The 56,593-nt window shown below is 70.4% G+C and carries 47 protein-coding genes, 1 tRNA gene and 2 pseudogenes (1 of these 50 cut by a window edge); 26 read left to right on the top strand and 24 right to left on the bottom strand.

Annotated elements, in window-relative coordinates:
- Positions 1-138: 138 nt before the first annotated feature.
- On the bottom strand, positions 139-435 hold the full coding sequence (locus ACFVJX_RS14130) for a hypothetical protein (RefSeq protein WP_384126972.1): 297 nt from the start codon (positions 433-435) through the stop codon (positions 139-141).
- Positions 436-450: 15 nt separating this feature from the next.
- Positions 451-2,121, bottom strand: a complete 1,671-nt coding sequence (locus ACFVJX_RS14135; RefSeq protein WP_384126971.1) for a sodium:solute symporter family protein — start codon at positions 2,119-2,121, stop codon at positions 451-453.
- A gap of 234 nt (positions 2,122-2,355) precedes the next feature.
- Between ACFVJX_RS14135 and galT the strand changes: the two genes are divergently transcribed.
- From galT to galK, 3 genes are read left to right on the top strand one after another with little or no spacing between them, the layout of a single operon-like run.
- The gene (gene galT / locus ACFVJX_RS14140) at positions 2,356-3,399 is read left to right on the top strand and encodes a galactose-1-phosphate uridylyltransferase (protein ID WP_384126969.1); all 1,044 of its coding nucleotides are present in this window, start codon (positions 2,356-2,358) and stop codon (positions 3,397-3,399) included.
- On the top strand, positions 3,396-4,376 hold the full coding sequence (gene galE / locus ACFVJX_RS14145) for a UDP-glucose 4-epimerase GalE (RefSeq protein ID WP_384126968.1): 981 nt from the start codon (positions 3,396-3,398) through the stop codon (positions 4,374-4,376). The genes galT and galE overlap by 4 nt, the downstream gene beginning before the upstream one ends.
- Positions 4,373-5,560 (top strand): galactokinase, encoded by a 1,188-nt coding sequence (galK, locus tag ACFVJX_RS14150; RefSeq protein WP_384126967.1) that lies wholly within the window; start codon positions 4,373-4,375, stop codon positions 5,558-5,560. Before galE ends, galK begins: the two co-directional genes overlap by 4 nt.
- A 1-nt stretch (position 5,561) precedes the next feature.
- On the opposite strand, the gene ACFVJX_RS14155 is transcribed toward galK, so the two are convergent.
- Positions 5,562-6,008: a GNAT family N-acetyltransferase gene (locus tag ACFVJX_RS14155; RefSeq protein ID WP_384126965.1), complete on the bottom strand. Its 447-nt coding sequence runs from the start codon at positions 6,006-6,008 to the stop codon at positions 5,562-5,564.
- A 284-nt stretch (positions 6,009-6,292) separates the two neighbouring features.
- Here ACFVJX_RS14155 and ACFVJX_RS14160 point away from each other — a divergent pair, with 284 nt between their 5' ends.
- Entirely contained in the window at positions 6,293-7,102 is an 810-nt protein-coding gene (locus ACFVJX_RS14160) for a LuxR C-terminal-related transcriptional regulator (protein WP_384127110.1), read from the top strand.
- On the opposite strand, the gene ACFVJX_RS14165 is transcribed toward ACFVJX_RS14160, so the two are convergent.
- Positions 7,061-7,558, bottom strand: coding sequence for a MarR family transcriptional regulator (locus ACFVJX_RS14165; protein WP_250969335.1), 498 nt, complete (start codon positions 7,556-7,558; stop codon positions 7,061-7,063). The two genes, ACFVJX_RS14160 and ACFVJX_RS14165, sit on opposite strands and share 42 nt — an antisense overlap.
- A gap of 89 nt (positions 7,559-7,647) precedes the next feature.
- Here ACFVJX_RS14165 and ACFVJX_RS14170 point away from each other — a divergent pair, with 89 nt between their 5' ends.
- A complete protein-coding gene (locus ACFVJX_RS14170; RefSeq protein WP_384126964.1) occupies positions 7,648-8,445 on the top strand; it encodes a trans-aconitate 2-methyltransferase in 798 nt (265 codons plus the stop codon).
- Positions 8,445-8,810, top strand: coding sequence for a glyoxalase (locus ACFVJX_RS14175; RefSeq protein ID WP_384314406.1), 366 nt, complete (start codon positions 8,445-8,447; stop codon positions 8,808-8,810). The genes ACFVJX_RS14170 and ACFVJX_RS14175 overlap by 1 nt, the downstream gene beginning before the upstream one ends.
- A 146-nt stretch (positions 8,811-8,956) precedes the next feature.
- Here the strand turns inward: ACFVJX_RS14175 and ACFVJX_RS14180 are convergent, their stop codons facing one another.
- The 3 genes from ACFVJX_RS14180 to ACFVJX_RS14190 form a co-directional block, all read right to left on the bottom strand.
- Entirely contained in the window at positions 8,957-10,696 is a 1,740-nt protein-coding gene (locus ACFVJX_RS14180; RefSeq protein ID WP_384125912.1) for an FG-GAP repeat domain-containing protein, read from the bottom strand.
- Between the two features lie 213 nt (positions 10,697-10,909).
- The gene (locus tag ACFVJX_RS14185; protein WP_384125910.1) at positions 10,910-11,596 is read right to left on the bottom strand and encodes a TetR family transcriptional regulator; all 687 of its coding nucleotides are present in this window, start codon (positions 11,594-11,596) and stop codon (positions 10,910-10,912) included.
- Positions 11,593-12,567, bottom strand: coding sequence for an acyl-CoA desaturase (locus ACFVJX_RS14190; RefSeq protein WP_384125907.1), 975 nt, complete (start codon positions 12,565-12,567; stop codon positions 11,593-11,595). The genes ACFVJX_RS14185 and ACFVJX_RS14190 overlap by 4 nt, the downstream gene beginning before the upstream one ends.
- Positions 12,568-12,911: 344 nt before the next feature.
- On the opposite strand from ACFVJX_RS14190, the gene ppc reads away from it, so the two are divergent.
- On the top strand, positions 12,912-15,641 hold the full coding sequence (gene ppc / locus ACFVJX_RS14195; RefSeq protein ID WP_384125905.1) for a phosphoenolpyruvate carboxylase: 2,730 nt from the start codon (positions 12,912-12,914) through the stop codon (positions 15,639-15,641).
- Between the two features lie 26 nt (positions 15,642-15,667).
- On the opposite strand, the gene ACFVJX_RS14200 is transcribed toward ppc, so the two are convergent.
- The 6 genes from ACFVJX_RS14200 to ACFVJX_RS14225 all read right to left on the bottom strand — a co-directional run bounded on the left by ACFVJX_RS14200 (position 15,668) and on the right by ACFVJX_RS14225 (position 20,528).
- On the bottom strand, positions 15,668-16,162 hold the full coding sequence (locus tag ACFVJX_RS14200) for a hypothetical protein (RefSeq protein ID WP_384125902.1): 495 nt from the start codon (positions 16,160-16,162) through the stop codon (positions 15,668-15,670).
- A 111-nt stretch (positions 16,163-16,273) separates the two neighbouring features.
- Positions 16,274-16,867, bottom strand: a complete 594-nt coding sequence (pth, locus tag ACFVJX_RS14205) for an aminoacyl-tRNA hydrolase (protein WP_384125899.1) — start codon at positions 16,865-16,867, stop codon at positions 16,274-16,276.
- 132 nt (positions 16,868-16,999) lie between these two features.
- Positions 17,000-17,587: a 50S ribosomal protein L25/general stress protein Ctc gene (locus ACFVJX_RS14210; protein ID WP_384125897.1), complete on the bottom strand. Its 588-nt coding sequence runs from the start codon at positions 17,585-17,587 to the stop codon at positions 17,000-17,002.
- Between the two features lie 217 nt (positions 17,588-17,804).
- Positions 17,805-18,779: a ribose-phosphate diphosphokinase gene (locus tag ACFVJX_RS14215; RefSeq protein ID WP_024490433.1), complete on the bottom strand. Its 975-nt coding sequence runs from the start codon at positions 18,777-18,779 to the stop codon at positions 17,805-17,807.
- A 120-nt stretch (positions 18,780-18,899) separates the two neighbouring features.
- Positions 18,900-20,348: a bifunctional UDP-N-acetylglucosamine diphosphorylase/glucosamine-1-phosphate N-acetyltransferase GlmU gene (gene glmU, locus ACFVJX_RS14220; protein ID WP_384125894.1), complete on the bottom strand. Its 1,449-nt coding sequence runs from the start codon at positions 20,346-20,348 to the stop codon at positions 18,900-18,902.
- A gap of 109 nt (positions 20,349-20,457) precedes the next feature.
- A tRNA-Gln gene (locus ACFVJX_RS14225) sits at positions 20,458-20,528 on the bottom strand.
- 161 nt (positions 20,529-20,689) lie between these two features.
- Between ACFVJX_RS14225 and ACFVJX_RS14230 the strand changes: the two genes are divergently transcribed.
- On the top strand, positions 20,690-22,018 hold the full coding sequence (locus tag ACFVJX_RS14230) for a sensor histidine kinase (protein WP_384125891.1): 1,329 nt from the start codon (positions 20,690-20,692) through the stop codon (positions 22,016-22,018).
- Between the two features lie 164 nt (positions 22,019-22,182).
- Here ACFVJX_RS14230 and ACFVJX_RS14235 read toward each other — a convergent pair whose 3' ends face one another.
- A complete protein-coding gene (locus ACFVJX_RS14235; RefSeq protein ID WP_384125889.1) occupies positions 22,183-22,716 on the bottom strand; it encodes an SUKH-3 domain-containing protein in 534 nt (177 codons plus the stop codon).
- A 10-nt stretch (positions 22,717-22,726) separates the two neighbouring features.
- Positions 22,727-23,260, bottom strand: a complete 534-nt coding sequence (locus tag ACFVJX_RS14240; protein WP_384125886.1) for a YwqJ-related putative deaminase — start codon at positions 23,258-23,260, stop codon at positions 22,727-22,729.
- A gap of 304 nt (positions 23,261-23,564) precedes the next feature.
- On the opposite strand from ACFVJX_RS14240, the gene ACFVJX_RS14245 reads away from it, so the two are divergent.
- The 3 genes from ACFVJX_RS14245 to ACFVJX_RS14255 all read left to right on the top strand — a co-directional run bounded on the left by ACFVJX_RS14245 (position 23,565) and on the right by ACFVJX_RS14255 (position 28,107).
- Positions 23,565-24,542 (top strand): SMI1/KNR4 family protein, encoded by a 978-nt coding sequence (locus ACFVJX_RS14245; RefSeq protein ID WP_384125883.1) that lies wholly within the window; start codon positions 23,565-23,567, stop codon positions 24,540-24,542.
- A 7-nt stretch (positions 24,543-24,549) separates the two neighbouring features.
- Entirely contained in the window at positions 24,550-27,015 is a 2,466-nt protein-coding gene (locus ACFVJX_RS14250; protein ID WP_384125880.1) for an SUKH-4 family immunity protein, read from the top strand.
- Positions 27,016-27,213: 198 nt separating this feature from the next.
- The gene (locus ACFVJX_RS14255) at positions 27,214-28,107 is read left to right on the top strand and encodes a cellulose-binding protein (protein WP_384125877.1); all 894 of its coding nucleotides are present in this window, start codon (positions 27,214-27,216) and stop codon (positions 28,105-28,107) included.
- Positions 28,108-28,137: 30 nt separating this feature from the next.
- On the opposite strand, the gene ACFVJX_RS14260 is transcribed toward ACFVJX_RS14255, so the two are convergent.
- Entirely contained in the window at positions 28,138-28,593 is a 456-nt protein-coding gene (locus tag ACFVJX_RS14260; RefSeq protein ID WP_384125874.1) for a MarR family winged helix-turn-helix transcriptional regulator, read from the bottom strand.
- A gap of 170 nt (positions 28,594-28,763) precedes the next feature.
- On the opposite strand from ACFVJX_RS14260, the gene ACFVJX_RS14265 reads away from it, so the two are divergent.
- The gene (locus ACFVJX_RS14265; RefSeq protein ID WP_384125871.1) at positions 28,764-30,221 is read left to right on the top strand and encodes an MFS transporter; all 1,458 of its coding nucleotides are present in this window, start codon (positions 28,764-28,766) and stop codon (positions 30,219-30,221) included.
- Positions 30,222-30,353: 132 nt separating this feature from the next.
- On the opposite strand, the gene ACFVJX_RS14270 is transcribed toward ACFVJX_RS14265, so the two are convergent.
- From ACFVJX_RS14270 to ACFVJX_RS14280, 3 genes are all read right to left on the bottom strand, one after another.
- Positions 30,354-30,680, bottom strand: a complete 327-nt coding sequence (locus ACFVJX_RS14270; protein ID WP_384125869.1) for a WGxxGxxG family protein — start codon at positions 30,678-30,680, stop codon at positions 30,354-30,356.
- Positions 30,681-30,961: 281 nt separating this feature from the next.
- Positions 30,962-31,834 carry a haloalkane dehalogenase gene (locus tag ACFVJX_RS14275; RefSeq protein ID WP_384125867.1) on the bottom strand — a complete coding sequence of 291 codons (873 nt, stop codon included), beginning with the start codon at positions 31,832-31,834 and terminating at the stop codon, positions 30,962-30,964.
- Between the two features lie 46 nt (positions 31,835-31,880).
- Entirely contained in the window at positions 31,881-32,315 is a 435-nt protein-coding gene (locus ACFVJX_RS14280; RefSeq protein WP_384125934.1) for a pyridoxamine 5'-phosphate oxidase family protein, read from the bottom strand.
- Between the two features lie 75 nt (positions 32,316-32,390).
- On the opposite strand from ACFVJX_RS14280, the gene ACFVJX_RS14285 reads away from it, so the two are divergent.
- From ACFVJX_RS14285 to mfd, 4 genes are all read left to right on the top strand, one after another.
- Positions 32,391-33,026: a TetR/AcrR family transcriptional regulator gene (locus ACFVJX_RS14285; protein ID WP_384125864.1), complete on the top strand. Its 636-nt coding sequence runs from the start codon at positions 32,391-32,393 to the stop codon at positions 33,024-33,026.
- A gap of 336 nt (positions 33,027-33,362) precedes the next feature.
- Positions 33,363-34,151 carry an ABC transporter ATP-binding protein gene (locus ACFVJX_RS14290; RefSeq protein WP_384125861.1) on the top strand — a complete coding sequence of 263 codons (789 nt, stop codon included), beginning with the start codon at positions 33,363-33,365 and terminating at the stop codon, positions 34,149-34,151.
- Positions 34,148-36,727: an ABC transporter permease gene (locus tag ACFVJX_RS14295; protein ID WP_384125859.1), complete on the top strand. Its 2,580-nt coding sequence runs from the start codon at positions 34,148-34,150 to the stop codon at positions 36,725-36,727. The genes ACFVJX_RS14290 and ACFVJX_RS14295 overlap by 4 nt, the downstream gene beginning before the upstream one ends.
- A 291-nt stretch (positions 36,728-37,018) precedes the next feature.
- Positions 37,019-40,549 (top strand): transcription-repair coupling factor, encoded by a 3,531-nt coding sequence (mfd, locus tag ACFVJX_RS14300; protein ID WP_384125856.1) that lies wholly within the window; start codon positions 37,019-37,021, stop codon positions 40,547-40,549.
- 64 nt (positions 40,550-40,613) lie between these two features.
- Here the strand turns inward: mfd and ACFVJX_RS14305 are convergent, their stop codons facing one another.
- Positions 40,614-41,006, bottom strand: coding sequence for an ATP-binding protein (locus ACFVJX_RS14305; protein WP_384125854.1), 393 nt, complete (start codon positions 41,004-41,006; stop codon positions 40,614-40,616).
- 148 nt (positions 41,007-41,154) lie between these two features.
- Between ACFVJX_RS14305 and ACFVJX_RS14310 the strand changes: the two genes are divergently transcribed.
- From ACFVJX_RS14310 to ACFVJX_RS14330, 5 genes and pseudogenes are all read left to right on the top strand, one after another.
- The gene (locus ACFVJX_RS14310) at positions 41,155-41,697 is read left to right on the top strand and encodes a UTRA domain-containing protein (RefSeq protein WP_384125852.1); all 543 of its coding nucleotides are present in this window, start codon (positions 41,155-41,157) and stop codon (positions 41,695-41,697) included.
- The gene (locus ACFVJX_RS14315) at positions 41,694-42,473 is read left to right on the top strand and encodes a GntR family transcriptional regulator (protein WP_384125849.1); all 780 of its coding nucleotides are present in this window, start codon (positions 41,694-41,696) and stop codon (positions 42,471-42,473) included. Before ACFVJX_RS14310 ends, ACFVJX_RS14315 begins: the two co-directional genes overlap by 4 nt.
- Positions 42,474-42,600: 127 nt before the next feature.
- A pseudogene (locus ACFVJX_RS14320) lies at positions 42,601-42,963 on the top strand (HNH endonuclease); the annotation flags it as partial.
- Positions 42,964-43,045: 82 nt separating this feature from the next.
- Positions 43,046-43,816 (top strand): HNH endonuclease family protein, encoded by a 771-nt coding sequence (locus ACFVJX_RS14325; protein ID WP_384125843.1) that lies wholly within the window; start codon positions 43,046-43,048, stop codon positions 43,814-43,816.
- 72 nt (positions 43,817-43,888) lie between these two features.
- A complete protein-coding gene (locus ACFVJX_RS14330; protein ID WP_384125840.1) occupies positions 43,889-45,241 on the top strand; it encodes a hypothetical protein in 1,353 nt (450 codons plus the stop codon).
- Between the two features lie 66 nt (positions 45,242-45,307).
- Here ACFVJX_RS14330 and ACFVJX_RS14335 read toward each other — a convergent pair whose 3' ends face one another.
- From ACFVJX_RS14335 to ACFVJX_RS14345, 3 genes are all read right to left on the bottom strand, one after another.
- A complete protein-coding gene (locus ACFVJX_RS14335) occupies positions 45,308-45,907 on the bottom strand; it encodes a DUF6262 family protein (protein ID WP_384125837.1) in 600 nt (199 codons plus the stop codon).
- Positions 45,904-47,778 (bottom strand): tyrosine-type recombinase/integrase, encoded by a 1,875-nt coding sequence (locus ACFVJX_RS14340; RefSeq protein ID WP_384125834.1) that lies wholly within the window; start codon positions 47,776-47,778, stop codon positions 45,904-45,906. The genes ACFVJX_RS14335 and ACFVJX_RS14340 overlap by 4 nt, the downstream gene beginning before the upstream one ends.
- Before the next feature lie 326 nt (positions 47,779-48,104).
- On the bottom strand, positions 48,105-49,235 hold the full coding sequence (locus tag ACFVJX_RS14345; protein ID WP_384125831.1) for a tyrosine-type recombinase/integrase: 1,131 nt from the start codon (positions 49,233-49,235) through the stop codon (positions 48,105-48,107).
- 122 nt (positions 49,236-49,357) lie between these two features.
- On the opposite strand from ACFVJX_RS14345, the pseudogene ACFVJX_RS14350 reads away from it, so the two are divergent.
- Positions 49,358-49,780 (top strand): annotated as a pseudogene (locus tag ACFVJX_RS14350) (HNH endonuclease family protein); the annotation flags it as partial.
- A 214-nt stretch (positions 49,781-49,994) separates the two neighbouring features.
- Here the strand turns inward: ACFVJX_RS14350 and ACFVJX_RS14355 are convergent.
- Positions 49,995-50,936, bottom strand: a complete 942-nt coding sequence (locus ACFVJX_RS14355; RefSeq protein ID WP_384125829.1) for a hypothetical protein — start codon at positions 50,934-50,936, stop codon at positions 49,995-49,997.
- Between the two features lie 146 nt (positions 50,937-51,082).
- Between ACFVJX_RS14355 and ACFVJX_RS14360 the strand changes: the two genes are divergently transcribed.
- The 4 genes from ACFVJX_RS14360 to ACFVJX_RS14375 form a co-directional block, all read left to right on the top strand.
- On the top strand, positions 51,083-52,213 hold the full coding sequence (locus tag ACFVJX_RS14360; protein WP_384125932.1) for a CapA family protein: 1,131 nt from the start codon (positions 51,083-51,085) through the stop codon (positions 52,211-52,213).
- 294 nt (positions 52,214-52,507) lie between these two features.
- Entirely contained in the window at positions 52,508-54,793 is a 2,286-nt protein-coding gene (locus tag ACFVJX_RS14365) for a HAMP domain-containing protein (protein ID WP_384125826.1), read from the top strand.
- Positions 54,794-54,799: 6 nt separating this feature from the next.
- Positions 54,800-56,515, top strand: coding sequence for a poly-gamma-glutamate synthase PgsB (gene pgsB, locus ACFVJX_RS14370; protein WP_384125824.1), 1,716 nt, complete (start codon positions 54,800-54,802; stop codon positions 56,513-56,515).
- On the top strand, positions 56,512-56,593 hold the beginning of the coding sequence (locus tag ACFVJX_RS14375) for a poly-gamma-glutamate biosynthesis protein PgsC/CapC (protein ID WP_073738471.1). 401 nt of this gene lie beyond the right edge of the window; 82 of the gene's 483 nt are visible here — the first part of the coding sequence; its start codon is at positions 56,512-56,514; the stop codon falls past the right edge of the window. The genes pgsB and ACFVJX_RS14375 overlap by 4 nt, the downstream gene beginning before the upstream one ends.

A 56,593-nucleotide genomic window follows, 5' to 3' on the forward strand; every position in this document is an offset into this window, starting at 1 on the left:
CCCGCCTCCCTGTTTGGGTGTTGTGTGGGGGGGGGTTTTTTTTTTCTTCCCCCCCGGGGGGGGGGCGGGGGGGGGGGGGCGCCCCCGGGGGGGGGCGGGGCCCCCCCCCCCTCCCGGTGGTGGCGGCGCGGCGGCCGGTCAGCTGCCGGGCGCGTCCGTGGTGTCCGGGAGTTCGGCCGGCGGCTGGACCGGGCGCAGCTTCAGCCAGACGAGGAAGAACAGCCCGAGTACCAGCATGGCAAGCCCGGTCCACAGGTTGATGTGGACGCCCTCGGCCTTCTTGAGGTCGGCGTCGGACGGGCTGATCCCGGCGATGGTGACGATGACTCCGTAGACCACGAAGAGACCGCCGATGATCCGCCGGATGTCGAAGAGGCGGGCCGCTGTCGCGGACTTCTGCTCCAGATCGGAGACTTCCTTGTGCAGGTCGGACATGGTGAGTTACTCCGATCAGAACGAGTAGGGGACGTAGCAGGCGGCGGCGATCACGATCGCGCCCCAGCCGAGCAGGGCCGGCCTGCGGTACCAGGCGTCGTCGCCCTCCGCGGGCGCCTCGTCGAGGTCCGGGGACTCGGTTCCGTAGACGAGTCCCGCCAGTTCCGCCTCCGGCTTGGGGGCGGTGAAGAGCGTGACGGCGACCATCACGACCGCACCGGCGACGAAACCGACGATCGCGGAGACGAAGTTGGCGCCCTGGTCGCTCGGGATGTCGATGACGCCCTGCTTGTAGATGACGAAGTAGTTGACCATCGCGGCGGTGGTGCCCGCCAGCAGGCCCCAGACTCCGGACTTCATCGAGGCGCGCTTCCAGAACATCCCGATGATGAAGACCACGAACAGCGGGACGTTGAAGAAGGAGAACAGCGTCTGCAGGTAGCTCATGATGTTGGAGAAGCTGGCGGCGATGAACGCCGTGCCGATCGAGGCCAGCACCCCGATCACCGTGATCCAGCGGCCGAAGCGCAGGTAGTACGCGTCCGTCTCGTCCTTCTTCACGTACCGCGCCCAGATGTCCGTGGTGAACACGGTGTTGAACGAGGAGACGTTGGCGGCCATGCCCGCCATGAACGCGGCCAGCAGACCGGTCACGGCGATGCCGAGCACACCGTTGGGCAGCAGCTCCCGCATCAGCAGCGGGATCGCGTCGTTGTAGGTCGTGCCCGAGTCGGCGGTGCCGATGTTCGGCACGATCACGGCGGCGACCAGACCCGGGATCATCACGAGGAACACGATGAACATCTTCGGGAACGCGGCGATCAGCGGGGTGCGCTGGGCGGCCGAGAGGTTCTTCGCGGACAGGGCGCGCTGCACCTCGGCGAAGTTCGTCGTCCAGTAGCCGAACGAGAGCACGAAGCCCAGACCGAGGATGATCGTCAGCCAGTTGGCGCCGAGGGGGTTGGCGTCACCGATGCCGGTGCCGCCCCAGGCGGTCATGAAGTTCTCGCCGTGACTCGAAGTGAGCGAGTCGCTCAGCCCGTCCCAGCCGCCGACGCGCTTGAGACCGAGCACGGTCAGCGGGATCAGCGCGGCGAGGATGACGAAGAACTGCAGCACCTCGTTGTAGATCGCGGAGGAGAGCCCGCCGATGGTGATGTAGATCAGGACGAAGAGGCCCGCGACCACGATCGCGACCCACTGCGGCCAGCCGAGGAGCGCCTCCACGACGATCGACAGGGCGTACAGGTTGACGCCCGCGATCAGGACCGCCGAGAAGGCGAAGAGTATGGAGCTCAGCAGGTGCGCCGACTTGTCGAAGCGGTGGAGCAGGAACTCCGGTACGGAGCGCACCTTCGACCGGTAGTAGAACGGCATCATCACGAGGCCGAGGAAGACCATGGCCGGGATGGCGCCGATCCAGTACCAGTGGACGACCGCGACGCCGTACTGTGCGCCGGTCGCGGCCATGCCGAGGATCTCGGTGGCGCCGAGGTTGGCCGCCACGAAGGCCAGTCCGGTCACCCATGCGGGCAGGGACCGTCCTGAGAGGAAGAAGTCGAGGCTCGTCTTGACACTTCGCCGTGCGGCGAAGCCGATGCCGAGCACGACGACGAAGTAGATCGCCAGGATCGTGTAATCGAGCCCGTTCGTGGGGAGCCGGAGCCCTGATGCCAGAGAGTGCATGGGGGGAACTCGCTTCGTTGCGTGTATTTAACCCGAAGGAAACTACGCCCTTGTGTTCAGAAAATGAACAGTCTCCATGAGGTTCTTTGTTTGATTGTGATCGTATGGCCTGAAACCCCGGACTTAACCCCACGAGATCCCGCTCACACTCCGGCCCACTCCGTTGACGTGGACTCATTGACGAGCCTGTTGACTTGTGGTTCATTGTGTTGGGTTATGTTTGGGAGGAGTCTGGTGAAGAAGACGGTTACGACGCTCGCCGACGGCCGGGAGCTGCTCTACTACGACAGCCGTGACGACGTCGTGCGCGAGGCGGTCGATCCGCGTCCCCTCGACCCCGTCTCGACCTCGTCCGAGATCCGCCGCGACCCGCTGCTCGGCGACAGCGTCGCCATCGCCTCGCACCGCCAGGGCCGGATCTACCACCCGCCGGCCGACGAGTGCCCGCTCTGCCCCTCGCGGGACGGCCGGCAGAGCGAGATCCCGGAGGCGGACTACGACGTCGCCGTCTTCGAGAACCGCTTCCCCTCTCTCGCCGGTGACTCCGGCCGCTGCGAGGTCGTCTGCTTCACCTCCGACCACGAGGCCTCGTTCGCCGACCTCACCGAGGACCAGGCCGGGCTCGTCCTGGAGGCCTGGACCGACCGCACCGCCGAGCTCGCCGAGCTCCCGCAGGTCAAGCAGGTGTTCTGCTTCGAGAACCGGGGCGCCGAGATCGGCGTGACGCTCGGCCACCCGCACGGCCAGATCTACGGCTACCCCTTCGTCACCCCGCGCACCGAGCTGATGCTGCGCTCCATGGCCGCCCACCGCGCGGAGACCGGCGGCAACCTCTTCGACGACGTGGTGGCGCGCGAGGAGGCGGACGGCTCGCGGATCGTCCTCGCCGCCGAGCACTGGATCGCCTTCGTCCCCTACGCGGCGCACTGGCCCTACGAGGTCCACCTCCACCCGCGCCGCCGCGTCCCCGACCTGCGAGGACTCGACGAGGCCGCGCGCACGGAATTCCCACAGGTCTATCTGGAACTCTTGAGGCGATTCGACCGGATCTTCGGACCCGGGGAGCCGCCGACCCCGTACATCTCCGCCTGGCACCAGGCGCCGTTCGGAGTCGAGGGGCGGGATGACTTCGGGCTCCATCTGGAGCTCTTCACCATCCGACGCACCTCCGGCAAGCTGAAGTTCCTCGCGGGTTCCGAATCCGGCATGAGTGTGTTCATCAACGATGTGCCGCCGGAGGCCGCGGCAGCGCGACTGCGAGAGGTAGCGAGCGAGTGAGCAACACCCCCAAGAAGTACCTGGTGACCGGCGGCGCCGGATACGTCGGCAGTGTGGTCGCCCAGCACCTGCTGGAGGCGGGGCACACCGTCACCGTCCTGGACGACCTCTCCACCGGCTTCCGCGCGGGCGTCCCCGCCGGGGCCGAGTTCGTCGAGGGCCGCGTCCAGGACGCCGCGAAGTGGCTGGACGCCTCCTACGACGGGGTGCTCCACTTCGCCGCGTACTCCCAGGTCGGCGAGTCCGTCACCGACCCGGAGAAGTACTGGGTCAACAACGTCGGCGGCACCACCGACCTGCTCGCCGCCATGCGCGACGCGGGCGTGCGCACCCTGGTCTTCTCCTCCACCGCCGCCACCTACGGCGAACCGGTCTCCAGCCCCATCACGGAGGCCGACCCCACGGCCCCGACCAGCCCGTACGGGGCGACCAAGCTCGCCGTCGACCACATGATCACCGGTGAGTCGGCCGCCCACGGGCTGGCCGCCGTCTCGTTGCGCTACTTCAACGTGGCCGGTGCGTACGGCAGCTGCGGCGAACGGCACAGCCCCGAGTCCCACCTGATTCCGCTGGTCCTCCAGGTCGCACTCGGACAACGCGAGTCGATCTCCGTCTACGGCGACGACTACCCGACCCCCGACGGCACCTGCGTCCGCGACTACATCCACGTCGCCGACCTCGCCGAGGCCCACCTCCTCGCCCTCGACGCCGCCACCGCGGGCGAGCACCTGATCTGCAACCTCGGCAACGGCAACGGCTTCTCGGTCCGCGAGGTCATCGAGACGGTCCGTGAGGTCACCGGCCACCCCGTCCCCGAGACCGCGGCCCCGCGCCGCGGCGGCGACCCGGCCGTCCTCGTCGCCTCCGCCGCCACCGCCAGGGAGCGCCTCGGCTGGCAGCCGTCCCGCGCCGACCTGGCCGGAATCGTCTCCGACGCCTGGACGTTCGCCCGCCGAGAGGAGCCCACCGCACCATGACCGACAACACTGAGCCGACCGTCACCTCCACCGAGCTGACCGACTCCTTCACCGAGCTCTACGGGACCGCGCCCGAGGGGATCTGGGCCGCCCCCGGCCGGGTCAACCTGATCGGCGAGTACACCGACTTCAACGACGGCTTCGTGATGCCGCTCGCGCTGCCGCACACCGCACGGGCCGCCGTCGCCCGCCGCACCGACGGTGTGCTGCGGCTGCACTCCACCGATGTGCCGGGCGGTGTCGTCCAGCTCCGGGTCGACGAGCTCACCCCGCGTTCCGGCCACGGCTGGGCCGCCTACCCGGCCGGTGTCGTCTGGGCGCTGCGCGAGGCCGGACACCCGGTCACCGGCGCCGACATACAGCTGACCTCCACCGTGCCCACCGGCGCCGGGCTCTCCTCGTCCGCCGCCCTCGAAGTGGTCACCGGCCTGGCGTTGAGCGACCTCTTCGGGCTCGGCCTCACCCTGGCCGAGGTGGCGGTGCTGGCCCAGCGCGCGGAGAACGCGTTCGTCGGCGTCCCCTGCGGCGTCATGGACCAGATGGCCTCTGCCTGCTGCACCGAGGGCCACGCACTGCACCTCGACACCCGCGACCTCGCCCAGCGACAGGTCCCCTTCGACCTGGCCGCCCACGGCCTGGAGCTCCTGGTCGTCGACACCCGGGTCAAGCACGCGCTCGGCGACGGCGCGTACGCGGAGCGCCGCGCGGGCTGCGAGGAGGGTGCCCGCATCCTCGGCATCCGTACGCTGCGCGAGCTGCCGTACTCGGACCTGGGCGCCGCGCTCGACACACTGGCCGAGTCCGACGCCGACGAGTCGGTCGTGCGCTACGTACGCCATGTCGTCGGCGACAACCAGCGCGTCGAGCAGGTCATCGCGCTGCTGGACGCGGGCGACGTGCGCGCGGCCGGCCCGGTCCTCACGGCCGGCCACGTCTCGCTCCGGGACGATCTGCGGGTCTCCTGCGTCGAGCTGGACCTGGTGGTCGACACCGCGAACGCGGCCGGGGCACTCGGTGCGCGGATGACCGGTGGCGGCTTCGGCGGCTCGGCGATCGTGCTGGTGGAGGAGGCGCAGGCGGACACGGTCGCCAAGTCCGTGCTGGAGGCGTTCGCCTCGGCCGGCTACGCGGCCCCCGGAGTCTTCCCCGCGACCCCGTCGGCGGGCGCCCACCGGGTCGTCTGAATCAGGACCCGAGCCGCTTGGTGAGGGTGAACTCGGTGACGCCCGGCGGGTAGTCCTCGACCCGCCCCGTCACCTCGTAACCCCGCTTCCGGTAGAAGTCCGGGGCCTGGAAGTCCCAGGTCTCCAGCCGGGAGCGGGTGCAGTCCCGGTCCGTGCGGGCCGCCCGTTCCGCCTCGGCGAGCAGCCGCGAGCCGAGGCCGGAGCCGCGGTGCCGGGCGTCGACCCAGAGCAGGTCCACATGGAGCCAGTGCGCCCAGGTGCGTCCGGTCAGCCCGGCGGCGAGCTGTCCCCGCTCGTCCAGCGCCCATACCTCCAGCGGGAGTTCACGCCCCTCGGGGCCGGTGCGCAGCGCCCGGATCTCCGGTGAACCCGCCGTGTTGTCCTCGTGGAGCCGCCTGCCCAGCAGCTGACGGCGCTCCCTGTCCACTTCTGTCTCAAGACGGAACATGTGCAACACAGTAGGGCGGCCCGCGCCCCGAAGTTCTGTGAATTTCTCCCCGCCCGGGTCCGCCGCCCGTACGCTGGTGCACAGCACCGGTGGGGGCCGGTGCTGATTCAGGGGTACGAGACAGCCGGGTGCGGTACCCGGGCGGGGTGGGCGATCGGTGTACGGCGGCGGCCGTGGCACCGCGGATCCTGATCCCCGTTCCGGGTGCCGCACCCGCGCCGGTCCGTCTCCGCCGGGGGTCGCACGCTACGGGGCGCCCCAGAACACACAGCATGGGGGTGTCTGTGGTCCGTATCCGGGTTCTCGTGGTCGACGACCACCGTATTTTCGCCGAGTCGCTCGCCGCCGCGCTCGCGGCCGAGCCGGACGTCGACGTGGCGGCGGCGGGCAGTGGCCCGGCCGCGCTGCGCTGTCTGGAGCGCGCGGCCGCCGAGGGGCGCGGTTACGACGTGATGCTGGTCGACGCCGAGCTGGGCATCCTGTCCCCGGCGGACGGCCGCAGGGCCGTCGGCCCGGTGCCGGTACCCGCTCCGAACACCGGGGAGAGCGGGCGGGTCGACGGCATATCGCTGGTCGCCGGGGTCCGTGCGGGCCGGCCGTCGGTGCGTACGGTGGTGCTCGCCGAGAAGGACGACCCGCGCCGGGCCGCGCTCGCGCTCCAGGCCGGGGCCTGCGGCTGGGTCGCCAAGGACTGCTCGCTCCAGCGGCTGCTCGCGGTCATCCGGGGGGTGCTGCGCGACGAGACGCATCTGCCGCCCGCCCTGCTCACCGGGGTGCTGCGGGAGCTGCTTGCGGACCGCAAGCACCGCAGCGAGAGCGAGCAGCTCGTCGAGTCACTGACCCCGCGCGAGCGCGAGGTGCTGCGCTGCATGGTGGCGGGTCTGGGCCGCAAGGCGGTGGCGGAGCGGCTCTTCCTCTCCCCGCACACGGTGCGTACGCACATGCAGAACGTGCTGGGGAAGCTGGGTGTGCACTCGACGCTGGCGGCTGTCGCCCTGGCCAGACGGGCGGGTGTGGGGCCCGCCGATCCGGTGATGCCGGTCGAGCCCGCCCTAACCGGGGATGTTGTCGAACGGGGCAGTCAACTGGCGTAGCAGTCCGGCCAGTTCGCCGCGCTGGTGGCGGGAGAGTTCGCCCAGGATGGCGCGCTCCTGGGCGAGCAGGCCGGCCAGTGACTGGTCGGCCTTGTCGCGCCCCTCGGCGGTGAGCCGCACGAGCACACCGCGGCGGTCGCTGGGGTCGGGGAGCCGCTCGACGAGGTTCTTCTTGGTCAGCCGGTCGATGCGGTTGGTCATCGTGCCCGAGGTGACCAGCGTCTGGGTGAGCAGCTGTCCGGGGGAGAGCTGGTACGGATCGCCGGCGCGCCGAAGCGACGTGAGTACGTCGAACTCCCAGGGCTCCAGATTGTGCTCGGAGAAGGCGATCCTGCGGGCCCGGTCGAGGTGGCGGGCCAGGCGGGAGACGCGGCTGAGGACCTCGAGTGGTTCCACGTCGAGGTCGGGGCGCTCTCGGCGCCATGCAGCGACCAGTCGGTCGACCTCGTCCTCCATGTGGATCAGTGTAGAGGGTCCCTCGACATGAAGTCTCTTGAATTCGAGTGTCTTGACATCAAGATAATTTCTGGTCGATCCTGGATGCCATGACCGCACCCACCTGGGATCCGCAGCAGTACCTGCGCCACGCGGACCACCGCACCCGTCCCTTCCACGATCTGCTGGCCCGCATCCCCGGACTGCCGGGCGCACCGGCCCCGCGGATCGCCGACCTCGGCTGCGGCGCGGGCAACGTCACCGCCCTGCTCGCCGAACGCTGGCCCGGCGCCCGCATCACCGGCTACGACAACTCCCCGCAGATGCTGGATCGGGCGCGGGCCCACACCACCGCCCTGCTCGACTTCGCCGAGGCCGACGCAGCGACCTGGACGCCACGGGAACCGTACGACCTGATCGTCTCCAACGCACTGCTCCAATGGGTGCCCCGGCACGCCGAGCGCTTCCCCGACTGGCTGGCGGCACTCACCCCTGGCGGCACCCTCGCCCTCCAGGTCCCGGGCAACTTCGACCAGCCGAGCCACGCCCTGATGCGCGAACTGGCCGAGTCCCCGCGCTGGCGCTCCCGGCTGGGCGGCCGGCTGCGCCACGCCGACGCGGTGCTGAGCCCCGCCGACTACCTGGACCGGCTCACCGGCCCCGGCCGCACGGCCGATGTCTGGGAGACCACCTATCTGCACCTGCTGCCCGGCGAGGACGCCGTCCTCGACTGGGTGAAGGGCACCGGCCTGCGCCCCGTACTGACCGCCCTGGCCGACGACGAGGAGGCCCGGAGCGCCTTCCTCGCCGAGTACCGCGACCTGCTGCGCACCGCGTATCCCGTGGGCCCGCACGGCACGGTCTTCCCGTTCCGCCGCATCTTCGCCGTCACCCACCGGGAGAAATGATGATCGCAGCCGTCGACCACGTCCAGCTCGCCGCCCCGGAAGGCTCGGAGGACGCGCTGCGGGGCTATTACGTGGACACCCTCGGCATGACCGAGCTCCCCAAGCCGCCGGTCCTGGCCGCCCGTGGCGGCTGCTGGTTCCAGGTGGGCCCGGTCCAGCTGCACCTGGGCATCGAGGCGGACTTCCGCCCGGCCCGCAAGGCCCACCCGGGCCTGCGTGTGACGGACATCGGGGCGTTCGCGGCCCGGCTGGCGGAGCGCGGCGCCGAGGTGGCGTGGGACGAGGACCTGCCCGGTCACCGCCGCTTCTTCAGTCACGACCCGGTGGGCAACCGGCTGGAGTTCCTGGAGCCGGTGACCGGCTGACGACGCGCGAGCGCCCCGCCCCCGGAGATCCGGGGACGGGGCGCTCGCGCCGTCCGGTCGGTGCCGGACGGCGCTGCTTCGGAACACGCAGGGCCTGTCGTCGAACTGCTGTCTGCCGCGCGACGACGGCAGTTCGACGACACGTCCTAGTACAGGTTGTTGTAGATGTCCCAGCCGTAGCCGATCTTCACGCGCTTGGCGATCGTGCCGGTGCCGGTGGACGTGTAGAGGTACAGGTCACCCTTGCCGTCGACACCGACGAGGTCGGCCTTGCCGTCGCCGTTGAGGTCGCCGGGTGCGGCGAACTGCTTGTACGTGTTGTAGCCGGTGCCGATCCTGACGCGCGCCTTGAACGGCTCGGTGGCGCTGCCCGTGCCCTTGTAGAGGTACAGGTCGCCCTTGGTGTCGCGGGCCACCACGTCGGCCAGACCGTCGCCGCTGAGGTCCCCGGCGCCGACGATCTTGTTGTACGTGTTGTAGCCGTAACCGACCTTGAGCTTGGCCGCGAAGCCGCCGGAGCCGTTGCCCCGGTAGAGGTACAGGTCACCGGCCTTGGTGCGGGCGAGCAGGTCGCCCTTGCCGTCGCCGCTCAGGTCGCCGGGGCCGACGAGGGTGTTGTAGACGCTCCAGCCGCTGCCGACGGTCTCTCCCTGGTTGTAGAGGGTGCCGTTGTACGTCTCCAGCAGGTTGGCGTAGCCGTCGTTGTCGAGCGACGACGGGAAGCTGATGTTCGAGCCCGCCCAGCCGCCGCTGTCGCTGGCCTGGATGCGGGTGCTGAGCTTGCCGTTGTTCTTCGCGTAGTACCAGTAGAGCGTGCCCGCCTTGGTGCGGGTCATCAGCTCGTTCTTGCCGAAGTCCGGGTTGCCGCCCTGGCCCCCGAAGAGCGACGAGACGTTCCAGCCGCTGCCGATCTCGACGCGCTTGGTGAGCGAGCCGTCCCCGGCTGCGGCGTACGCGTACAGCGTGCCGCCGGGCGTACGGGCCATCAGGTCGCCGAGGCCGTCACCGGTGGCGTCGTCGGTGGCGATGATCTGGTTGTACGTGTTGTAGCCGTAGCCGACCTTGACGCGGGCCTTGTACGGCGAGGCGGCGTTTCCGGAACCCGCGTAGTAGTACAGGTCACCGGAGGTGGTGCGGGCGTAGAGGTCGCCGATCCCGTCGCCGTCGACGTCGTTCGCGCCGACGATCTGGTCGTAGGAGGCCCAGCCGTTACCCACCTTCACGGCCGCCTTGAAGGGCGCGCCGGTGACGTTGCCGGTGGCCGCGTACAGGTAGATGTCGCCGGACGGCGTACGGGCGAGCAGGTCGCCCCGGCCGTCGCCTGTCATGTCGCCGACGGCGACGACCTTGTTGTACTTCTGCCAGCCGGCACCGGACCAGTCCGCGTAGCCGGAGCTGTCGGCGCCCCAGCTCTGGTGCAGCGAGAGCTTTCCGGCCGCCGACAGGGTGAGCAGCTCGGGGCTGCCGTCGCCGTTCAGGTCACCCGGGGTGATGACGTCCTTGAACTTCTCGTTCGGGTCGTCGGTGTTCAGGGTGTACTCGTACGAGCTCGTCCCGTTCGTGGGGACGACGTAGTAGTAGCCGTCGATTCCCCGGTACAGCGTGTCGCTGTAGCCGTCGCCGTCCACGTCGAACAGCGGCTTGGCGGGAACGGCCGCGGCCTTCGCGCCCTCGGCCGCCTCGGCGGGCGACTTCTTCTTCGCCGGGTGCTTCGGCAGCGTCAGAGTGGGCTGCGCCTCGGCAGCGGGAACGCGGGGCTGGGTGGTGCGGTGCGGCGCGGGCGCCGAGTCATCGGCCGAGGCCGGAGCGGCCAGCAGCATGCCGGCCGAGAGGACGAGTGCGGTGCATGCCGCGAGCCGGTGCGCACGCTTCGAGCGTGCGGGCATGGCGCGGCCGGGTTCCACAGAAGACAAAGCCCCCCCAGGGGTAAGTGGTGGAACCGGGAGAAACGTCTTCACAGGTGCATCACATGCAGGGTGAAGTGTTCCCGGGATGGTCACAGATTCTACAACTGTGATCCCCGGGACTGAAGTGGTTTAGCAATGCATCAATGTTTCGGCTTGGACACACACCGCACACCGCGGCCGGCCCTCACCCGCTCAGTTCTTGCGGTGCCCGATCAGCCGCGGCTTCGACTCCAGGTTCTCCAGCCCGTGCCACGCCAGGTTCACCAGATGCGCCGCGACCTCGGCCTTCTTCGGCTTCCGGGCGTTCACCCACCACTGGCCGGTCAGCGCCACCATGCCGACCAGCGCCTGCGCGTACAGCGGCGCCAGCTTCGCGTCGAAGCCGCGGGCCTTGAACTCCAGACCCAGGATGTCCTCCACCTGAGTGGCGATGTCGCTGATGAGGGAGGCGAACGTGCCGGTCGACTGCGCGACCGGCGAATCACGCACCAGGATCCGGAAACCGTCCGTGTACGTCTCGATGTAGTCCAGCAGCGCGAACGCCGCCTGCTCCAGCAGTTCACGCGGATGACCGGCGGTCAGGGCGCTGGTCACCATGTCCAGGAGCTGACGCATCTCCCGGTCCACCACGACGGCGTACAGCCCCTCCTTGCCGCCGAAGTGCTCGTAGACAACCGGCTTGGAGACCCCGGCACGCGCCGCGATCTCCTCCACCGATGTGCCCTCGAACCCCTTGTCGGCAAAGAGGGTGCGACCGATGTCCAGCAGTTGCTCGCGGCGTTCCTTACCGGTCATCCGCACCCGGCGGGCCCGCCGGGTGGACGGTGCACGGGTGTTCTCGCTGCTTGCGCTTGAGTCGGTCGCCACGTCGTCAATCATGCCGCGTCGGCCTCCACCGAGTGGCGCCGGGACTCGATACGGGCGGAGTCGGGCCAGCGCACGTCGTGCGCCCAGCCGAGCTTCTCGAACCAGCGGATCAGCCGGGCACTCGAATCGATCTGACCCCTCATCACGCCGTGCCGCGCACTCGTCGGGTCGGCGTGGTGCAGGTTGTGCCACGACTCACCGCACGACAGGACGGCCAGCCACCACACGTTCCCGGACTTGTCGCGGGACTTGAACGGGCGCTTGCCGACCGCATGGCAGATCGAGTTGATCGACCAGGTCACGTGGTGCAGCAGCGCGACCCGGACCAGGGAGCCCCAGAAGAACGCGGTCGCCGCCCCCCACCAGGACATCGTGACCAGACCGCCCACCAACGGCGGGATCGCCAGCGAGAGAATCGTGAAGGACAGGAAGTGCCGCGAGATCCCGCGGATCGCCGGGTCCCTGACCAGGTCGGGGGCGTACTTCTGCTGCGGAGTCCGCTCCTCGTCGAACATCCAGGCGATATGCGCCCACCACAGCCCCTTCATCAGGGCCGGAAGGGTCTCACCGAAACGCCACGGCGAGTGCGGGTCGCCCTCGGCGTCCGAGTAGCGGTGGTGCTTGCGGTGATCGGCCACCCAGCGCACCAGGGGACCCTCCACGGCGAGCGAACCGGCCACGGCCAGGGCGATACGGAGCGGACGCTTCGCCTTGAACGAGCCATGGGTGAAATAGCGGTGGAAGCCGATCGTGATGCCGTGGCAGCCGATGAAGTACATCGCCACCATCAGACCCAGATCGAGCCAGCTGACACCGCGGCCCCAGGCCAGCGGCACCGCCGCGACCAGGGCCACGAACGGCACGACGATGAAGAGCAGGAGAGCGACCTGCTCGATGGAACGCTTGTTGTCCCCGCCGAGCGTGGCGGAGGCGGGACCGTCGGCCGCCGGAGCGGCCTCGATCACGTCGGGGCTGGTCTTCATGGGGAGTCCCCTGTGGGGTGAGACGCGACGGAACATACAGGGCTACGCATGCGTAACCTACGGCGTCGTAAGTATGGCAGCGCGGAGCCCCGCCACAAGAGGGAGCGGCCGACCGGGCGCAGAGTGGCGACATACGGGGTAGAGGACGAAAGGCGTACCCCGGAAGGGACCGTCTTGAACCGCGGACACCTTTCGGGCCGCGAACAACGCCGGAACCACGGACACCTATCCTGGAGAGGTCGGACAGCGCGGTCCGCACTCTGCTTCACCGGGGGTGGCGTGGCACCCGCTGCCAGCCGCGGGCCCCGGAACCCGTGCTCAACCACTGCAAGGAGCCGCACACTGTGAGCAGTGCCGACCAGACCCCTGCCGCCAGCACCGAGCTGCGCGCCGACATCCGCCGCCTCGGCGACCTCCTGGGCGAGACCCTCGTACGCCAGGAAGGGCAGGAACTCCTCGACCTCGTCGAACGGGTCCGCGCCCTGACCCGCACCGACGGCGAAGCGGCGGCCGAGCTTCTCGGCGACACCGACCTGGAGACCGCCGCACAGCTCGTGCGCGCCTTCTCCACGTACTTCCATCTCGCCAACGTGACCGAGCAGGTCCACCGCGCCCACGAGATGCGCGACCGGCGCGCCGCCGAGGGCGGGCTCCTCGCCCGCACCGCCGACCGGCTCAAGGACGCCGACCCGGAGCACCTGCGCGAGACGGTCAAGAACCTCAACGTACGGCCCGTGTTCACCGCGCACCCCACCGAGGCCGCGCGGCGCTCCGTGCTGAACAAGCTCCGCCGCATCGCCGCACTCCTGGAGACCCCGGTCATCGAGGCCGACCGGCGCCGCCAGGACATCCGGCTCGCCGAGAACATCGACCTCATCTGGCAGACCGACGAGCTCCGCGTGGTCCGCCCGGAGCCCGCCGACGAGGCCCGCAACGCCATCTACTACCTCGACGAGCTCCACGCCAACGCCGTGGGCGACGTCCTGGAGGACCTGGCCGCGGAGCTGGAGCGCGTCGGCGTCGAACTGCCCGCCGGTACCCGCCCGCTCACCTTCGGCACCTGGATCGGCGGCGACCGCGACGGCAACCCCAACGTGACGCCCGCCGTCACCTGGGACGTACTGATCCTCCAGCACGAGCACGGCATCACCGACGCACTCGAACTCGTCGACCAACTGCGCGGACTGCTCTCCAACTCCATCCGCTACACCGGAGCCACCGACGAGCTCCTCGACTCCCTCCAGACCGATCTGGAACTGCTCCCGGAGATCAGCCCCCGCTACAAGCGGCTGAACGCCGAGGAGCCCTACCGGCTCAAGGCGACCTGCATCCGGCAGAAGCTCGTCAACACCCGCGAGCGGCTGGCCTCCGGCACCCCGCACCGCCCCGGCTGCGACTACCTCGGCACCGCCGAGCTCATCGCCGACCTGTCGCTCGTCCAGGTCTCCCTGCGCAAGCACAGGGGCGGCATCGTCGCCGACGGCCGGATGGACCGCACGATCCGGACCCTCGCCGCATTCGGTCTGCAACTCGCCACCATGGACGTACGCGAGCACGCCGACGCCCACCACCACGCGCTCGGCCAGCTCTTCGACCGCCTCGGCGAGGAGTCCTGGCGCTACGCCGACATGCCCCGCGACTACCGGCAGAAGCTCCTCGCCAAGGAACTCCGCTCCCGCCGCCCGCTCGCACCCACCCCGGCCCCGCTGGACGCCGCGGGCGAGAAGACCCTCGGCGTCTTCCACACCATCAAGGAAGCCTTCGAGCGCTTCGGCCCCGAAGTCATCGAGTCCTACATCATCTCGATGTGCCAGGGCGCCGACGACGTCTTCGCCGCCGCCGTCCTCGCCCGCGAGGCCGGCCTCCTCGACCTGCACGGCGGCTGGGCCAGGATCGGCATCGTGCCGCTCCTGGAGACCACCGACGAGCTCAAGGCCGCCGACGTCATCCTCGACGAGATGCTCGCCGACCCCTCCTACCGGCGCCTCGTCTCACTCCGCGGCGACGTCCAGGAGGTCATGCTCGGGTACTCCGACTCCTCCAAGTTCGGCGGCATCACCACCTCCCAGTGGGAGATCCACCGCGCCCAGCGCCGACTGCGCGACGTCGCCCACCGCTACGGCGTGCGCCTGCGCCTCTTCCACGGCCGCGGCGGCACCGTCGGCCGCGGCGGCGGCCCCTCGCACGACGCGATCCTCGCCCAGCCCTGGGGCACGCTCGAGGGCGAGATCAAGGTGACCGAGCAGGGCGAGGTCATCTCCGACAAGTACCTCATCCCCGCACTCGCCCGCGAGAACCTGGAACTGACCGTCGCGGCCACCCTCCAGGCCTCCGCCCTGCACACCGCGCCCCGCCAGTCCGACGAGGCGCTCGCCCGCTGGGACGCGGCCATGGACACCGTCTCCGACGCGGCCCACGACGCGTACCGCAAGCTCGTCGAGGACCCGGACCTGCCCGCGTACTTCCTCGCCTCCACCCCGGTGGACCAGCTCGCCGACCTGCACCTGGGCTCGCGGCCCTCCCGCCGCCCCGGCTCGGGCGTCTCGCTCGACGGTCTGCGCGCCATCCCGTGGGTCTTCGGCTGGACCCAGTCGCGGCAGATCGTGCCCGGCTGGTACGGCGTCGGCTCGGGCCTCAAGGCCCTGCGCGAGGCCGGTCTCGACACCGTCCTGGAAGAGATGCACGAGCAGTGGCACTTCTTCCAGAACTTCCTCTCCAACGTCGAGATGACACTCGCCAAGACCGACCTGCGCATCGCACGGCACTACGTCGACACACTCGTCCCCGACGAGCTCAAGCACGTCTTCGCCGCCATCGAGGCCGAACACGCGCTGACCGTGCAGGAAGTCCTCAAGATCACCGGAAACACCGAACTGCTCGGCACCAGCCCCGTGCTCCAGCAGACCTTCGCCATCCGTGACGCCTACCTGGACCCGATCTCCTACCTCCAGGTGTCGCTGCTGGCCCGCCAGCGCCAGGCAGTCGAACGCGGCGAGGAGGCCGACCCGCTGCTCGCCCGCGCCCTGCTGCTCACCGTCAACGGTGTCGCGGCCGGGCTGCGCAACACCGGCTGATCAACACGACCGCGGGCGGGGTCCCGTCACAGGGCGATGAACGTCGCCACCAGCAGGACCCCGCCCGCGATCCCGGTAGCCCACGCCGTGCGGGTCAGCCGCAGACCGCCGCCGATCACCAGCGCGGCAAGGATCAGCGCACCGCTCAACGGCATCCACGCGTGCAGGAAGCCCGGCGTCCCGGTCCGCACGACCTCGAACGTGCCCGGCTTCACGACGACGGGGAAACGGTCCCCCTTCTTCGCGGCCACCGACTTCTCGACGGACACCCGGGAACGCCCCGGGCCGTCGTCGGACGGTGAGTACGGTCCCGTACAGACCTCGCTGCCGCACCCGGTCACCGTCATCGTGCCGTGCTCACGCCCCTTGGCCAGCACGATGTGCTGCGCCTCGTCCCACGAGGCCAGCGCACCCGCGACGAGCAGCAGCAGGACGACGCAGCCGAGCGCGGCGGTGCGGCCGAACTGCAGGGCACGTCGGGAGGAGCTGCGGGAGGAACTGCGGGAGGAGCTGCGCTTCATGGGGGCCGATCCTTGGCCAGCGCCCCGCACCCGGTCAAGCTGTGGCTGAAAACAGCCCAGTTACCGGTGGGTATGTCGGGATTCGCCGCACGATTCCTCGCCGCCCCCGGCTCAGGAGTTGTACGCGCTCTGCGCGCGCTCCAGCCCCTCGGCCAGCAGGCACTCCACGGAATCCGCCGCCCGGTCCACCAGGAAGGCGAGCTCCTTGCGTTCCGTGGACGAGAAGTCCTTCAGTACGAAATCGGCAACCTGCATCCGGCCCGGCGGGCGCCCGATCCCGAACCGGACCCGGTGGTACTCCGGCCCCATCGACTTCGTCATCGACTTCAGGCCGTTGTGGCCGTTGTCGCCGCCACCCAGCTTCAGCCGCAGCATCCCGTAGTCGATGTCCAGCTCGTCGTGGACCGCCACGACATGATCGAGCGGCACCTTGTAGAAATCGCGCAGCGCCGTCACGGGACCGCCGGACAGGTTCATGTACGACATCGGCTTCGCCAGCACCACCCGCCTGCTCAGCGGCCCGGGCGGACCGATCCGCCCCTCCAGCACCTGCGCCTGGGCCTTCGGCGCCCGCTTGAACGTCCCACCGATCCGCTCCGCGAGCAGGTCGGCGACCATGAAGCCGACGTTGTGCCGGTTCGCCGCGTACTCGGGTCCGGGATTGCCCAGGCCCACGATCAGCCAGGGGTCGGTGGCGTCGGACATCTCGCTGGGTCTCCTCGCGTACGGACGGCGGGTGGCAGGTTACGGCTGACGGACGGCGGAACAGGGAAAACGGGGCGGCGGATCCCCCGGAGGGAGACCGCCGCCCCGTCAGTCAAGCAGGTGTGACGAGGCTCAGGCCTCGGCGCCCTCGGTCTCGGCGGCCTCGGCGCTGGGCTCCTCGGCCTGCGCGGAGACGACCTGGAGCACGACGGCGTCCTCGTCACCGGCCAGCACGGAGCCCGCGGGCAGCGGGATGTTCTTGGCGAGGATCGAGTCGCCGGCGTCCAGGCCCGCGATGGAGACCGTGACGGACTCCGGGATGTGGGTGGCCTCGGCCTCGACGAGCAGGGTGTTCTGCACGTACTCCAGCAGGTTGCCGCCCGGGGCCAGGTCGCCCTCGACGTGCACCGCGATCTCGACCTCGACCTTTTCGCCGCGCTTCACGGTCAGCAGGTCGACGTGCTCGATGTTGCCCTTGAGGGCGTTGCGCTGCACGGCCTTCGGGATGACCAGCGCGTCCTTGCCGTCGATCTCGAGACCGATCAGGACGTTGGCGGTACGGAGCGCGAGCTGGAGCTCGTGCCCCGGCAGCGTGATGTGGACAGCGTCGGCGCCGTGGCCGTAGATGACGGCGGGAACGAGGTTCGCGCGACGGGTGCGGCGGGCGGCGCCCTTGCCGAACTCGGTACGGACCTCGGCGTTGAGCTTGATCTCGGCCATGACTGCACTCCTCGTAAGGTGACAAAACTGCGGATGGTCACCCGGCCCACGACAGGCCTGCTACGAAGAGCGCGTCGATAACGGACCGCCGTACCTATGAGTACGGCCTCCCTCGCCGAGCAACTCGCTGAGTCTACCCGGCGGGGAGGCCGCGCCCAAAGTGGATCTTCTGTGACGCTCTTCGCCCGGAGGGAAGCGCCTACAGCTCCTGCCGCTCCTACTGCTCCTCGAAGAGGCTCGTGACCGAACCGTCCTCGAAGACCTCGCGCACCGCGCGCGCGATCGTCGGCGCGATCGAGAGCACCGTGATCTTGTCGAGCTCCAGCTCACCCGGGGTCGGCAGGGTGTCCGTGAAGACGAACTCGCTGACCTTCGAGTTCTTCAGCCGGTCGGCCGCAGGGCCCGAGAGCACGCCGTGCGTCGCCGTCACTATGACGTCCTCGGCACCGTGTGCGAACAGGGCGTCGGCGGCGGCGCAGATCGTGCCACCCGTGTCGATCATGTCGTCGACCAGGACACAGACCCGGCCCTCGACGTTGCCCACGACCTCGTGGACGCTGACCTGGTTCGGCACGTCCTTGTCGCGGCGCTTGTGCACGATCGCCAGCGGGGCGTCCAGGCGGTCGCACCAGCGGTCGGCGACCCGGACGCGGCCGGCGTCCGGCGAGACGATCGTCAGCTTCGAGCGGTCGACCTTCGCACCGACGTAGTCGGCGAGGATCGGCAGCGCGAAGAGGTGGTCGACCGGACCGTCGAAGAAGCCCTGGATCTGGTCGGTGTGCAGATCGACGGTGAGGATGCGGTCCGCGCCCGCCGTCTTCATCAGGTCCGCGATCAGACGGGCCGAGATCGGCTCGCGGCCGCGGTGCTTCTTGTCCTGGCGGGCGTAACCGTAGAACGGCACGATCACCGTGATCGAACGGGCCGAGGCGCGCTTCAGCGCGTCCAGCATGATCAGCTGCTCCATGATCCACTTGTTGATCGGAGCGGTGTGGCTCTGGATCAGGAAGCAGTCGGCGCCGCGGGCGGACTCCTGGAATCGGACGTAGATCTCACCGTTGGCGAAATCGAAGGCCTTCGTCGGCACGAGGCCCACACCCAGTTGGTGTGCAACCTCCTCGGCCAGCTCGGGGTGGGCGCGGCCGGAGAAGAACATCAGTTTCTTCTCGCCGGTCGTCTTGATCCCGGTCACAGCACAGTCTCCTCAGACGTGTTCCTGGCGCTGCACGCAGATGTCCCGATGTGCAACGAGCCAGCCGAAATGGGGTGAGCATCTATCACGGTACGCCGTGCGCGACGCACCTGATTCCGGTCAGCTTTCGCTGGAGGTGTCCTCCGCCGAGGCCTGAGCCGCCTGCGCGGCGGCACTTCCCGGACGCTTCCTGGCCACCCAACCCTCGATATTCCTTTGCTGGCCACGGGCCACGGCCAGCGAACCGGACGGCACGTCCTTGGTGATGACCGAACCGGCCGCGGTGTAGACACCGTCCCCGACCGTGACGGGAGCCACAAACATATTGTCCGACCCGGTCCGGCAGTGCGAGCCGATCGTCGTGTGGTGCTTGGCCACGCCGTCGTAGTTCACGAAGACGCTCGCGGCACCGATGTTGGTGTGGTCACCGATGGTCGCGTCCCCCACGTACGAGAGGTGCGGGACCTTCGTCCCCTCGCCGATCGTCGCGTTCTTCATCTCCACGTACGTACCGGCCTTGGCCTTCGCGCCCAGCTTCGTGCCCGGTCGCAGATAGGCGAACGGACCGACGGTCGCGCCCGGTCCGACCTCGGCACCCTGCGCGACGGTGTTGTCCACCCGCGCACCCGCGTGCACGACGGTGTCCGTCAGCCGCGAGTTCGGCCCGACCTCGGCGTCCTCCGCGAGGTGCGTCGCACCGAGCAACTGCGTACCGGGGTGCACGATCGCGTCCGGTCCGAAGGTCACGGTCACATCGATCAGGGTCGACGCGGGATCCACCACGGTCACACCGGCCGTCATCGCCCGCTCCAGCAGCCGCTGGTTCAGCAGCCTGCGGGCCTCGGCGAGCTGCACCCGGTTGTTGATGCCGAGGATCTCCCGGTGGTCATCCGCGACCGAGGCGCCGACCCGGTGCCCCGCCTCGCGCAGGATGGACAGCACATCGGTGAGGTACTCCTCGCCCTGGCTGTTGTCCGTACGGACCTTGCCGAGCGCGTCCGTCAGCAGCTGCCCGTCGAACGCGAACACCCCGGAGTTGATCTCCCGGATCGCGCGCTGCTCGTCGGTGGCGTCCTTGTGCTCGACGATCTCGGTGACCGCTCCGGTCGCCGGATCGCGGACGATCCGCCCGTACCCGGTGGAGTCGGGGACCTCGGCGCTCAGCACGGTGACGGCGTTGGCGTCGGCGGCGTGGGTCGCGGCGAGCGCGGCGAGCGTCCCGCCGGACAGCAGCGGGGTGTCGCCGCAGACGACGATCACGGTGCCCGCGACGGTCCCGCCCAGCTCGTCGAGTCCGACGCGCACCGCGTTGCCGGTGCCCTTCTGCTCGGCCTGGTAGGCGGTGCGCACCTGGGCGTCCGCGGCGGTGAGGTGGGCGGTGACCTGCTCGCTCGCGTGGCCGACGACCACGACGAGGTGCTGCGGGTCCAGCTCGCGGGAGGCGGCGACGACATGTCCGACGAGCGAGCGCCCGGAGATCTCGTGCAGGACCTTGGGGGTCTTCGACTTCATGCGGGTGCCCTCACCCGCTGCGAGGACGACGACGGCTGCCGGGCGTTCGGAGCTCACGGATATGCCCTTCGGCTTCGGGTGGTGGACATCCGCAGGATACCGGGGGGCCGTCGGGCCGGAACGGGGGCGGGCCCCGACCGCATCGGTCGGGGCCCGCTCGCAGAAGCTCCCCTGCCAGGATTCGAACCCGGACAAATGGCACCAAAAGCCACTGTGCTGCCGTTACACCACAGGGGACAGCAAAGCCGATCGACTGGACATACCGTCAGGTCGTCGATCGGGCACACAACACTATGCCGCACGAGCGGCCTCCGCCGCGACGGGTCATCCCGGACCTATGGGCGCCCGCTGTCCAGGTCACCCGAAAATGAGATGCGCCCGCCCGTACGCTGGATGCCATGACCGCAACGGGGGAAGACCGGGAAGCGGCGGGACCGACCACCCGCGGCTACTGGTGGTGGGAACGGCGACGGAGCGTCGCACTGGATGTGGGGCTGGCGCTGTTCTCGGCGCTGGAGTGCGCGTTCGAGGGGGTGCAATTCGCGGGGGACACCGGGTTGCCGGTGCCGGTGGGGGTGGTGTTCGGGTTCTTCGCGGGGGCCGTGCTGCTGGTGCGCAGGCGGTGGCCGATCGCGGTGGTGCTGGTCTCGGTCGCGACCACACCGGCCGAGATGGGCTTCCTGATGGGGCTGGTCGGCCTGTACACGCTGGCCGCCTCCGACGTGCCCCGGCGGATCACCGTGGTGCTGATGAGCATGTCGCTCGTGGGCACGTTCATCGTCACGTACGTACGGCTGCGGCAGGGCGTCTCGGCCAGCGCCGACTTCGGTCCCGGCGACTGGTACGTGCCGATGCTGTCCCTCTTCATGGCGGTGGGGCTGACCGCGCCGCCCGTCCTGTTCGGCCTCTACACCGGGGCCAGACGCCGGCTGATGGAGAGCCTGCGGGAGCGGGCGGACTCGCTGGAGCGGGAGCTGTCGCTGCTGGCGGACCGGGCCGAGGAGCGGGCCGAGTGGGCGCGTACGGAGGAGCGGACCCGGATCGCCCGGGAGATGCACGACGTGGTCGCCCACCGGGTGAGCCTGATGGTGGTGCACGCGGCGGCCCTCCAGGCGGTCGCGCCGAAGGATCCGGCGAAGGCGGTGCGCAACGCCGCGCTGGTCGGTGACATGGGGCGCCAGGCGCTGACGGAACTGCGCGAGATGCTCGGGGTGCTGCGCACGGGGGAGCCGATGGTGGCCCGGGTGACCAAGGTGCCCCTCGCCTCGGTCGGCCGCGCGGCAGCGGCCCCCGTCGAGGACGGGCCCCGGCTGCACGAGGTGGAGACGCTCGTCGGGGAGTCGCGGGCGGCGGGGATGACGGTGGAGCTCTCGGTGGAGGGCGAGACGCGGCCGTACCCGCCCGAGGTCGAACAGACCGCTTACCGGGTCGTGCAGGAGGCCCTGACGAACGTGCACAAGCACGCCGCCGGCGCGAAGACGTGGGTGCGGCTGGCGCACCGGGGGGCGGAGGTGGCCATGCAGGTGGAGAACGGTCCTTCGGACTCGGGTACGGCGGACGCGGGGTTGCCCAGTGGGGGCAACGGGCTTGTGGGCATGCGGGAGCGGGTGCTGGGGCTGGGCGGGGTGTTCGTCTCCGGTCCCACGGACGCGGGCGGTTTCCGGGTCTCCGCGGTACTCCCGGACACGGCGGGCCCGTCCGCCCCGTCAAGCCCGTCCGGCGCCTGAGGACGGACCCCCCTCGCGGCGGGTGCCGGGGGCTCCCGCGCGATCCGGGCCGCGACGTGAACCGCCATGGCCCGGCCGGTTCCGTCCTCGATCGCCGGCCGGGCCCGGGCGTGTCCGGGCCCGGCCCGGGTGGGCCCTGGGCGGGCCCGGGCGTGCCAGGGGCGTCAGGCCGAGGTGAGGCGGGCCGGCTGGGCGCCGGTGACCAGGGTGGTAAGGGCCTGGTCGATGTCCGGGCCGAGGTACCAGTCGCCGGTGTGGTCCACGCTGTACACACGCCCCTCCGTATCGATCGCGAGCACCCCCAGCCCGTCCCCCTCCTCGCCGAGCGGCGCGACCTCGGTCTCCAGCGCGCGTCCGAGATCCGCCAGGGTCCGGGCCAGATGCAGCCCGTGCAGGGGGTCGATCCGTACCGCCGCCGGCGCGATCTGCCGGCCGGGCGCGGTCGCGGTGATGTGCAGGCCGCCGAATTCGGCCCAGGCCTCCACGGCCGCCGGGAAGACGGCGTGCTGATGGCCGGCCGGTGAGGTGTGCGAGCGCAGCGCGTCGGCCCACTCCTCGGCCTGCCGGATGTCCCAGCGGCCGGGCTGCCACCCCGCGGCGCGCAGCGCGTCGTCGACGGGGTCGGGGAAGCGGGCGGGGGCCTGGCGGTCGTGGTTCGCCGGGCCGGTCTGTCCGGGGAGGTCGGTGCGGTCTGCCATGGGGGTGCGGTCAGCCCTTCTCGGCGGTGGTCGCCGACCCGGTCGTGGTGAGGTCGACGGGACGTACGCCGAAGTGGGCGAGCATGACCGAGCAGGAGCGACAGGGCGGCGCGTAGCTGCCGTGCATGGGGTCGCCGTCCTCGCGGATGCGTCGTGCGGTGAGCCGGGCGTGCTTGAGTGCGCGGCGGGCCTCGCCGTTGGTGAGGGGCTTGCGCTGAGCGCGCTTGGAGCGGCCGCCTTCGGCGGCCGCGAGGTGCCGGGAGAGCAGTATCGCCTCGGGGCAGCGGCCGGTGAAGCGTTCCCGCTGGCCGCTGGTGAGGGTGTCGAGGAAGTCCTGGACGAGGTGGTGCAGTACGGGTGGTTGGTCGCCCTTGCCCGCGGTGCAGGTGAGTGTCTCGCCGCGTACGGACAGCGCTGCGGCCACCGCGGGCAGGATGCCGTCGCGGCGGTGGGTCAGCCGGGGCGCGTGGCTGGTTTCGGTGCTGCTCCAGCTGAGTCGTGGGTCCCCGGATGTGACGGTGTGTGCAGAGTGTGCGGTGTGCATGGTGCTGTGTCCCTCCCGTGCCCGCAGCGGCCGCTGCCGAATGTGCACGCCCCCGTGTATGCGGGTGACAGCCTGCCAAATGTGTCGGGTCGTGTGAAAGCTGGGTCGCGGAAACGTGTGTGCGTGTCGCGCGACAGTGGCCCGGTCGTCGCTCGTCCGTCACGCGGCCGTGACCGTTCGTGACGGATTCGGCCGGGAACCGGAGGCGCGGGCCCCGCTCTTGCGGCACCGCATAGGCTGTGCCTGGACCGCCCCCATGGGCAGGTCGGTCCTCATCAGCCAGACGCAGCAGGGGGCAACCGCCATGACGACAGGTCGGCTCGGGCAGCAAGCCGCGCCACCGAACGGGGCCTACGCCGGGCAGCTCGTGCACTTCCCGGATCCGGTCCGGGCGTCCCGCCACCCCAGAGGTGTGCGCATGGACGGGAACGGCTGTCCGGAGTTCGCGCCGTACGCGCGTGCCGCCGCCGAGATCGCCGAGCCCCCGCAGGGCTTCGGCATCGATGAGCTGCGGCTCACGGACTACGTGTCGGCGAACGCGGCGCTGGCGGCCAGTGGCCACGAACTGTGGGACACGATTCCGGCGGTCGCCACCCCGCACGGCTGGACCTGGCACCACGTGCCCGGTGGCCGGCGGATGGAGTTGGTGCCGGTCGAGGTGAAGGCGCTGCTGCGCCATCACGGCGGGCTCGCGACGACGGCGGTGGACCAGAACAAGCGGGGCACGCGTCCGCTGCAGGAGACCCGGCCCGCGCACTTCCGGCTCCCGAAGGGGGCCGTGGCGGTGAGCGAGCAGCAGATCCAGGGTGTCGAGGAGGACCTCGGTTACCGGCTGCCCGGTGCGTACCGTTCGTTCCTGAAGGCGGCGGGCGGTTCGGCCCCGGTCGGCGCGGCGCTCGACGCGGAGCTGGGCCTGCTGGTCGACCAGCCGTTCTTCACGGTGCGCGAGGAGGCCGCCGTGAACGACCTGGTGTACGTCAACAAGTGCTTGCGGGACCACCTGACCAAGGACTACCTGGGGGTCGGTTTCGTCCAGGGCGGCATTCTCGCGGTGAAGGTGCGGGGCCGGGACATCGGTTCGGTGTGGTTCTGCGCGTACGACGACGCGCGGGATCAGGACGGCTGGAGCGTCCAGGACCGGGTGGATCGGCTGTTGTTGCCGTGCGGTACGGACTTCGACGCTTTTCTGCAGCGGCTCGCGGGCAATCCGCCGGAGCTGGAGACGGTCGCGAATCTGATGGTGGACGGCGGCTTCGCGCACGCCGTCCCGGTGGAGGGGTGAGCGCGCGATGGTGACCTTTGCGCAGGCGCAGGAGCGCGCGGACGAGTGGGTCAACGGCGATGTCCCGGGGTACCAGCACCGCGAGGTGCGGGTGCGGGAGTTCGAGCTGGGTTTCGTGGTGTGGGCCGAGGACCGCGCCGAGGGCCCGGTGTCGGACGGCGGCCGGCAGCGGCTGGTGATCGCCAGGGACAGCGGTGAGGCGACGTTGTGGCCGGGGTTCCCGGTCGGTGAGGTGATCCGGCGGTACGAGGAGGAGTACGGCGCTCCGGACGTGGGGCAGCCGGCTCCGGAGCCGCCGCAGCGCATTGATCTGAATCAGACGTCGTTCCTGTTGAGCCCGCCGGAGTGGCTCCAGGAGGCGGCGGACAAGCTCGGTATCCCGGACCGGCGCGCGGAGGGGTCCGGGGAGCAGGCGCCCGCCGCCCCGGCGGCGCCTCCGCCCGTTCCCTCTCCTTCCGCTCCGTCGGAGGGACGGGGCGCGTACGAGCCCACCGCTTATGCCGGCGTTCCTGCGTCGGCGCCGCAGACGCCGGTCGGGGCCACGCCGTGGGCGGGGACCGATACCAACGCGGGCTCCGACGACGGGGAGGTGGCGCTGCCGGCCACGGTGTTCGCGCCGCCGCTCTCCGGTGCGGACGACGAGGGCGAACCGCCGAGGGTGGTGTCGGCCGATGCGCCGACCGCGCTGATGTCGGGCGGCAGCCAGCTGCCCCGGACGGCGATCGTGCCCGGTCTCGACCCGCATGGTCCCGGAGCCCCGGTTCCGGGTCCCTCCGGCGCTCCCGTGCACGGCGGCCCCGGTCCCGACCGCTCCGGGGACATCTCGGAGGAGGCCACGAGTAAGGCGTCGGTGCCGCCGCGGGGTGCCCGCGGCGGGGGTTCGACGACTCCGCCGCCGCCGGGCGCCCCCGGCGTTCCCGGTGCGATGTCGGGGCAGGCCCCGCCGCCTTCGGGGCCGGGTGCGCCCGGTGCCCCGGCGGGCGGGTACATGCCGACGCAGCTCGCCCCGCAGCAGGGCCCGCCCGGTGCGCCGACGCCGCCCGGCCCGCCGGGTGCGCCGACGCCGCCGCCCGGTGGCGATGTGCACCAGGCCGCGACGATGTTCGCGTCGCCCGGTCAGGTCGGACCGTCGGCTCCGCCGCCTCCGGGTCCTCCCGGTCCGCCGCCTCCGCCCGGTTCGACGCCGCCCCCCGGTGGGGGTGCGCACCATGCGGCGACGATGCTCGCGGGTCCGGCCCAGACCGGCCCGTCGGCTCCGCAGCCGCCCGGCCCTCCCGGTCCGCCGCCTCCGCCCGGTTCGACGCCGCCCCCCGGTGGCGGTGTGCACCATGCGGCGACGATGCTCGCGGGTCCGGCCCAGACCGGCCCGTCGGCTCCGCCGCCGCCCGGTCCTCCTGGTCCGCCGCCTCCGCCGATGGGTGGCGCCCCCGGTCCCGTACCGCCGCCCGGGCACACCCCGCCGCCGCAGGCATACGGGTATCCGCAGGCGCCGGCCGGTCAGCCGACCGTGGGGCCCGGATACCAGGCGGTGCTGCGCTACCGCGGGCCGGACGGCAGCGAGCAGCAGCTGATCCGTCGTTCGGCGCCCGGTACCCCGCACCCCGAGTGGCAGATGCTGCACGAGTTGCGGGCGATGAACGTGCCGCCGCAGCAGGTCATCGAGCTGCACACGGAGCTGGAGTCCTGTGAGCTGCCGGGTGGTTACTGTGCCCGGATGATCCGGGAGACCTGGCCGCAGGTGCGGATCACCAGTGTCGCCCCGTACGGCACCGATCACGCGAGCCGGCAGCAGGGCATGCAGCATCTGCTGACCCATCAGGGCGAGCTGCACCAGGTCGCGGACGGTCCGGCGCGTCCGGCGCCGGTCCGGGCGCCGCTGCCGCAGTCGCCGCCCGCGATGCCGGTGCCGCCGGAGGCGGTGGCGGAGGAGTTGTTGCAGACCTTCGGTCCGCAGGGTGTGCTGCGTTTCGATCAGCGGGCGGTTTCCCGGCAGGGTGTGCCGGAGGCCGTGGCGCGGACCCTGGTGTGGGCGGGGCTGCCCGCCGACTTCGGGCCGTTCTTCTGGGCGCAGCCGGGTCAGCCGGTGGTGCCGACGCTGGCGGAGCTGGCCGCGCAGCGGCAGGTGCAGGCGGCGCCCGACGCGGGGTCGTACCTGGTGATGGGTTCGGACTTCGGCCGGGCGATCTGCGTGCAGTACGGGACGGCGAACATCGTGGCCGTGCCGGTGGAGGCGGGGCCGGGCGGGCAGCCGGTGCCGCCGCAGTTCGTGAACACCGGGCTGCCGGAGTTCACCCGTTCACTGGCCCTGCTGGGGCGGATGTGGCGGTTGCGGTACGGGCTCAATCCGGAGCAGGCGGGCCGCTGGACGGTCGACTTCCAGGCGCAGCTCGTGGCGCTGGACCCGGCGGCGCTCGCGTCACCGGAGAGCTGGTGGTCGGTGCTGCTGGAGCAGATGTGGGACGGCCTGATCTGATCGTCGAACACCCGTAGTACGTCGTTGGGCGTGGTGCCTCGTTCCCTGCTGAGGGCGGGGTACCACGCCTTTGGCGTCTGTGATGCCCGTCGCTTCGGTCCTGAAAGCATCCAAACGATTCCGACTTCTCAGCCAATTGCCGCATCCTTGACCTATCACTCGATGGTCGGGTCGGAGAGTCGGAAAGAGGCGTCAAGGATGAGTTCTGCACCGGTGTCCGCGCACGGCTTCGTCGGTGTGCGCGGACGTGGCTACCGTCCGGAGCAGGTGGACCGGATGGTGGCCGCGCTGTCGGCGGAGCGGGACGAGGTCGAGGAGCGGGTGGCGCGGCTGGCGGCGCTGGCGGATGAGCTGGTCGCCGAGTCCGCCCGGCTGGCGGAGGCGGTCGCCGTGCTGCCGCCGCAGGACTACGCGTCGCTGGGGGAGCGGGCGCAGCAGATCCTGGCGCTCGCCGAGGGCGAGGCGGAGGCGGTGCGGGGTGCGGCGCTGGAGGAGGGGCAGGCCCTGCGGGACGCGGTGGCGGAGGCGGCGCGGGCCGTGCGCGATTCGGCGCGTGCGGATGCGGAGGCGATGCGGGCGGCGGCGGTGGAGCGTGCCGAGCGGTTGCTGACCGCTGCCGAGGGTTCGGCCGGTGAGTCGCTGGCCGCGGCCCGGCTGGAGGTTGCGGCGGTGCGCGAGGAGGCGGAAGCCGCGCTGGAGGCCACGCGCAGCCGTACGGCGAGTGTGCTGGCGCACCAGGAGCAGGAGCATGCCGAGCGGTGGGAGGCGGCCGGGCAGGAGATCGAGGAGGCCGGGTCGGCGCAGTCCGCGGAGCATGCCGAGCTCACCGGGCGGGCGGAGGCCGCTCTTGCCGGGGCGCGCCGGGAGCTGGCCGAGGCGGAGCAGGCCGCACGACACGGTCAGGAGGATGCCGAGGCCCGGGGTGCGGAGCTGGTCGCGGCCGCGCGGGCGCGTGAGGAGCGGATGGTGCGGGAGACCGAGCGGATCCTGCGGGAGCACGAGGAGGGCCGCGAGGAACTGCATGCGCACATGGCGCACGTACGTAATTCGCTGGCGGCGCTCACGGGGCGTACGGGGTCCGCGGAGGGCTGAGGGGGCCGCACGCCACGGGGCCGGCCGGAGTCAGGGGCGTGGCCAGGGGCGTTTCGAGAGGTGCTCGATGCCGCTGTTGAAGCGTTTGAGGTAGTCGGCGAAGGCGGCTATATCCTCGTCCGGCCAGTCGTTCATGACCTGGTCAAGGGAGCGCACGACGCGCTCGCGCTCCTCGTCGAGGAGCTTGGCGCCCTTGTCGGTGATACGGAACTTCCGGGCCATGCCGCCCGCGGGGTCGGCGATGCGTTCGGCCAGCCCGGCGCGTGTCGCCGCGGCGGTCTGGCGGTTGAGGGTGGAGGCGTCGAGGCCGAAGGCCTCGCTCAGTTCGCCGTTGGACATGGGGCCCTGGACCCTGATGCGGCTCAGCAGGATGTAGGCGCTGCGCTCCATGAGGGCGTACCTGTGCCGTCCACCGCCGTGACAGGCGAGGTCATGACGCCCGAGCAGCATCTGCTCGTACTCCACCTGGTCCGTGGGCCTGACCATGCCTGCGGCCTCCTGCGGGTGCGCCGGGATCGAATGCGCTCCGGGTTCCGAACGCCGGCTCATGGTCTCACGCAGCATGCACAGGACACATGGTGTGTATGACGCATCAGGCATGTACGATGCACATCGTTACCCGGTGGACGAGTCCCGACCCCTAGGAGTTCCTTCTCATGGATGCCCCCCAGCCGACAGCCAGATCCGGCGGTGTGGTCGCCACGCTGGCCTTCGCCGGCACCGTGGCGGCGGTCATGCAGACCCTGGTCACCCCGCTCATCGCGGAGCTTCCGAAGCTCCTCGACACGACGTCCTCCAACGCCACCTGGGTGATCACCGCCACCCTGCTGGTCTCGGCCGTGTGCGTGCCGGTCTCCGGACGGCTGGGCGACCTGCTGGGCAAGCGCCGGATGCTGCTCGTGTGCGCGGTACCGCTGTTCATCGGATCGGTGGTGTGCGCGCTCGCCTCCTCGGTCGTCCCGATGATCGTCGGGCGCGGCCTGCAGGGCATGGGCATGGGCATGGTGCCGCTCGGCATCGCCCTGCTGCGTGACGTGGTGCCGAAGGAGAAGATGAGCTCCTCCATCGCCCTGGTCAGCGCCTCCCTCGGCATCGGCGGCGCCCTCGGCCTGCCGATCGCTTCGGCGGTCGCCCAGTACGCCAACTGGCGGGTGCTGTTCTGGGGTTCCGCCGGGCTGGCCCTCATCATCTTCGCCCTGATCTGGTTCCTGATCCCGGATGTCCCGGCCGGTGCCAAGGGGCAGCGCTTCGACGTGCCCGGCGCCCTCGGCCTGGCCGTCGGCCTGGTCTGCCTGCTCCTCGGCGTCTCCAAGGGTGCCGAGTGGGGCTGGACCTCCACGACGACGGTCGGCCTGTTCACCGGCGCCGTCGTGGTGCTTCTCGTCTGGGGCTACTGGGAACTGCGCACCAAGGACCCGCTGGTCGACCTGCGCACCACGGCCCGCCCCCGCGTGCTCATCACCAACATCGCGTCCCTCTTCGTCGGCTTCGGCATGTACGCGGGCATGCTGATCGCCCCGCAGCTGCTGCAGTTCCCCGAGACGACCGGCTACGGGCTGGGCCAGTCGATGCTCCAGGCGGGCCTGTGGATGGCTCCCGGCGGCCTCATGATGATGATCGTCTCGCCGTTCGGCGGAAAGCTCATCGACGCCCGCGGACCCAAGTTCACGCTGATCTCCGGTGTGCTGGTCATCGCGGCGGCCTATCTGGTCGGGCTCGTCCTCATGGGCTCCGCCTGGGGGCTGATGCTGTTCCTGATGGTCAGCAGCGGCGGCGTCGGCCTCGCCTACGGTTCCATCCCCGCCTTGATCATGAGCTCGGTCCCGATCTCCGAGACGGCCGCGGCCAACGGGTTCAACACCCTCATGCGCTCGCTCGGCACGTCGGTCGGTGCGGCCGTGATCGGCGCGGTCCTCTCACAGATGACCACGGAGACCGCCGGCTACAACTTCACCTCCGAGGCCGGGTTCCGTACCGGCCTGATCGTCGGCTGCGGTGTCGCCGTCGTCGCCGTGGTGATCGCGTCGTTCATCCCGGCCGTGCGCGGAGCCGCCGCCCCCGGCGCCAAGAGTGACGCGGATGCCGTGCCGGAGGTCGCCGCGGCCACGGGCTGACCCCGGCACGCGTCTCCGCACGGCGACGGCCCGGCTGCGACCCCGTGGGGGTGGTAGCCGGGCCGTTCGGCGTCGGTACGCCGGTCCGGGTGGGGCCGCGGATGCCGAGGGCCACGCGGTGGGCCGTCCGGGTCAGTTCCGCGGGTTCCGCGGGTCCGTGGGGTGCGAACCGCTGGTGGGGTCGGTGACCGTACCGGTGCCGCGGGTGCGCGGGACGTTCTGCTCCTTCTTCTTGCGCGGGATCAGGCCCGCCAGGCCCAGGAGGCCGGCCAGACCCCACAGGCCCCAGCCGCCGCTGCTCTTGTCCTTGTCGCCGCTATTACTGGGCTCGGTGGTCGGCGTCGGCGCGGCGGCGACCGAGATGCCCGGCTGCGTGGCGCCGGTGTGAGCGAGCGCGGGAGCGGCGGGGGCCAGGAGGAGGGCGGCGGTGAGGCTGAGTGCGGCTGCGGTGTTTCGCATGTCTTCTGTTCCTTTTCTGCTCTGCGGTCTGCCGGGTTCCACGTGCCGTGCCGGTGGCACGCACGCGAACCGGCCGACCGGCTGCGCGGCGCGCAGGGACCTGCGCCTCTTCATCTCCCTGCATCCGGTCCGCACCCGCAACCGCACATGGTCCGCCCGGACCCGCGATCAGCGCCGATGGGCGGTGATGCGGCCCCCGCCGGTACCCGCCATGCAGGTGATGTCGGCGCGGGCGCGGGCGCCGGGGCCGCGTCCGTGGTCCCGCCGGGCCGTCCGGACCTCTACGGACGCCGCAGCCCGTGGCGCCCGGCCCAGGCGTCGATGGCCGCGGCCAGTTCCAGCGGGCGGTCCTCCGGCGTGTGGTGACCGGCCACCCCGTGGTGGGAGACGTCGAGACCGGCGATGTTCGCCTCGCACCAGGCCACCGCCCCCCGGTCGGTCATCGCACCCGGCCCCGGCTCGAACGCGGCAAGGAGTTTGGGTACTTCGGGGCTGGCGGCCAGCCAGGCGTCGTAGCGCTCGATGCGGGCCACGACATCGGCGGGCTCGCCGTCCAGCGGCATCATGCGCGTCCACGCCAGTACCGGGCGGCGGCTCTCCGGGGTGGGGAAGGGGCGGCGGTAGGCATCGAGGTCGGCCGGGGCGAGCGGGGTGGCGAGTGTGTCCGGGAGCCCCTCGATGAACAGACTCTTCTCCAGAACCATCTCCTCGCCCACCCCCGGAGTGCGCAGCAGCGTGAACAACTCACGGCCGGCCGCCGGGAACTCGTCACCCACCAGCGGCTTGACGACCGTCTCGGTGAAGGCGATCCCCCGGACGGCCTCCGGGAGGCGGGCGGCGCGGTCGAAGGCGAGCGCACCACCCCAGTCGTGGCCGACGAGAACGGCCTCGGTGATACCGAGCGCGTCGAACCAGGCGTCGAGGTACCGGGCGTGGTCGTCGAAGGAGTAGAGGAGCTCGGGCTTCCCGGAGTCACCCATTCCGACGAGGTCGGGGGCCAGCAGCCGGCGGCCGGGCGCGGCCACGCCCGGCAGGACGTTGCGCCACAGGTGCGAGGAGGTGGGGTTGCCGTGGAGGAAGACGAACGGCAGTCCGTCGGGGTCGCCGGACTCGCGGTAGTGGATGGCGGAGTCGAGGACGGGAATGCTGGGCATCGCGGAGTCACATCACTTTCGGCAGGGGGTTCGGGGCAGGCGGATTTCAGAGGTTGAGGCTCAGGACGCGGTCGACGGCGATCTCCACGACGACCAGGTCCGGCGGGGTGGGCGGGGCGTCGTGGTACCGGTCGGTGTAACGGCGGACCGCCTCGGCCAGGCGCGCGGAGTCCTCGCTCACCCCGGCCCGTCCCTCCAGGGTGATCCAGCAGAAGCCGTCCACCTGGCAGAGCGAGACCCGGGCCGACGGCCCGCCCGCCGACACGTTCCGGGCCTTGCGGGCCCCGGCCCTGGTGGTCACCCGGGCCAGCCCGGTGGACGCGTCGAAGGTGAAGCGGACGGGGGCGACGTGCGGGGTGCCGTCGGGGCGCAGCGTGGTGAAGGTCGCCGTGCGGGGGAGTGCGAGAAAGCTCCGCGCCACGGGGCCGAGCCCGAGTGCGGGGCCGGTCGGCCCGTTGGCGCCGGGGGTCGTGATCGGCATGGTGGCGGTCATCCCTTCGTGTGTCGGCCGGAACGCCCTTGACTGTGCCGATCACGGAACGCAGGCTCAACGTCGATGAATATCGCCGCTCCCGTCCCAGCCCGCCCCCGAGGCCGCCCGCGCGGCAATCCGCCGACCCGCGAGTCGATCGTCCTGGCGGCCCGCGCGCTGTTCCTGGAGCGCGGTTACCGGGCCACGACCCTGCGCGCGGTGGCCGGGGCCGCAGGGGTCGACCCGGCCCTGATCGCGTACCACTTCGGTGCGAAGAAGGGCCTGTTCGCCGATGTGATGCAGTTCCAGTGCGTCAGCGCGCTGGCGGTCGACGAAGTGCTCGGCGGTGACCCGGCCACCCTTCCCGGCCGGCTGATCGACGCGGTGACGGACCTGTGGGAGGACGCCGACTTCCGCCGCCTCAGCTCGGGGGGCGAGGAGGCCGCCGAGGCGATCCGCGAGTACCTGGAACGCGAGCTGCTGGGCCGGCTTGTTGAATTTCTCGGCGGCCGGGACGCGACCGCCCGCGCCACCGCCGTGGTGACGGTCCTCGGCGGGCTCATCTACACCCGCTACCTCAATCCGCTCCCCACCCCCGCCGCCCTCACCCCGGCCGAGGCCCGCTCCGCCCTCACCCCGGTCCTGCGCGCGGCCCTGGGCCCCAGGGTTCGTACCGCGACAGCGCCCGGCCCGGTACGCCGGAAGCAGAGCCGCCCCTGAGCTGGGCTCCTTCGCCCGGTCGGCGAGGGATGCCCACCCAGCGGTGTGCACCCGTGGGACGACCCCCTGAGAAACCCTTCCACCCAGGGGTCCAGCCCCCTAGGGGGAGCTCCCTATTTCGGGCCAGGGACCGTTCCTCCCGGCGGAGGACGTGGCCGGTACCGCCCTCTCCGTAGCGTGGTCCACACACCGCGATTGCGGCTGCCGGCAGGAGGCGGGGTGGGGAAAACCCCACCCGAAGACTGCGCCGGGCACCAGCGCGCCGGACACCCTCCAGCCAGCAGACTTCGGAGCAGACAGCGACAACTCGTCGCTGACCGACATAGGAGAGAAACCGTGACAACGGCTGTAACCATTCCCAGGCACGGGGGCACTGGAGGGCGTACGGCCGTCGCTGCGCGAGCGCGGCAGGTCGTCAAGGCGTACGGGGTGGGGGAGACCCGGGTCGTCGCGCTCGACCATGTCGATGTGGACATCGCCCGCGGGCAGTTCACGGCCATCATGGGCCCGTCCGGCTCCGGCAAGTCGACGCTGATGCACTGCCTGGCCGGCCTGGACACCGTGACGTCCGGTCAGATCCACCTCGCCGAGACCGAGATCACCGGCCTCAAGGACAAGAAGCTCACCCAGCTCCGCCGCGACCGCATCGGTTTCATCTTCCAGGCGTTCAACCTCCTGCCGACGCTCAACGCGCTGGAGAACATCACGCTGCCGATGGACATCGCGGGCCGCAAGCCGGACGCCGTCTGGCTGCGCCAGGTCGTGGAGACCGTCGGCCTCGCCGAGCGGCTCAAGCACCGGCCGACCGAGCTCTCCGGTGGCCAGCAGCAGCGGGTCGCGGTGGCACGGGCGCTCGCCGCCCAGCCGGAGATCATCTTCGGTGACGAGCCGACCGGGAACCTGGACTCGCGGGCCGGCGCGGAGGTGCTCTCCTTCCTGCGCAGGTCCGTGGACGAGCTGGGCCAGACCATCGTCATGGTCACCCACGACCCGGTGGCCGCCTCCTACGCGGACCGGGTGCTGTACCTCGCGGACGGGCGCATCGTCGACGAGATGCTCAACCCGACCGCCGACCAGGTGCTGGACCGGATGAAGGACTTCGACGCACGCGGGCGGACGTCATGACCGTCTGGAAGACCTCGATGCGCAATTTCTTCGCGCACAAGGGGCGAATGGCGCTCTCCGCCGTCGCCGTCCTGCTGTCGGTGGCGTTCGTCTGCGGCACGCTCGTCTTCACCGACACGATGAACACCACGTTCGACAAGCTCTTCGCCGCCACCGCGGCCGATGTCACCGTCAGCCCGAAGTCGGCCAAGGTCGACGACACCCCCGAGAACGGCAAGCCCGAATCGCTGCCCGCCTCCGTCGTCGCGCAGGTCGAGAAGGCCGACGGGGTGAAGAAGGCCGAAGGCTCCATCTCCAGCATGGCGGTCACGGTCGTCGACAGCCACAACAAGAACATGGGCTCCGATACCGGCGCCCCCACGATCGCGGGCAACTGGACGCAGAACGAGCTGCGTTCGATGGAGATCACCTCCGGCCACGCCCCGCGCGGCCCGACCGAGGTGATGGTCGACGCCGACACCGCCGAGAAGCACCACCTGAAGATGGGTGACGAGCTGCGCACCATCGCGGTCACCGGCGACATCAGGGCGAAGATCAGCGGCATCGCCGCCTTCAAGGTCACCAACCCGGGCGCGGCGATCGTCTACCTCGACACGGCCACCGCCCAGGAGAAGCTGCTCGGCGGCCCGGACGTCTTCACCCAGGTCTCCGTCACCGCCGAGAACGGCTACAGCGACGTCCGGTTGAAGCAGAACGTGGCCGCCGCCCTGGACGGCTCCACCGCGTACAGCATCCAGACCCAGAAGGAGGCCGCGGCGTCCAACAAGGACTCCATGGGCTCGTTCCTCGACGTCATGAAGTACGCGATGCTCGGCTTCGCCGGGATCGCCTTCCTCGTCGGCATCTTCCTGATCGTCAACACCTTCTCGATGCTGGTCGCCCAGCGGACCCGCGAGATCGGCCTGATGCGGGCCATCGGCTCCAGCCGCAAGCAGGTCAACCGGTCCGTGCTGCTGGAGGCGGTGCTCCTGGGCATCGTCGGATCGGTCCTCGGTGTCGCCGCCGGCGTCGGCCTCGCCGTCGGTCTGATGAAGGTCATGGGCGCCATCGGCATGGAGCTGTCCACCCAGGACCTCACCATCGCCTGGACGACCCCGGTGATCGGGCTCGCGCTCGGCGTCATCGTCACCGTGTTCGCCGCGTACATCCCGGCCCGCCGGGCCGGCAAGGTCTCCCCGATGGCCGCACTGCGTGACTCCGGGTCCCCGGCGGACGCCAAGTCCGGCTGGATCAGGGCCGGAATCGGCCTGGTCCTCACCGGGGCGGGCGCGGCGGCGCTGTGGGCGACCACGCAGGCCGACAAGTCGAGCGACGGCTCGCTCTTCCTCGGCCTGGGCGTGGTCCTCACCCTCATCGGCTTCATCGTCATCGGCCCGCTGCTCGCCGGCGTCGTCGTACGGGCGCTCAGCGTGGCCGTCCTCAGGTTCTTCGGCCCGGTCGGCCGGCTGGCCGAGCGCAACGCGCTGCGCAACCCGCGCCGGACCGGTGCGACCGGCGCGGCCCTGATGATCGGCCTGGCCCTGGTGGCCTGCCTCTCGGTGGTGGGCTCCTCCATGGTCGCCTCGGCCACCGACGAGCTGGACAGGTCGGTGGGCGCGGACTTCATCGTGCAGTCCTCCACCGGACAGCTGATCGTGCCGCAGGCCGCGAAGGCGCTGGAGACCGCACCGGGCATCGAGCACGTCACGAACTACAAGGTCCTCGCCGCGAAGCTCACCGGCCCCGACGGTTCGACGACGGACGAGCACGTCACCGCCGCCGACCCGACGTACCCGCAGGATCTGCGGCGCGAGACCGTCGCGGGTGAGCTGCCCGCCGCCTACGGCAGGAACGCGATGTCCGTCGGCGACAAGTACGCCACCGCGCACGGGATCAAGGTCGGCGACACGATCACCGTCGCGTTCAAGGCCGGCGACCCGGCGAAGCTGAAGGTCGCCGCGATCACCTCGGACGACACGAACGTGGACCAGGGCGCGATGTACCTGAACACCACGACCGCCGAGAAGTACGTACCCGCCGACAAGATGCCCAAGAACATGATCATGTTCGCCAAGGCGCAGGACGGCAAGGAGAAGGAGGCGTACGCGGCGCTCAAGGGCTCGCTCGCCGACTACCCGCAGTACAAGGTGCAGAACCAGGCCGACTTCAAGCAGGACCTGAAGGACCAGATCGGTCAGCTGCTGAACATCGTCTACGGTCTGCTCGCCCTGGCGATCATCGTGGCGGTGCTCGGTGTGGTGAACACCCTGGCTCTGTCCGTCGTCGAGCGCACCCGTGAGATCGGTCTGATGCGCGCCATCGGCCTCTCCCGCCGCCAGCTGCGCCGGATGATCCGGCTGGAGTCCGTGGTCATCGCCCTGTTCGGCGCCCTGCTCGGCCTCGGCCTGGGGATGGGCTGGGGCACCTCGGCCCAGAAGCTGCTGGCACTGGAGGGCCTCGACGTCCTGGAGATCCCGTGGCCGACCATCATCACGGTCTTCGTCGCCTCGGCCTTCGTCGGGCTCTTCGCGGCCCTGGTCCCGGCCTTCCGGGCGGGACGGATGAACGTCCTGAACGCCATCGCCACGGACGGGTGAGGCGGCCGTCCACATAGACTGAGGGTTCCGGCCCCGGGCGTTCCTCCAAACGCCCGGGGCCGGATTCGTCTGCCCCGCGGGGCGCGGGAGAGCGGGGCCGGGCGGCCCCGGTGCCGGTTGCGGGAGCGGCTGTCCGAGCGGGGTCGTACGCTGGACAGCACCCCGGCCCGCCCCGGGGGTGGTGAGCCGGTCGAGCCGGAACCGCCCCTCAGCGCGTGTCGGGCCCTTCGCGTTGCCCCTGGCAGCAGCCGGCTGCCAGATCTCGCCCTCGTTACCCGGACGGAAGTCTTCATGAGCCTGCACGGTCTGCTGGATGTCGTCGTACGTGACCCGGCTCTGTCCGAAGCGGTGAAGGCCGCCGGGGACGGCCACCGGATGCACATCGACCTGGTGGGACCGCCCGCGGCCCGGCCCTTCGCCGTGGCGGCGCTGGCCAGGGACGCGGGGCGGACCGTGCTCGCCGTCACCGCGACCGGGCGCGAGGCCGAGGACCTGGCGGCGGCGCTGCGCACGCTGCTGCCGCCGGACACGGTCGCGGAGTTCCCGTCGTGGGAGACGCTGCCGCACGAGCGGCTCTCGCCCAGGTCCGACACCGTGGGGCGGCGGCTGGCCGTGCTGCGGCGCCTGGCGCACCCGCGGCAGGACGATCCGGAGACGGGGCCGGTCTCCGTCGTCGTCGCACCGATCCGGTCCGTGCTCCAGCCGCAGGTCAAGGGGCTGGGCGACCTGGAGCCCGTGGCGCTGCGGATCGGGCAGAGCGCCGATCTCGGCGAGACGGTCGAGGCGCTGGCCGCCGCCGCGTACTCCCGGGTCGAACTGGTCGAGAAGCGCGGCGAGTTCGCGGTGCGAGGAGGCATTCTGGACGTCTTCCCGCCGACCGAGGAGCACCCCCTTCGGGTGGAGTTCTGGGGCGACGACGTCGAGGAGATCCGCTACTTCAAGATCGCCGACCAGCGGTCGCTGGAGATCGCCGAGCACGGGCTGTGGGCGCCGCCCTGCCGCGAGCTGCTGCTGACCGAGGAGGTCCGCGAGCGGGCCGCCGCACTCGCCGAGGCCCACCCCGAGCTGGGCGAGCTCCTCAACAAGATCGCCGAGGGCATCGCGGTGGAGGGCATGGAGTCCCTCGCCCCGGTCCTGGTCGACGAGATGGAACTGCTGATCGACGTGCTGCCCCGGGGCTCGATGGCCGTGGTCTGCGACCCCGAGCGGGTCCGCACCCGGGCCACCGACCTGGTCGCCACCAGCCAGGAGTTCCTCCAGGCTTCCTGGGCGGCCACGGCGGGCGGCGGAGTGGCCCCGATCGACGTCGGCGCGGCCTCGCTGCGGGGCATCGCGGACGTCCGCGACCGGGCCCGCGAGCTGGAGATGATGTGGTGGTCGATCTCCCCGTTCGCCGCCGACGAGGATCTCGACGAGGACACCCTCAAGCTCCGGATGCACGCCCCGGAGGCGTACCGCGGCGACACCGCACGCGCACTGGCCGACACCAAGGGGTGGCTGGCCGAAGGCTGGCGCACGGTGTACGTCACCGAGGGGCAGGGCCTCGCCTCGCGCACCGTCGAGGTGCTGGGCGGCGAGGGCATCCCGGCCCGCCTCGACGCGGACCTGGGGGAGATCACGCCGTCCCTCGTCCACGTCTCCTGCGGCGCCATCGACTACGGCTTCGTCGATCCCGAGCTCAAGCTCGCCGTCCTCACCGAGACGGACCTGACCGGCCAGCGCACCGCCACCAAGGACCTGGGCCGGATGCCGGCCCGCCGCCGCAAGACCATCGACCCGCTGACGCTGGAGACGGGCGACTACATCGTCCACGAGCAGCACGGTGTGGGCCGCTACATCGAGATGGTGCAGCGCACGGTCCAGGGCGCCACCCGTGAGTACCTGCTCGTCGAGTACGCCCCGGCCAAGCGCGGCCAGCCCGGCGACCGGCTCTACATCCCGACCGACCAGCTGGAGCAGGTCACCAAGTACGTCGGCGGCGAGGCACCCACCCTGCACCGGCTCGGCGGCGCCGACTGGACCAAGACGAAGGCGCGCGCCAAGAAGGCCGTCAAGGAGATCGCCGCCGACCTGATCAAGCTCTACTCGGCCCGGATGGCGGCGCCCGGCCATGTCTTCGGCCCGGACACCCCCTGGCAGCGCGAACTGGAGGACGCCTTCCCGTACGCGGAGACGCCCGACCAGCTCACCACCATCGCCGAGGTCAAGGAGGACATGGAGAAGTCCGTCCCCATGGACCGGCTGATCTGCGGCGACGTCGGCTACGGCAAGACGGAGATCGCGGTCCGGGCGGCCTTCAAGGCGGTCCAGGACGGCAAGCAGGTCGCCGTCCTCGTCCCCACGACCCTCCTGGTCCAGCAGCACTACGGCACGTTCACCGAGCGGTACGCACAGTTCCCCGTCAACGTACGGGCGCTGAGCCGCTTCCAGTCGGAGTCCGATTCCAAGGCGACCCTCGAAGGCCTCCGCGAGGGCTCCGTCGACCTGGTCATCGGCACCCACCGGCTCTTCTCGTCCGAGACGAAGTTCAAGGACCTGGGCCTGGTCATCGTCGACGAGGAGCAGCGCTTCGGCGTCGAGCACAAGGAGCAGCTGAAGAAGCTCCGCGCCAACGTGGACGTCCTCACCATGTCCGCGACGCCCATCCCCCGTACGCTCGAAATGGCGGTGACCGGCATCCGCGAGATGTCGACGATCACCACCCCGCCCGAGGAACGCCACCCGGTCCTCACCTTCGTCGGCCCCTACGAGGAGAAGCAGATCGGCGCGGCCATCCGCCGCGAACTGCTCCGCGAGGGCCAGACGTTCTACATCCACAACCGCGTCGAGTCCATCGACCGGGCCGCCGCCCGGCTGCGCGAGATCGTCCCCGAGGCGCGGATCGCGACCGCCCACGGCCAGATGTCCGAACAGGCCCTGGAACAGGTGGTGGTGGACTTCTGGGAGAAGAAGTTCGACGTCCTGGTCTCCACGACGATCGTCGAGTCCGGCATCGACATCTCCAACGCCAACACCCTGATCGTGGAGCGCGGCGACAACTTCGGCCTCTCCCAGCTCCACCAGCTGCGAGGCCGGGTGGGCCGAGGCCGCGACCGCGGCTACGCCTACTTCCTCTACCCGCCGGAGAAGCCGCTCACCGAGACGGCCCACGAGCGCCTCGCCACGATCGCCCAGCACACCGAGATGGGCGCGGGCATGTACGTGGCCATGAAGGACCTGGAGATCCGCGGCGCGGGCAACCTCCTGGGCGGTGAACAGTCCGGCCACATCGCGGGCGTCGGCTTCGACCTGTACGTCCGCATGGTCGGCGAGGCGGTCGCCGACTACCGGGCCTCCCTCGAAGGCGGGGTGGAGGAGGAACCGCCCCTGGAGGTCAAGATCGAGCTCCCGGTCGACGCGCACGTCCCGCACGACTACGCCCCCGGCGAGCGCCTGCGCCTCCAGGCCTACCGCGCCATCGCCTCGGCCTCATCGGAGGACGACATCAGGGCGGTCCGCGAGGAGCTCACCGACCGCTACGGCAAGCTCCCCGAGCCGGTCGAGAACCTCCTCCTGGTGGCGGGCCTGCGCATGCTGGCCCGCGCCTGCGGCGTCGGCGACATCGTGCTCCAGGGCCCGAACATCCGCTTCGCCCCGGTGGAGTTGCGCGAATCGCAGGAGCTGCGCCTGAAGCGCCTCTACCCGAAGACGATCATCAAGCCGGCCCTCCACCAGATCCTGGTCCCGCGCCCCACGGCCGGAAGGATCGGCGGCAAGCCGGTGGTCGGTCGCGAACTCCTCTCCTGGACCGGGGAGTTCCTGACGACGATCCTGGGTTCATAGGGCCTGACCGGCCTCGCCCGTCGGCCCCCCCGGACATCCGGCGGGGCCGACGGGGTGCCAGTGGTCAGGACGGGGCAGGTTTCCTGAACGTCGTCCACACGGTCTTGCCGACTACGTGATGATCGACTCCGAACTCCGCTGCCAGTTCGCGGACGAGGAACAACCCGCGCCCTGAACAGTGGCCCTCTTCATGCCGCCGCACCACAGGCCGGCCGCTGCCGCTGTCCCGTACCTCAAGGTGCACGAACTCCTCCGTCGTGCGCAGACGGATGGCGAACTCCCGCCCCGGCGGAACGCCGTGAAGGAGAGCGTTGGTCGCCAGCTCCGATGCGCAGAGCCGTATGTCTTCGACCAGCGACGTCAGCCGCCACTCCGTGAGAACACTGACGACGAAGTCGCGTGAGGCACCGACGGAAGTGCGCCGTCGGGGGAAACGCCGTTGCTGCGACAGAGACACGGTGGTTCACCGCCTTGCTCGTGGGCCGTAACGCGATCACCGTACTGCTATTCGCGAAAAGCGGCAAGGTATCCTTTGGGGAGTCCGCCCGCGTCGCTTACCGTGTGCTTCGGCGGGGCCCCGGGCGTCGACTGCGAAGGAGAAGGCCATGGGTGAAAGTGAGCGGGCCGGCACGTCCGCCCGGTACCTGACGCCACTTGCTCAGGGCGGTGGCGATGCCTGGGGGGCCGAGGCGGCGGCCGCCGGGCGAAGCGGTACGCAGCGGATAGTTCGGGCCGGAGAGGTGATCGCCCCCGACCGGGTGGCCGATCTGCTCCGGCTGGAGCGGGGGCGCCATGTGGTGGAGCGCCGGCGGATCATGTATCTCGACGGTGAGGCGTGCGAGTTGACCGACACCTACTATCCGGTGGAGATCGCCCGGGGCACGGGCCTGGCCGGGACGGGGAAAATCCGTGGAGGTGCCGTCCGGCTGCTGTCCGACCTAGGCTTCACAGGTGTGCGGGCACAGGAGTGCGTGGTGGCCCGCATGCCGTCCGGGAGTGAGCGGGCGGTTCTGTCCCTGGCGGCGGATGAGCCGGTACTCGAACTGACGCGGCTCACACTGGACGAGGGCGACCGGCCCATTCAGGCCGACGTGATGGTGATGTCGCCGCGAGGCCAGGAACTGCGGTACGAGATCAGGATCGGATGATTGTGACCGGACCGGACGCGGGAGCTGCGGACCGCCGTTCTCTGCACGAGCGGATCGCGGCCGACCTGCGGGACGAGATCATGTCCGGCGACCTGGCGCCGGGAGCCAGCCTGCCGTCCACCGTGCACCTGAAGGAGCGTTTCGACGCCTCGAACGCGACCGTGCAGAAAGCCCTGCAACTGCTCAAGGGTGAACAACTGGTGATCGGCAGGGCGGGTTCCGCCGTCACGGTCCGGGACCACCGGCAGCGCACCGTCCGTCCGGCTTCGTACATGGCTCCGGCGGGCAGTGGGGAGCCCTACCGCTGGCTGACGGAGACCTCGAAGAACGGTTCTCGCGCCCGCACCGCACTCCTCGAAGTCGCCGAGGTCGAGCCGCCCGCGGATGTCGCCGAGGCGCTTCGGTTCCCCGCGTCCGGCACCGCGCTCCTGCGGCGGCAACTTCTCGTGGTGGATGACGAGCCGGTCGAACTGGTCGCGTCCTACTACCCGCTGGAGATTGCCCGGGGCTCGGCGATGACGGAACCCCGAAAGATCCCGGGCGGCACGCCGAGCCTGCTCGCGGAGCTGGGGCACCCACCCCGCTTGAGCGTCGACCGGGTCTCCGCACGTGTGCCCACTCAGGACCAGTACGAGGCGCTGCGGCTACCCGGTGACCTGCCGGTGCTGCGCACCCTGCGTGTCGTGTACACCGACGACGAGCGCCCGATCGAGGCGACCGTCATGGTCAAGGCGGGCCATCTGTACGAGTTGCAGTACGAGTTCAGGGCTGACTGAGAACGGCCGGACCATGTGATCCGGAACGCATCCGTGGCGAACATCGGTCATGGATGCGTCCGGGCGGGGAAGACATCCGTAGGATTCCCGGGTTGGTTCGGCTTTCTCCCCGTCAGGACGGCTACGAGTGATATCTCCCCGCGCGTATCGAGCGATGGTGCCCGCCCTCGGCGTGGCCGTTGTGCTGGCCCTGGCCGGCTGTGACCCCGAGAAGATCACGTCCGGTGCCGAGTCGCCGGGCGCCGGCGCGAACGGCGGTGGGGCGGCCACCGGGTTCGGTGCCAGCCCGCTCGACAACGCGGACGGTACGAAGCCGGGACTGGCGCCCCTCACCTCCGACGCGGACCGGGCGGCGGCACGGAAGGTCATCGAGAAGGTGGCCACCAAGGGGCGTGGTCCCAAGACCGGCTACGAGCGGGACAAGTTCGGGTACGCCTGGAAGGACTCCGTCGACGGCATACCGCTCTCCCGCAACGGTTGCGACACCCGCATTATCTCTATGGTTCGCGCCGTGATGGGACTGTTCTCGCAGCGTATGCAGGGAGTGGTCGGCTGTGCGTAGTGAGAGGCACATGAGTCACAGGATCCTGCGGACAGGCGGGACGAAGGTCGTGATTGCGGCCGCCATTGCCGCCGCACTGGGCACCGGCTGTGACGAACTGGAGTCAGGCGGTACCGCCGCAGGATCCGGACCGGATACCGCCGCCGGCCGCGTGGTGAGCCCATTGGCGAACCCCGACGGGACGAAGCCGGGGCTCGCCGCGCTCACGTCGGAAGCGGACAAGGCCGACGCACGCAAGCTCATCCAAGGGCTCACCACAAAGGGGCGTGGGCCGAAGACGGGCTACGAGCGTGACAAGTTCGGCTACGCGTGGATGGACACGGCGGATGGGGTGCCGCTGGCGAGGAACGGTTGTGACACGCGGAATGACTTGTTGAAACTCCATGGGCAACACGTGCAGTTCCGCTCTGGTTCCGACTGCGTGGTCGTTGCGATGAACCTGTACGACCCGTACACCGGCAAGGAGATCGCCTGGAAGAAGGCCAAGGCCACCGAGGTGCAGATAGACCACGTGGTCCCGCTGTCCTACAGCTGGCAGTTGGGTGCCGCCCGTTGGCCGGAGAGCAAGCGCAGGCAACTGGCGAACGACGTGCTCAATCTGCTTCCTGTCGAAGGCCGCGCCAACTCGGCGAAGCGGGACTCGGGGCCCGCGTCCTGGCTGCCGCCGAACAAGAAGATCCGGTGCTCGTACGCGGTGCGGTTCGCGCAGGTCGCTGACAAGTACGAACTCCCGGTGACAACGGCGGACAAGGCCATGATGCTGGAACAGTGCCAGGGCTGACAGGATCCCCATGGCTGTCCCGGCCCCGGGGCGCGGGGTCACTCTCGGCCGTGGTGGCTAAGGTTCGCAGTCATGGACGCTGCCGCTCTCGACCGTCAGGCCCGGACCTTGTCCGGCTGCATTCCTCCACTCCTGGTCTCCCGGCTTCTTGAGGCCGGCCACAGTGAAGAGGTAGAGGTCCAAGCCCGTCGCGGGGAATGGTTCTGCGCGCGGGCCTGGGTGCAGCTGCTCGGCGACCAGGGACGGCAGGCCGAGGCGCTGGAGGTGCTTTCTCCGTACGTTGCCACTGGCTGGTGGCCGGCAGCCCAGGTCCAGGCGGAGCTGTTGGACAGCTGGGGTCAGGCAGAGGAAGCGATCGTGCTGGCCCTGCCGTACGCGAGCACGGGAGGGCCTCCGTTGGAGTACTTCGCGCGCCTGCTGGCGCGGCACGGGCGTACGGACGAGGCGGTTACTCGGCTGAGCGCCGGAATCGAGGACCGCCTTCTTGCCGCGGCTCTGGTCGACATCGCCGAAGGAGCAGGCCGGGACGAAGACGTCGCCCCGCTGCTGGCTGCCCGAATCCCGGACCAGCACCGCTGTGACGGTCCATGGTGCTGCCACGGTCTCGGCCCCGACGAAGCGATCGAGCTGCTTGCCACGATCCGCGAACGCCAGGGCCGCGTCGATGAAGCGATCGCCCTGCTGCGCACCCGGCGCATCACCTCGGTCAACAACCGGGATCAGCTGGCCGACCTACTGGCGAGACATGATCGGATCGAGGAACTGCGCGCGTACGCGGTGACCGATCACCTCGGTCACGCCTCGCAGCGTCTGGCTGAGGCACTGGAGGAGCGTGGCGACGTGGAAGGCGCGATCGCCGTGTACCGCCGACCGGGCGACTCGCAGGACTTCCGGTGCCACGGCACGGTGCGACTGGCGGAGCTCCTGGCACGGCATGGCCGAGGGGGCGAAGCGGTCGATGTGATGCGAGTCCTGGCCGAGGCCCACAACGGGGACGACTGGATCCTGCATACGTGGTCCAACCTGTGCCTCGAACAGGGCCGCCTGGAAGACGGCCTGGCGCACCTCGACGCCCTCGCCGCCGCCCGAGGGTGCGAGGAGGAATGGGATCTGTACTGGATGCGGCTGCCGCTGATCGCTGCCCGCGACGGCGTCGACGTAGCGGTCGCTCAGGCCCTCTCCCACCCCGAGGGGGCCACCTCGTACGCGGCGCCGCACATTGCTGAGTTGCTCGCTGGTGCCGGACGCACCGAGGAGGCTGTTGCCGTTCTCGAACAGCACGCCTCCGCGAACAGCAACGAACTCGCTGGCTACCTCATTGACCTGGGACGCGCCAACGACGCCGTCGCGCTCCTTCAGCAGCGCGATTCCGAGCCGGTCTCACCTGTCTGGACCGGCTCGCTTATCAACGATCCCCCATTCTGATTCCGGCTTTTCGGCTGTCCGGCGGACGGCACTCAAGCCGGACAGCCGCAGGTGGTGGAACGCGAGCTATGGGGACGGAACAGCCCGCATGGCACGGCGCAGACTGGCTCGCGCGGCGGTGAGGTCGTCCTCCGCCTCACGCAGTTGGCCCTCCAGGTCGGCGATCCGATCCCTGGCCTCTGACAGCGCCTGCTCCAGCGCGGTATTCCGCTGCTCGATCTGCTGTACCCGCTCGATCAGCTGGTGCTGGTTCACGCCCTCCAACTCGGCGCCGAGAGAGAGCCTGACCCGGCTACGGAGCCGATCGCGTTCCTTCTTGAGGTCCTTGATCTCTTCGCGGGCCAGTGCAAGGTCCGTCCGTAACCCGGCCGGAGATACCTGGGACGCTTCTGGAGTGTGGGAGTTCTGACGACCTCGCGTTCGCTGGGCGGAGATGCCGTCCTGAACGGCCTGGTGCACCTGAGGCCGGTTGTAGACGAACCACGTGGAAACCGAGGCATCCCGTGCCACTTGAGCAACGGTGATCCGTCGCCCCGAGCGGAGAAGGTCATCCACGGCGTCGAGTGCACGCTTTGTTTTGTCTTCGCTGTCCTTGGCGCGGCTGACGCGCAGGCGCTCGACCCGGGCGTTCCGGTCGTTGCCGCCGGAAGTAGCAGGGATTCTCATTCGGAGCTCCGTGTCGTCAGTGCCTGCAGAGGGATGAAGGCCGCTGCCGAACGTGCCTTGCGCAGCTCGCGTGAGGCGGATTCGACGGCGGCCCGCTCCTCGGCGGGCAGCGCGTCGAGTTTTCGCCGCATCTCGTCGGCCGACTTCGAGTAGGCGCGGATCTGGTCATCGAGATTGCGTACGACCCAGTCGGCGGCTTCCATCGCGAGGGCGGCTTCCTTGTCGGCCCGCAGGTCCGCGACCTGCTGTTCCAGGGCGGGGAGGTAGGAGGGATCGGGCCGGTAGAAGTCGCACCCGGCGCACTGGAAGCGGATGCGGCAGTGCCCACCGCCGGCCTTGACGTTGCTCGGCTCGGTGCAGCCGCCATAGGGAACCCCAACACTTTCCACCTCGTAGGCGAGGGGGTCGCTGAACCCGCGGGTTGCTCCGTGCCGGTCGACGGCGAGCGCCGCGACCGTGCGCACGGCCTCCTGCTTTCGGTTGAGGGAAACCTTGTAGTAGCCCATGGTGACGTCCAGCGAACGGTGGTCCATGAGTTCCCGCAGGACGTCGGGGGGAGTGCCCGCGTCCGCATGGCGCTGGGCGTACGAGTGTCGGAAGCCGTAGGGGACGACCTCGGTGCGGTCGTAGGCGAGCGGGGCCCCGTCCTCGTCGAGCCGGTCGTCCAAGAGGTTTGGGATCAGCTCGTCGACCCAGTCGCGGAAGATCCGGTTGCAGAACTGCGCGGCCTTCAGATGCCCGCGGCGCGGACGGTTGCGCTGTCCCGGCGAGGGAAACAGCCACTGGGCGCAGGCCGGCACGGCCGGTAGCGCATCGAGCTCCTTCTGCCAGGTTTCGATCAGCTGGGCGGTGCTCTCCGAGATCGGCAGCCGACGGCCGTGGCGTCGCCGCTTGTGGTTGTCGTAGATCAGCGTCGGTTTGCCGTCGACCCGCTCCAGGCAGTCGCGGCGCAGGCTGGTGACTTCGCCCGGACGGCGGCCGGTGTCCCGGAGGACCACGTAGACCACCTGGTACATCCGCGCGAAGTCGGCGGCCGCCCAGCCGCCGCTCGCGTACTCCGTCGAGGTGCCCAGCAGACCGAGGTGCGCGTCGAGCTGGGCGATGACGTGCTCGGGGATCGCACGGCCGAGATCGTCTTCGGTCACTTCCACGGCGGCGATGCTGTGGAAGCGGGGGTTGAGCGCGAACCCGCCGGGCACGTGGTCCATCATCCCGGCCTGACGGGCGTAGTCCAGGAACGTGCGCCAGTGGCGGAGCAGGGCTCTGCGGTGGCTGGTGGAGTAGTCGTGACCGTCCTCGGGACGCTTGGTGATCCGGAACAGGTCCACTACGGCATTCATGTCGGCCATGGCGAGGAGCCCCGGATCATCCCCGTGGGGGCGGCCTGCCAGTGCGGAGGACGCGATGGTCGCCGCGTAGACGGTCTGCCGTAGGTCCATGACGTTGGGGCGTGCCGTGCGGCCGTACTCCTTGACCAGCTCCCGCAGCCAACGCTGCCGTACCGGTCGGAAGTTGATGTCGCCATGGACAGCGGTGTACTTGCGACCACGCCCTGCCGTCAGCCCGATCAGAGCGCACTCCCATACGTCGCCCGAGGTCGGATCGGTGCCCTCGAACTCGACGCGTGCGCGACGGACGTGCTGGAGAACCCCGTTCAGGACGCCGGAGGCCGCAGCTGGAAGCCCGGAGGAGAAGGAGGCGTCCAGGTGGAGGAGCGAGCCGAGTCCGGCGGGGAGGCCGGCCACAATGCGGCGTACCCGCTGGGGGACCAGGTTGATCCCGGCGTCGTCGCGCTGCTTGAGCCCGTACAAGAGCTCCTGGCGGACCGCGGGGTTCACACCCGCGAGCGAGAACTGGGAGACGCCGGGCATGGCCCCGTTCGCGGAGGCGTTGGGCCTGCGGCGAGACGGATCCGGTGTGTGCGTGGTGTCGAAGTCCGCAGGGTTCCCCAGGAGGTATCGGGCTTTCCGGCAGGCGTCGCAGCGGGAGCCGTTGCTTGCCACATGGGTGGTACAGGAGGCCACGGAGCAGACGAACACGCTTGTTGTCGGATTACCAGGATCGGCAGTGAACAGTGCCTGAACGGGGTCCCACTCATCTGCCCGCCAGCCCGACGGGAGGCGCGCCGCGAGCCATGACGGCCACTCCGGTTCGACGGAGACGGAGGCAACGACAGCCGATCGGAGAGGTGCAATGGTCATCGCAGCAGCTCCGAGGCGAGACTGTCGACGGCTGCGACGACCGCGCGGAGATCCTCGTCCTGGGCGTGCACGTACACGGCTGTGCTCGCCGACGAGGCATGGCCCAGGAGTGTCTGCACGACGTCCGGAGCGACCCCGTTGCGGATCCAGCGGGTGGCGGCAGTGTGCCGCATCATGTGCGGCCGGGCGGTCAGACCGCAGCGCCTCCCGATCCGTTCGACCACTTGCTTGGCGTTGGAGTACGACAGGGGGCGTCCCGCGTGGACGCCGACGAGGTTGACGAAAACGTAGTCACAGTCGGCGGAGCCGGCCGCCTGTTCACGCTCGGCGAGGTGATCGCGATACCGATGCACCACTTCAGGCGTCAGCGGAACCATGCGAGGGCGCCCGGCTTTGGCCCGTGCCCCGTTGACGTTGTCCTGTCGTGGCCTGACGTGCAGGTGTGCGCCACCGGTCCGGCAGCCGAGGTGAGTGGAGTCGGGGAGCAGATGCATGTCTTCGCGCCGCAGTCCGAGGGCTTCCCCGATGCGGAGGCCTGCTTCCACCAGGATTGTCAGCAGCAGCCGGTCACGCGCGGTGCGAGCGGCACCGATGACCTGCTCCGTCTGGACGGCAGTAAGCGTCTGTGGTGCCCGCTCGATCTCCGGCGCCTTCAGGGCGCGGGCTTTGACCATCAGGTGCTGGCCGCCCTCGCCGGGATCGAAGCCGGCCGGGGCGTGGGCGAGGAAGCGCGGCTCGCTGAGACGCGCGGCGACTTCGTGATCCACGTGCCCCTGGACGGCGCAGAAGCGCAGGAACTCACACACCGCCGTGAGCGCGGCGTTGACGGTCTTGCCGGACGGAAGCCGTCCGTACTGGGTCGGTGTCCGTTCGATGTGGAACTTGAAGAGACTCATGTCCCCGAGCCGAACGGCCCTCCAGTCGGTGCCCCGCTCTGCGCACCAATTGAGGAAGCGGCCGATTCTGGGGATGTACGCGCGTTGTGTCTGCGGTGACCGCCCGGCTCCGCGCAGATACAGGGAGAACTCACGGGCTTCGGGGTGAGGTGTGTACGTCTCCTCATCGACCAGGAGCCAGGTGGTCTCGCCAGTGGTGGGCGAGACGGCCTTCTCTGTGCATAACGTCATGGATCTGTTTCCTGTCTCCGATGTCGCTCATGTGCCTCACGGCATGACCGTTAACGGCGAGGGACAGGAATGGGTTACGACTGTGCCTCATGTGCATCGCATCGATGAAGGAGCTGCAGATAACCCGCAACGACCTGCTGGCCAGGGACGGGCAGAAGGTCGAGCTGCGGTCGGGTTCCGACTGCGTGGTCGTCGCCATGACGCTGAAGGACCCGTACACCGGCGAATCCATCGAGTGGCGCAAGAAGCAGGCCACCAAGGTGCAGATCGACCACGTCATGCCGTTGTCGTACGACTGGCAGATGGGCGCGGCCCGCTGGAACGAGGCCAAGCGGCAGCAGATCGCCAACGACCCGCTCAACCTCATCCCGGTGGACGGCCCGGCGAACAACGCCAAGCGGGACTCCGGCCCCGCGTCCTGGCTGCCCCCGTACAAGCCGGTCCGGTGCTCGTACGCGCTGCGGTTCGCCCAGGTCTCGCTGAAGTACGAACTCCCGGTCACGACAGCGGACAAGAAGGTCATGCTGGAGCTGTGCGGCGGCTGACCGCGCGAGGGGCGACGCGGGCGGGCCCGTCCGGCGGGCCGCCCGCATCCGGGGTCTGATGATCACCGAGGATTCAGGCAGAGCCTTGCCGGGGCTCGTGAAGCCATCGACTCCAGCGCGCAGTGGAGCATCCTCGACTCCGTTCCGGCAGGCGTTCCGCCTGGTCGCGGCAAGCACCCCGCGGCACGGCGGTGTCGGCCCGAGGCCGCACCCGCTACCCCCCGACCGGCGCGGGCCGCAGGCTCTGCGCGCTGTATTGGGCCGCCCCCCGGATCGCCGTCACCGCGCGGGCGATCCGGGTCGGGGACGACCGGACCGTGCGGCTGAACTCGACGTGCAGGAAGGGGAGTCCGGCTGCTGCCGCTGCGCGGCCCTGGACGTTCGTGCGGCCCTCCAGGGAGCAGCGGCGTATCCAGACCCGGCAGACGTCGAAGCCCTCACGCTCCAGTGCCGCCGACAGTCCCTCGCCCCAGGCACGGCCGTGGTCGCCCCTGCCGGTGGAGACGATCACGTCGTAGTCCGGTTCGGTGGAGTCGGCGTAGCCGTGGAGCTGGATGCCGGGCAGCTGGTGGGTGATCAGTTCGGCGCAGACCGCGTGGAAGACGGTGTCCCTGCGGTGTGCGACGTCGGCCGCGTCGCCCTCGCCCGCCCTGCGGTTCGCGCCCGCCAGCACCATGACCCCGCCCGGCGTGGCCCGCCAGGCGCCCACGCCCAGCTTCTCGCTGTCGGCGTCGGCGACGGGGTGCGGGACCTGGACGGACCAGGTCGCGGACGGGGCGGACAGGTCGATGTACACGCGGCCCCAGCCACGGGCGGATTCCGGGGCCCGGTCGGCGATCTCGGCGAAGCGCCGGCCGGTGGCCGTGTCAGTGAAGGTGCTGACCCCGAAATCGACCTCGGCCAGACGCTGCGCGGCGTCCTTGCGGTGGCCGTCGAGGTAGAGCCCGACTCCGTCGGCGATGGTGCGGCGGTCCAGGGCCGTCGGCGGGTGGAAGGTGCTGGCCCGGATCGTGCCCCGGGTGTAGTCGTCGATCCGGGCCGCCAGGTCGACGCCGTCGTGGGGCCGGGCACGCTGCGGCCGGGCCCCGTCGGAACCTCCCCCTCCGGAGGGGGTGACGAGCACCACAACAGCCGCTACGACAGCTGTGACCAGCAATGTTGCAGAGATCGCCGAATTTTTGGCCCGTTTGCTCGTCATATTGAAGTAAAAATACATGGGTGACCCGACGTCCTTATGTTCCCTTCACCTTTCGCGCTGCCCTGGCCGGGCTCCTCGCGCTGGCTGCCACGGGCTGTTCCCTCATGGGCAGTGATGCCGGATCCGGCGGGAGCGGTTCCGCCAAGGGCGGCGGGACGTCGTTCACCGTCGCCGCGGCCGGTGACATCCTGATCCACACGCCGCTGATCGACCAGGCCCGCAAGGACGCGAAGGCCGAGGGGAAGAAGGGGCTCGACTTCTACCGGCTCATGGCCGGGGTGAAGCCCGTCATCTCCCGTGCGGACCTGGCGATCTGCCACTTCGAGCCGGTGGTGGGCAAGAAGAACGGACCGTTCCGCAGCTTCCCGGACTTCCTGGTGCCGCCGGAGATCACCACCGCGGCCAAGCAGGTCGGTTACGACACCTGCTCGACGGCGTCGAACCACACCCTCGACCACGGCCTGCCCGGAGTGAAGCGCACCCTCGACGCGCTGGACGCGGCCGGGCTGAAGCACACCGGTTCGGCGCGCGACAAGGCCGAGGCGGACAAGCCGCTCATCATGGACGTCAAGGGCGTCAAGGTGGCGCAGCTCTCGTACGCCTTCGGCTTCAACGGACGCGAGGTCCCGGCGAGCACGCCGTGGATCGTCAACCAGAACGACCTCGGCAAGATCAAGGACGCCGAGCAGCGGGCCCGCGCGGCCGGTGCCGACGTGGTCATCCTGAGCATCCACTGGGGGCGCGAGCACCACCCCGAGCCGAGCACGGGGCAGATCAAGCTGGCGCGCAGGATCGCCCGGGAGACCGGCATCAACCTGGTCATCGGCCATCACGCCCACGTCGTGCAGCCGATGGAGAAGATCGACGGGACCTGGATCGCGTACGGACTGGGCAATCAGGTCGCCCGGCACGAGGTGCCGACCGGACTGACCGAGGAAGGCGTCATCGGCTGGTTCGAGTTCAGCAAGCGCGGCGGGTCGTGGGACGTGCGGGCGCGGTACGTGCCGACGCTCGTCTCGATCCCGCCCGAGGTGGACGCGACGCACCCGGCGTCCTCCGACGCGGTGCAGGACCACCGGCTGATCGATGTGGCCGCGGCGCTGCGTGACGACAAGGAGCTGACCTCCGAGGAACGGGCCCGCTACCAGCTGGCGTTCGAGCGCACCAAGGGCACGATGCTGAACCGCGGGGCGGCGCAGGACGGACTCGAACCGCTGGAGAATCCGCCCGGCTGACGTCGGACGGCGGGGGCGGCCGGGCACACGATGTGTCCGGGCGGTTTCACCCGGCTGCCCTGGCCGTCCGGCGGTAGTGGCCTGCGTCACAACTGCCCGGTTCGCTACAACCGTTCGGATTTCGCACTCGTCCTGATCTTCCGTGAAGACGTTCGATTCTTCAGGTGGCGTCAGGACGCACTGAAGGCCGAAAGATCCTGAAAACGCAGAAGCCGCGGAAGGTCCTGCGGTGTGGACAGCTCCTGCAGTGCCGGAAGTGTTGGAAAAACGCGAAATGCTCAGAATGGATGCACCATGGCCGCCTCGCCTGTGAAGCGGCGACGCAAGGTCCGCCGCCGGGCCGACATGTCGCTGCTGGGTGGTATACGACCGCCGATCGCGGTCCTCTCGGCCCTGCTGCTCGCGCTGGCGGCCATCACCGCGCTCGGCCTGGGCCGCACGGCCCAGGACCGGGTGCCCGAGGCGGTACTGACCTCACAGCAGCAGTTCGCCGAGGACGGCGCCATCGCGCTCCGTGCCTCCATCGACGAGAGCTTCACCGACATCGGGCGGACCGCCGGCCTGTTCAACGCCGCGGACCCGGTCTCACCCGACGCCGTGCTCGACAAGATCAGCAGCGTCTACCAGAAGTGGACTGGCACCGCGGTCGTCGAGATCTCCTCCGGCAAACTGCTCGCCGCCCGTGGCGAGAACGTGCCCCTCACCGCGATCGACACCGCCGCACTCAGCGGCAAGGACGCACTCGGCCCCCGCATGGTGAAGCTGGCCAACGGCGAGACCCGGCTGCTCTCCTTCGCACTGCTCTCCTGGCCGGGCACCCCGCAGCAGCTCCTGGTCGCCTCCAGCAACCTGCGGTTCCCCGGCATCAGCCTGGGCCAGTTCCGCTCCATCGCCGTCATCGACGCGGACGCCGACATCCTCTCCAGCGACGGCATCCCGCAGCCCGAGCAGCTGACCACCGCCACCCAGCGCGCCGAAGCCGAACGAGCCGGCAAGCAGCTGAAGAGCTTCGCGAAGACCGCGTCGGTCAAGGTCCGGCAGCACCCCGTCTCCGCCAAGGAGCCGGGCGCCGGCGGCTTCCCGGGCGTCAGCGGCAGCCTCCTCGGCAGCGTGCACTCCGGCGACCGCAACGTCGCCGGCTACGCGTCGCTCGCCGGTCCCCAGCCCGGTGAACCCACCGTCGCCACCGGACTCGGGCTCAGCGTCATCGCCATGGTCCCGGTGTCCGAGAACCCCGCCTCCGCCGCCGGCCCGTTCTTCGGCCTGGTGGCCGCGGGCTCCCTGGTCGTCGTCGGCGCACTCGCCGTCGCACTGCTCCTTGGCACCGCCCAACGGCCGCTGATCCGGCTCTTCCTGGAGAGCCGACGGCTGACCCGCGGCGACCTCGCCCGACCCGTCAGCGTCCCCTCGTACGGTGAAACCGCCCGGATCGGAAGGTCCCTGGAACGGCTGCGCCGCCAGCTCCGCGGCGAGGCCCAGTCCGCCGACCCGCCCCGCCGCGGCCGGTTCGGCAGCCGCGGACTGATCGTCGTCTGCGGGGTACTGGTACTCGCCTGGTGCGCCCCGATGCTGCTGCTCCTCAACCGGGCCGACGCCACCGCCGTCGTACCGCAGCAGTTGGTCAACGACCAGCGCGAGCGCACCGACACCCTCACCGACCGGGTGCGCCGGGCCCTCAACGAAGGCCAGGCCGACCTGCTGTCCGTGGCCACCCTGATCGGCTCCGGCACCCCGCCCGCCGAAATGCGCACCGTCCTGGAACGCACCCGCCAGGAACACGACCGCTACCAGTCGCTGTACGTCGTCGACTCCTCCGGAAAGGTCGTCGCGCACGCCGGGGACACCCCGCACGAGCCCGCCGGCAAGGCATCCACCGGCCAGCTGATCCGGGTACTCAACGACTCAGGCAAGAAGCCCGTCGTCGTCGGCCAGGCACAGATACCCGGACGCGACGGCGCCACCGTCGTGGGCGAGTTCCGCATCGAGTTCGTCAACGCCCTGCTCAAGCGGCCCGGCCTCGGCCAGGTCTACGTCGTCGACTCGAAGCAGCGGATCATCGGCGGCAGCACCGGCTACCGCGCCTTCCAGGAACTGCCCGGCGAACGGCTGCGGACACTCGTCGCCGGCACCAACCAGAAGACCGGTACGAGCACGCACCCCAGCGGCATCCTGTACCGCGACGGCGGCAAGGTGCAGATCGCGGCGGCCGCGCCCTTCGTCGGCGGCGGGGCGGCGAAGAACCTCGGCTGGACCGTGGTCAGTCAGCAGCCCGCCGCCTCCCTCGCCATCCCCGAGTACCGCAGGCAGAACCTCACCGTGCTCGCCGGGCTGCTGGGGATGGCCGCGGCCGCCGCCTGCCTGGGCTGGCTGCACATCGTCGTCGTACGCCCGCTGCGCGCCCTCGCCGACCAGGCCGAGGCGCTCGCCGGCGGCGACCGGCGCACCGTCCTCTATCCGCGCCACCACGACGAGGTCGGCGCCGTCACCCGCTCCCTGGAGCTGATACGCCAGCAGCTCCCGGCGCAGCAGAAGCGCGAGCCCGCGCCGACGGCGCCCACGACCTACGCCGAAAGGACCTGACCGGCCGTGCTGTTCCTTTACACCGTGCTGGTGGTGTGCTGCGCGATCCTGCTCATAGCGGGCATCGTCGAGCAGCGACGCCACTTCATCAACCTGGAGCGAATACCCGCCCGGGTCCTGGTGAACGGCATCCGCGGTAAGTCCTCCATCACCCGGCTCTGCGCGGGCGCACTGCGTGGCGGCGACCTGGTGACCGTCGCCAAGACCACAGGTACGGCGGCCCGGTTCATCCACCCGGACGCCACCGAGGAGCCCGTCTACCGCAAGTTCGGCCTGGCCAACGTCGTCGAGCAGATCGGCATCGTGCGCCGCGCCGCCTCCTACGACCCGCAGGCCCTGGTCATCGAGTGCATGGCGGTGATGCCGGCGCTCCAGGAGATCAACCAGTCCAAGCTGATCCGCTCCACGATCGGCGTGCTCTGCAACGTGCGCGAGGACCATCTGGCCGAGATGGGCCCGACCCTCGACGACGTGGCGCGCTCGCTCTGCCGCTCCATGCCGGAGGGCGGCATCTGCGTGACCGCCGAGGTCGACCGGTTCGCGATCCTCCAGGAGGAGGCCGACGCCCGCGACTGCGAGCTCATCTACGCCGACCCCGAGACCGTGAGCGACGCGGAGCTGCGCGGCTTCAGCTGGTTCACGTTCAAGGAGAACGTGGCCATCGCGCTGAAGGTCGCCGAGCTGCTCGGCGTGGAGCGGGAGACCGCGCTGAAGGGGATGTACGACGCCCCGCCGGACCCGGGAGTCCTCTCCGTCGAGCGGTATGTGACGCCGGACGGCAAGAAGCTGCGGTTCGCGAACGTCTTCGCGGCCAACGACCCCGAGTCGACGCTGATGAACGTGAACCAGCTGCTCGACCTGGGCGCCGTCCACCGCCCGCTCAACGTCGTCATCAACTGCCGCCCCGACCGCGTCGAGCGCAACGGCCAGATGGGCGAGATCATCCCCGATCTCCAGCCCGAGAAGGTCTTCGTCATCGGCCACCCCGCCAAGAGCGCCATCGACGCGATCCCCGCCGAGTGGCGCGACCGTGCGGTGGACCTGGGCGGCGACCGGCGCGATCCGGAGGAGTTCATGCGCGAGCTGCTCGGCGGCCTCGGCGCCGACTCCTCCCTGATCGCCATCGGCAACATCCACGGCCAGGGCGAACTGCTCCTGGAGCACCTCAGCGAGCTCCCGCCCGACGAGACGCCGGACGAGACGCCGGACGACGTGCCCCTCGAGTCGCCCCGGGAGACGCCGGACGCCCGGCCCGAAGAGACCCCGCGCGAGCAGCAGGACCCGCACGACGTCCGGCACGACGAGACGCTGGCGCTCCAGCAGTACCGGCCGCACCTCGACCCGTACGCGCCCTACCCGGAGGCGTACGAGACCCGCTACCAGCCGCACCCCACGCTCCAGGCACAGGCGCACGCACAGCCGCCGGAACACGTGCCCGCGCAGGGACAGCCGCGGACGAGCGCGCAGGGACAGCCGGGAACGAACGTGCAGGGACAGCCGGGAACTGACGCGCAGGGACAGCCGCGGACGAAGAACCGGCCGCGCGGCATGTTCGAGCCCGCGCTGCGCCCGGACCACCGGCCGCCGGACCACCAGCCGCCCGTGCAGACGTATCAGGACGGGCAGCACGCCCCGCAGTACGACGACCCGCAACAGACCCCGTACCCCTCGCAGGACACCTACCAGCAGAGCCGGCAGAACAGCGCAGGAGACCCCCGTTGATCCCCACCGTCCTGACGCCCGAGATCGCCGCCATCGGCATCGCGCTCGGCCTGATGTTCTCCCTGGTCTGCTATCTGA

Origin of the sequence: Streptomyces sp. NPDC127177 (assembly GCF_042672475.1) — a bacterium.
Taxonomy (GTDB): Bacteria; Actinomycetota; Actinomycetes; order Streptomycetales; family Streptomycetaceae; genus Streptomyces.

What these genes read in the sequence shown, in the direction of transcription:
- ACFVJX_RS14130 (WP_384126972.1), bottom strand. Translation starts at nt 435, where the DNA reads ATGTCCGACCTGCACAAGGAAGTCTCCGATCTGGAGCAGAAGTCCGCG.
- ACFVJX_RS14135 (WP_384126971.1), bottom strand. Translation starts at nt 2,121, where the DNA reads ATGCACTCTCTGGCATCAGGGCTCCGGCTCCCCACGAACGGGCTCGAT.
- galK (WP_384126967.1), top strand. Translation starts at nt 4,373, where the DNA reads ATGACCGACAACACTGAGCCGACCGTCACCTCCACCGAGCTGACCGAC.
- ACFVJX_RS14155 (WP_384126965.1), bottom strand. Translation starts at nt 6,008, where the DNA reads ATGTTCCGTCTTGAGACAGAAGTGGACAGGGAGCGCCGTCAGCTGCTG.
- ACFVJX_RS14165 (WP_250969335.1), bottom strand. Translation starts at nt 7,558, where the DNA reads ATGGAGGACGAGGTCGACCGACTGGTCGCTGCATGGCGCCGAGAGCGC.
- ACFVJX_RS14170 (WP_384126964.1), top strand. Translation starts at nt 7,648, where the DNA reads ATGACCGCACCCACCTGGGATCCGCAGCAGTACCTGCGCCACGCGGAC.
- ACFVJX_RS14175 (WP_384314406.1), top strand. Translation starts at nt 8,445, where the DNA reads ATGATCGCAGCCGTCGACCACGTCCAGCTCGCCGCCCCGGAAGGCTCG.
- ACFVJX_RS14180 (WP_384125912.1), bottom strand. Translation starts at nt 10,696, where the DNA reads ATGCCCGCACGCTCGAAGCGTGCGCACCGGCTCGCGGCATGCACCGCA.
- ACFVJX_RS14185 (WP_384125910.1), bottom strand. Translation starts at nt 11,596, where the DNA reads ATGATTGACGACGTGGCGACCGACTCAAGCGCAAGCAGCGAGAACACC.
- ACFVJX_RS14190 (WP_384125907.1), bottom strand. Translation starts at nt 12,567, where the DNA reads ATGAAGACCAGCCCCGACGTGATCGAGGCCGCTCCGGCGGCCGACGGT.
- ACFVJX_RS14200 (WP_384125902.1), bottom strand. Translation starts at nt 16,162, where the DNA reads ATGAAGCGCAGCTCCTCCCGCAGTTCCTCCCGCAGCTCCTCCCGACGT.
- pth (WP_384125899.1), bottom strand. Translation starts at nt 16,867, where the DNA reads ATGTCCGACGCCACCGACCCCTGGCTGATCGTGGGCCTGGGCAATCCC.
- ACFVJX_RS14210 (WP_384125897.1), bottom strand. Translation starts at nt 17,587, where the DNA reads ATGGCCGAGATCAAGCTCAACGCCGAGGTCCGTACCGAGTTCGGCAAG.
- ACFVJX_RS14230 (WP_384125891.1), top strand. Translation starts at nt 20,690, where the DNA reads ATGACCGCAACGGGGGAAGACCGGGAAGCGGCGGGACCGACCACCCGC.
- ACFVJX_RS14235 (WP_384125889.1), bottom strand. Translation starts at nt 22,716, where the DNA reads ATGGCAGACCGCACCGACCTCCCCGGACAGACCGGCCCGGCGAACCAC.
- ACFVJX_RS14240 (WP_384125886.1), bottom strand. Translation starts at nt 23,260, where the DNA reads ATGCACACCGCACACTCTGCACACACCGTCACATCCGGGGACCCACGA.
- ACFVJX_RS14245 (WP_384125883.1), top strand. Translation starts at nt 23,565, where the DNA reads ATGACGACAGGTCGGCTCGGGCAGCAAGCCGCGCCACCGAACGGGGCC.
- ACFVJX_RS14250 (WP_384125880.1), top strand. Translation starts at nt 24,550, where the DNA reads ATGGTGACCTTTGCGCAGGCGCAGGAGCGCGCGGACGAGTGGGTCAAC.
- ACFVJX_RS14255 (WP_384125877.1), top strand. Translation starts at nt 27,214, where the DNA reads ATGAGTTCTGCACCGGTGTCCGCGCACGGCTTCGTCGGTGTGCGCGGA.
- ACFVJX_RS14260 (WP_384125874.1), bottom strand. Translation starts at nt 28,593, where the DNA reads ATGGTCAGGCCCACGGACCAGGTGGAGTACGAGCAGATGCTGCTCGGG.
- ACFVJX_RS14265 (WP_384125871.1), top strand. Translation starts at nt 28,764, where the DNA reads ATGGATGCCCCCCAGCCGACAGCCAGATCCGGCGGTGTGGTCGCCACG.
- ACFVJX_RS14270 (WP_384125869.1), bottom strand. Translation starts at nt 30,680, where the DNA reads ATGCGAAACACCGCAGCCGCACTCAGCCTCACCGCCGCCCTCCTCCTG.
- ACFVJX_RS14275 (WP_384125867.1), bottom strand. Translation starts at nt 31,834, where the DNA reads ATGCCCAGCATTCCCGTCCTCGACTCCGCCATCCACTACCGCGAGTCC.
- ACFVJX_RS14280 (WP_384125934.1), bottom strand. Translation starts at nt 32,315, where the DNA reads ATGCCGATCACGACCCCCGGCGCCAACGGGCCGACCGGCCCCGCACTC.
- ACFVJX_RS14285 (WP_384125864.1), top strand. Translation starts at nt 32,391, where the DNA reads ATGAATATCGCCGCTCCCGTCCCAGCCCGCCCCCGAGGCCGCCCGCGC.
- ACFVJX_RS14295 (WP_384125859.1), top strand. Translation starts at nt 34,148, where the DNA reads ATGACCGTCTGGAAGACCTCGATGCGCAATTTCTTCGCGCACAAGGGG.
- mfd (WP_384125856.1), top strand. Translation starts at nt 37,019, where the DNA reads ATGAGCCTGCACGGTCTGCTGGATGTCGTCGTACGTGACCCGGCTCTG.
- ACFVJX_RS14310 (WP_384125852.1), top strand. Translation starts at nt 41,155, where the DNA reads ATGGGTGAAAGTGAGCGGGCCGGCACGTCCGCCCGGTACCTGACGCCA.
- ACFVJX_RS14315 (WP_384125849.1), top strand. Translation starts at nt 41,694, where the DNA reads ATGATTGTGACCGGACCGGACGCGGGAGCTGCGGACCGCCGTTCTCTG.
- ACFVJX_RS14325 (WP_384125843.1), top strand. Translation starts at nt 43,046, where the DNA reads ATGAGTCACAGGATCCTGCGGACAGGCGGGACGAAGGTCGTGATTGCG.
- ACFVJX_RS14330 (WP_384125840.1), top strand. Translation starts at nt 43,889, where the DNA reads ATGGACGCTGCCGCTCTCGACCGTCAGGCCCGGACCTTGTCCGGCTGC.
- ACFVJX_RS14335 (WP_384125837.1), bottom strand. Translation starts at nt 45,907, where the DNA reads ATGAGAATCCCTGCTACTTCCGGCGGCAACGACCGGAACGCCCGGGTC.
- ACFVJX_RS14340 (WP_384125834.1), bottom strand. Translation starts at nt 47,778, where the DNA reads ATGCCCGGCGTCTCCCAGTTCTCGCTCGCGGGTGTGAACCCCGCGGTC.
- ACFVJX_RS14345 (WP_384125831.1), bottom strand. Translation starts at nt 49,235, where the DNA reads ATGACGTTATGCACAGAGAAGGCCGTCTCGCCCACCACTGGCGAGACC.
- ACFVJX_RS14360 (WP_384125932.1), top strand. Translation starts at nt 51,083, where the DNA reads ATGGGCAGTGATGCCGGATCCGGCGGGAGCGGTTCCGCCAAGGGCGGC.
- ACFVJX_RS14365 (WP_384125826.1), top strand. Translation starts at nt 52,508, where the DNA reads ATGGCCGCCTCGCCTGTGAAGCGGCGACGCAAGGTCCGCCGCCGGGCC.